Origin of the sequence: Kitasatospora humi, assembly GCF_020907985.1 — a bacterium.
Lineage (GTDB): Bacteria > Actinomycetota > Actinomycetes > Streptomycetales > Streptomycetaceae > Kitasatospora > Kitasatospora humi.
The window spans coordinates 115,005-171,161 of record NZ_JAJJPA010000006.1 but is presented as its reverse complement, the minus strand read 5'-3'; the positions used below and the strand labels follow the sequence as shown (position 1 = coordinate 171,161).

The 56,157-nt window shown below is 72.9% G+C and carries 49 protein-coding genes, 2 pseudogenes and 1 riboswitch (2 of these 52 running past the window's edge); of the genes and pseudogenes, 25 read left to right on the top strand and 26 right to left on the bottom strand.

Annotated features, from left to right (window positions below):
- Both LN042_RS08920 and cobN read right to left on the bottom strand, forming a co-directional pair.
- Positions 1 to 383 carry the 5' portion of an RICIN domain-containing protein gene (locus tag LN042_RS08920; protein WP_230050185.1) on the bottom strand. The gene continues 286 nt to the left of window position 1, outside the view, so the window shows 383 of its 669 coding nt (coding positions 1-383); it begins with the start codon at positions 381 to 383; its stop codon lies off the left edge, out of view.
- 169 nt (positions 384 to 552) lie between these two features.
- A complete protein-coding gene (cobN, locus tag LN042_RS08915; RefSeq protein WP_230050183.1) occupies positions 553 to 4,167 on the bottom strand; it encodes a cobaltochelatase subunit CobN in 3,615 nt (1,204 codons plus the stop codon).
- 51 nt (positions 4,168 to 4,218) lie between these two features.
- A riboswitch (cobalamin riboswitch) is annotated at positions 4,219 to 4,293 on the bottom strand.
- Positions 4,294 to 4,686: 393 nt separating this feature from the next.
- Between cobN and LN042_RS08910 the strand changes: the two genes are divergently transcribed.
- A complete protein-coding gene (locus tag LN042_RS08910) occupies positions 4,687 to 5,517 on the top strand; it encodes an alpha/beta fold hydrolase (RefSeq protein WP_230050182.1) in 831 nt (276 codons plus the stop codon).
- A gap of 83 nt (positions 5,518 to 5,600) precedes the next feature.
- A complete protein-coding gene (locus LN042_RS08905; protein WP_230050179.1) occupies positions 5,601 to 6,077 on the top strand; it encodes a hypothetical protein in 477 nt (158 codons plus the stop codon).
- A 112-nt stretch (positions 6,078 to 6,189) separates the two neighbouring features.
- Here LN042_RS08905 and LN042_RS08900 read toward each other — a convergent pair whose 3' ends face one another.
- From LN042_RS08900 to LN042_RS08890, 3 genes are all read right to left on the bottom strand, one after another.
- A complete protein-coding gene (locus tag LN042_RS08900) occupies positions 6,190 to 7,662 on the bottom strand; it encodes a purine-cytosine permease family protein (protein WP_230050177.1) in 1,473 nt (490 codons plus the stop codon).
- A gap of 128 nt (positions 7,663 to 7,790) precedes the next feature.
- Complete coding sequence (locus tag LN042_RS08895) at positions 7,791 to 8,132, bottom strand: hypothetical protein (RefSeq protein WP_230050175.1); 342 nt, start codon at positions 8,130 to 8,132, stop codon at positions 7,791 to 7,793.
- A gap of 134 nt (positions 8,133 to 8,266) precedes the next feature.
- Positions 8,267 to 9,973: a CHAP domain-containing protein gene (locus tag LN042_RS08890; RefSeq protein ID WP_230050174.1), complete on the bottom strand. Its 1,707-nt coding sequence runs from the start codon at positions 9,971 to 9,973 to the stop codon at positions 8,267 to 8,269.
- Positions 9,974 to 10,345: 372 nt separating this feature from the next.
- On the opposite strand from LN042_RS08890, the gene LN042_RS08885 reads away from it, so the two are divergent.
- The 4 genes from LN042_RS08885 to LN042_RS08870 all read left to right on the top strand — a co-directional run bounded on the left by LN042_RS08885 (position 10,346) and on the right by LN042_RS08870 (position 15,895).
- Positions 10,346 to 11,617 carry a ferredoxin-like domain-containing protein gene (locus tag LN042_RS08885; RefSeq protein ID WP_372495702.1) on the top strand — a complete coding sequence of 424 codons (1,272 nt, stop codon included), beginning with the start codon at positions 10,346 to 10,348 and terminating at the stop codon, positions 11,615 to 11,617.
- Positions 11,614 to 12,240, top strand: coding sequence for a precorrin-8X methylmutase (locus LN042_RS08880; protein WP_230050171.1), 627 nt, complete (start codon positions 11,614 to 11,616; stop codon positions 12,238 to 12,240). Before LN042_RS08885 ends, LN042_RS08880 begins: the two co-directional genes overlap by 4 nt.
- Positions 12,237 to 13,742 carry a precorrin-2 C(20)-methyltransferase gene (locus LN042_RS08875; RefSeq protein ID WP_230050169.1) on the top strand — a complete coding sequence of 502 codons (1,506 nt, stop codon included), beginning with the start codon at positions 12,237 to 12,239 and terminating at the stop codon, positions 13,740 to 13,742. The genes LN042_RS08880 and LN042_RS08875 overlap by 4 nt, the downstream gene beginning before the upstream one ends.
- A gap of 458 nt (positions 13,743 to 14,200) precedes the next feature.
- A complete protein-coding gene (locus LN042_RS08870) occupies positions 14,201 to 15,895 on the top strand; it encodes a helix-turn-helix domain-containing protein (RefSeq protein WP_230050167.1) in 1,695 nt (564 codons plus the stop codon).
- A 77-nt stretch (positions 15,896 to 15,972) separates the two neighbouring features.
- Here LN042_RS08870 and LN042_RS08865 read toward each other — a convergent pair whose 3' ends face one another.
- Both LN042_RS08865 and LN042_RS08860 read right to left on the bottom strand, forming a co-directional pair.
- Positions 15,973 to 16,938 (bottom strand): SDR family oxidoreductase, encoded by a 966-nt coding sequence (locus tag LN042_RS08865; protein ID WP_230050165.1) that lies wholly within the window; start codon positions 16,936 to 16,938, stop codon positions 15,973 to 15,975.
- 47 nt (positions 16,939 to 16,985) lie between these two features.
- Positions 16,986 to 17,723, bottom strand: coding sequence for a cobalt-precorrin-6A reductase (locus LN042_RS08860; RefSeq protein ID WP_230050163.1), 738 nt, complete (start codon positions 17,721 to 17,723; stop codon positions 16,986 to 16,988).
- Between the two features lie 44 nt (positions 17,724 to 17,767).
- On the opposite strand from LN042_RS08860, the gene LN042_RS08855 reads away from it, so the two are divergent.
- Complete coding sequence (locus LN042_RS08855; protein WP_230050161.1) at positions 17,768 to 18,925, top strand: cobalt-precorrin-5B (C(1))-methyltransferase; 1,158 nt, start codon at positions 17,768 to 17,770, stop codon at positions 18,923 to 18,925.
- Between the two features lie 125 nt (positions 18,926 to 19,050).
- Here LN042_RS08855 and cobM read toward each other — a convergent pair whose 3' ends face one another.
- Both cobM and cbiE read right to left on the bottom strand, forming a co-directional pair.
- Positions 19,051 to 19,803: a precorrin-4 C(11)-methyltransferase gene (gene cobM / locus LN042_RS08850; RefSeq protein WP_230050159.1), complete on the bottom strand. Its 753-nt coding sequence runs from the start codon at positions 19,801 to 19,803 to the stop codon at positions 19,051 to 19,053.
- The gene (cbiE, locus tag LN042_RS08845; RefSeq protein WP_230050157.1) at positions 19,800 to 21,053 is read right to left on the bottom strand and encodes a precorrin-6y C5,15-methyltransferase (decarboxylating) subunit CbiE; all 1,254 of its coding nucleotides are present in this window, start codon (positions 21,051 to 21,053) and stop codon (positions 19,800 to 19,802) included. The genes cobM and cbiE overlap by 4 nt, the downstream gene beginning before the upstream one ends.
- Positions 21,054 to 21,185: 132 nt before the next feature.
- Between cbiE and LN042_RS08840 the strand changes: the two genes are divergently transcribed.
- Positions 21,186 to 22,043, top strand: a complete 858-nt coding sequence (locus tag LN042_RS08840) for an RNA methyltransferase (RefSeq protein WP_372495696.1) — start codon at positions 21,186 to 21,188, stop codon at positions 22,041 to 22,043.
- 106 nt (positions 22,044 to 22,149) lie between these two features.
- Here the strand turns inward: LN042_RS08840 and LN042_RS08835 are convergent, their stop codons facing one another.
- Complete coding sequence (locus LN042_RS08835; RefSeq protein ID WP_230050155.1) at positions 22,150 to 23,385, bottom strand: trypsin-like serine protease; 1,236 nt, start codon at positions 23,383 to 23,385, stop codon at positions 22,150 to 22,152.
- Positions 23,386 to 23,638: 253 nt separating this feature from the next.
- Between LN042_RS08835 and LN042_RS08830 the strand changes: the two genes are divergently transcribed.
- A complete protein-coding gene (locus LN042_RS08830; protein WP_230050153.1) occupies positions 23,639 to 23,845 on the top strand; it encodes a hypothetical protein in 207 nt (68 codons plus the stop codon).
- A 292-nt stretch (positions 23,846 to 24,137) separates the two neighbouring features.
- The gene (locus LN042_RS08825) at positions 24,138 to 24,872 is read left to right on the top strand and encodes a class I SAM-dependent methyltransferase (RefSeq protein ID WP_230050151.1); all 735 of its coding nucleotides are present in this window, start codon (positions 24,138 to 24,140) and stop codon (positions 24,870 to 24,872) included.
- 63 nt (positions 24,873 to 24,935) lie between these two features.
- On the opposite strand, the gene LN042_RS08820 is transcribed toward LN042_RS08825, so the two are convergent.
- The gene (locus LN042_RS08820) at positions 24,936 to 25,148 is read right to left on the bottom strand and encodes a hypothetical protein (protein ID WP_230050149.1); all 213 of its coding nucleotides are present in this window, start codon (positions 25,146 to 25,148) and stop codon (positions 24,936 to 24,938) included.
- 157 nt (positions 25,149 to 25,305) lie between these two features.
- Here LN042_RS08820 and LN042_RS08815 point away from each other — a divergent pair, with 157 nt between their 5' ends.
- The 3 genes and pseudogenes from LN042_RS08815 to LN042_RS08805 all read left to right on the top strand — a co-directional run bounded on the left by LN042_RS08815 (position 25,306) and on the right by LN042_RS08805 (position 27,725).
- Positions 25,306 to 26,562: an SLC13 family permease gene (locus tag LN042_RS08815; protein ID WP_230050386.1), complete on the top strand. Its 1,257-nt coding sequence runs from the start codon at positions 25,306 to 25,308 to the stop codon at positions 26,560 to 26,562.
- A gap of 5 nt (positions 26,563 to 26,567) precedes the next feature.
- Positions 26,568 to 27,097: pseudogene (locus tag LN042_RS08810) on the top strand (universal stress protein).
- Positions 27,098 to 27,155: 58 nt separating this feature from the next.
- The gene (locus LN042_RS08805) at positions 27,156 to 27,725 is read left to right on the top strand and encodes a hypothetical protein (protein ID WP_230050147.1); all 570 of its coding nucleotides are present in this window, start codon (positions 27,156 to 27,158) and stop codon (positions 27,723 to 27,725) included.
- 109 nt (positions 27,726 to 27,834) lie between these two features.
- Here LN042_RS08805 and LN042_RS08800 read toward each other — a convergent pair whose 3' ends face one another.
- Positions 27,835 to 29,307 (bottom strand): hypothetical protein, encoded by a 1,473-nt coding sequence (locus LN042_RS08800; RefSeq protein ID WP_230050145.1) that lies wholly within the window; start codon positions 29,305 to 29,307, stop codon positions 27,835 to 27,837.
- Between the two features lie 358 nt (positions 29,308 to 29,665).
- Here LN042_RS08800 and LN042_RS08795 point away from each other — a divergent pair, with 358 nt between their 5' ends.
- The 4 genes from LN042_RS08795 to LN042_RS08780 all read left to right on the top strand — a co-directional run bounded on the left by LN042_RS08795 (position 29,666) and on the right by LN042_RS08780 (position 32,304).
- A complete protein-coding gene (locus tag LN042_RS08795) occupies positions 29,666 to 30,334 on the top strand; it encodes a TetR/AcrR family transcriptional regulator (RefSeq protein WP_230050143.1) in 669 nt (222 codons plus the stop codon).
- Positions 30,309 to 30,956: an HAD family hydrolase gene (locus LN042_RS08790; RefSeq protein WP_230050141.1), complete on the top strand. Its 648-nt coding sequence runs from the start codon at positions 30,309 to 30,311 to the stop codon at positions 30,954 to 30,956. Before LN042_RS08795 ends, LN042_RS08790 begins: the two co-directional genes overlap by 26 nt.
- A gap of 73 nt (positions 30,957 to 31,029) precedes the next feature.
- Complete coding sequence (locus tag LN042_RS08785) at positions 31,030 to 31,635, top strand: TlpA family protein disulfide reductase (protein WP_230050139.1); 606 nt, start codon at positions 31,030 to 31,032, stop codon at positions 31,633 to 31,635.
- 150 nt (positions 31,636 to 31,785) lie between these two features.
- Positions 31,786 to 32,304 (top strand): hypothetical protein, encoded by a 519-nt coding sequence (locus LN042_RS08780; RefSeq protein WP_230050137.1) that lies wholly within the window; start codon positions 31,786 to 31,788, stop codon positions 32,302 to 32,304.
- On the opposite strand, the gene LN042_RS08775 is transcribed toward LN042_RS08780, so the two are convergent.
- Positions 32,297 to 33,838: a carboxylesterase/lipase family protein gene (locus tag LN042_RS08775; protein WP_230050135.1), complete on the bottom strand. Its 1,542-nt coding sequence runs from the start codon at positions 33,836 to 33,838 to the stop codon at positions 32,297 to 32,299. The genes LN042_RS08780 and LN042_RS08775 overlap by 8 nt on opposite strands.
- Before the next feature lie 103 nt (positions 33,839 to 33,941).
- Between LN042_RS08775 and LN042_RS08770 the strand changes: the two genes are divergently transcribed.
- The 3 genes from LN042_RS08770 to opgC all read left to right on the top strand — a co-directional run bounded on the left by LN042_RS08770 (position 33,942) and on the right by opgC (position 35,986).
- Positions 33,942 to 34,607, top strand: a complete 666-nt coding sequence (locus LN042_RS08770; protein ID WP_230050133.1) for a TetR/AcrR family transcriptional regulator — start codon at positions 33,942 to 33,944, stop codon at positions 34,605 to 34,607.
- A complete protein-coding gene (locus LN042_RS08765; protein WP_230050131.1) occupies positions 34,576 to 34,788 on the top strand; it encodes a DUF397 domain-containing protein in 213 nt (70 codons plus the stop codon). The genes LN042_RS08770 and LN042_RS08765 overlap by 32 nt, the downstream gene beginning before the upstream one ends.
- A gap of 145 nt (positions 34,789 to 34,933) precedes the next feature.
- Positions 34,934 to 35,986, top strand: coding sequence for an OpgC domain-containing protein (gene opgC, locus LN042_RS08760; RefSeq protein ID WP_230050129.1), 1,053 nt, complete (start codon positions 34,934 to 34,936; stop codon positions 35,984 to 35,986).
- 183 nt (positions 35,987 to 36,169) lie between these two features.
- Here the strand turns inward: opgC and LN042_RS08755 are convergent, their stop codons facing one another.
- The 3 genes from LN042_RS08755 to LN042_RS08745 form a co-directional block, all read right to left on the bottom strand.
- Positions 36,170 to 37,291 carry a hypothetical protein gene (locus LN042_RS08755; RefSeq protein ID WP_230050127.1) on the bottom strand — a complete coding sequence of 374 codons (1,122 nt, stop codon included), beginning with the start codon at positions 37,289 to 37,291 and terminating at the stop codon, positions 36,170 to 36,172.
- A gap of 389 nt (positions 37,292 to 37,680) precedes the next feature.
- Positions 37,681 to 39,495 (bottom strand): alkaline phosphatase family protein, encoded by a 1,815-nt coding sequence (locus LN042_RS08750; RefSeq protein WP_230050125.1) that lies wholly within the window; start codon positions 39,493 to 39,495, stop codon positions 37,681 to 37,683.
- 280 nt (positions 39,496 to 39,775) lie between these two features.
- The gene (locus LN042_RS08745) at positions 39,776 to 40,585 is read right to left on the bottom strand and encodes a lytic transglycosylase domain-containing protein (protein WP_230050385.1); all 810 of its coding nucleotides are present in this window, start codon (positions 40,583 to 40,585) and stop codon (positions 39,776 to 39,778) included.
- Here LN042_RS08745 and LN042_RS08740 point away from each other — a divergent pair.
- The 3 genes from LN042_RS08740 to LN042_RS08730 all read left to right on the top strand — a co-directional run bounded on the left by LN042_RS08740 (position 40,527) and on the right by LN042_RS08730 (position 44,069).
- Positions 40,527 to 40,700, top strand: coding sequence for a hypothetical protein (locus LN042_RS08740; protein WP_230050396.1), 174 nt, complete (start codon positions 40,527 to 40,529; stop codon positions 40,698 to 40,700). The genes LN042_RS08745 and LN042_RS08740 overlap by 59 nt on opposite strands.
- A 649-nt stretch (positions 40,701 to 41,349) precedes the next feature.
- Positions 41,350 to 42,957, top strand: a complete 1,608-nt coding sequence (lnt, locus tag LN042_RS08735; RefSeq protein ID WP_230050123.1) for an apolipoprotein N-acyltransferase — start codon at positions 41,350 to 41,352, stop codon at positions 42,955 to 42,957.
- A 158-nt stretch (positions 42,958 to 43,115) separates the two neighbouring features.
- Entirely contained in the window at positions 43,116 to 44,069 is a 954-nt protein-coding gene (locus LN042_RS08730; protein WP_230050121.1) for a DMT family transporter, read from the top strand.
- 381 nt (positions 44,070 to 44,450) lie between these two features.
- Here LN042_RS08730 and LN042_RS08725 read toward each other — a convergent pair whose 3' ends face one another.
- Positions 44,451 to 44,843 carry a bleomycin resistance protein gene (locus LN042_RS08725; protein WP_230050119.1) on the bottom strand — a complete coding sequence of 131 codons (393 nt, stop codon included), beginning with the start codon at positions 44,841 to 44,843 and terminating at the stop codon, positions 44,451 to 44,453.
- Positions 44,844 to 44,907: 64 nt separating this feature from the next.
- On the opposite strand from LN042_RS08725, the gene LN042_RS08720 reads away from it, so the two are divergent.
- The gene (locus tag LN042_RS08720) at positions 44,908 to 45,468 is read left to right on the top strand and encodes a GNAT family N-acetyltransferase (RefSeq protein WP_230050117.1); all 561 of its coding nucleotides are present in this window, start codon (positions 44,908 to 44,910) and stop codon (positions 45,466 to 45,468) included.
- Between the two features lie 54 nt (positions 45,469 to 45,522).
- Here the strand turns inward: LN042_RS08720 and LN042_RS08715 are convergent, their stop codons facing one another.
- The 6 genes from LN042_RS08715 to LN042_RS08690 form a co-directional block, all read right to left on the bottom strand.
- A complete protein-coding gene (locus LN042_RS08715) occupies positions 45,523 to 46,464 on the bottom strand; it encodes an alpha/beta hydrolase (RefSeq protein ID WP_230050116.1) in 942 nt (313 codons plus the stop codon).
- A gap of 93 nt (positions 46,465 to 46,557) precedes the next feature.
- Positions 46,558 to 47,196, bottom strand: coding sequence for a TetR/AcrR family transcriptional regulator (locus LN042_RS08710; RefSeq protein ID WP_230050115.1), 639 nt, complete (start codon positions 47,194 to 47,196; stop codon positions 46,558 to 46,560).
- A gap of 132 nt (positions 47,197 to 47,328) precedes the next feature.
- Entirely contained in the window at positions 47,329 to 48,618 is a 1,290-nt protein-coding gene (gene efeB / locus LN042_RS08705) for an iron uptake transporter deferrochelatase/peroxidase subunit (RefSeq protein ID WP_230050114.1), read from the bottom strand.
- On the bottom strand, positions 48,615 to 49,973 hold the full coding sequence (locus tag LN042_RS08700) for an EfeM/EfeO family lipoprotein (RefSeq protein ID WP_230050112.1): 1,359 nt from the start codon (positions 49,971 to 49,973) through the stop codon (positions 48,615 to 48,617). The genes efeB and LN042_RS08700 overlap by 4 nt, the downstream gene beginning before the upstream one ends.
- Before the next feature lie 96 nt (positions 49,974 to 50,069).
- Positions 50,070 to 50,948, bottom strand: coding sequence for an alkaline phosphatase family protein (locus tag LN042_RS08695; RefSeq protein WP_230050110.1), 879 nt, complete (start codon positions 50,946 to 50,948; stop codon positions 50,070 to 50,072).
- Between the two features lie 235 nt (positions 50,949 to 51,183).
- Positions 51,184 to 51,828: a maleylpyruvate isomerase N-terminal domain-containing protein gene (locus LN042_RS08690; RefSeq protein WP_230050108.1), complete on the bottom strand. Its 645-nt coding sequence runs from the start codon at positions 51,826 to 51,828 to the stop codon at positions 51,184 to 51,186.
- A 340-nt stretch (positions 51,829 to 52,168) separates the two neighbouring features.
- Here LN042_RS08690 and LN042_RS08685 point away from each other — a divergent pair, with 340 nt between their 5' ends.
- The gene (locus LN042_RS08685) at positions 52,169 to 52,498 is read left to right on the top strand and encodes a hypothetical protein (RefSeq protein WP_230050106.1); all 330 of its coding nucleotides are present in this window, start codon (positions 52,169 to 52,171) and stop codon (positions 52,496 to 52,498) included.
- 16 nt (positions 52,499 to 52,514) lie between these two features.
- On the opposite strand, the gene LN042_RS08680 is transcribed toward LN042_RS08685, so the two are convergent.
- The 3 genes and pseudogenes from LN042_RS08680 to LN042_RS08670 all read right to left on the bottom strand — a co-directional run.
- Entirely contained in the window at positions 52,515 to 53,174 is a 660-nt protein-coding gene (locus tag LN042_RS08680; RefSeq protein ID WP_230050104.1) for a hypothetical protein, read from the bottom strand.
- A gap of 113 nt (positions 53,175 to 53,287) precedes the next feature.
- Positions 53,288 to 53,422, bottom strand: a pseudogene (locus LN042_RS08675) (IS5 family transposase); the annotation flags it as partial.
- Between the two features lie 236 nt (positions 53,423 to 53,658).
- Positions 53,659 to 56,157, bottom strand: the 3' portion of a protein-coding gene (locus LN042_RS08670) for a poly(A) polymerase (RefSeq protein ID WP_230050102.1). 414 nt of this gene lie beyond the right edge of the window; 2,499 of the gene's 2,913 nt are visible here — the last part of the coding sequence; the start codon falls outside the window, past its right edge; it ends in the stop codon at positions 53,659 to 53,661.

Sequence of the window (56,157 nt, the reverse complement as noted above, 5' to 3'; positions counted from 1 at the left end):
GTCCAGTACCAGCTCTGGTTGTCCCAGCCGTTGCAGGCCCAGAGCTGGACCTTGGCGCCGTTGTTGGGGATCGTGTTGCGGTCGCCGTCCAGACACTGGCCGCCGTCGTTGTTGGTGAACGCCTTGGTGCGGTAGGTGATCCTCGTCGAGTCCACTCCGGCCGGGACGGCGCTCGCATGCGATCCGACGCCCGGGATCTGGTCGGGCGAGGAGACGTCGATGACGATCCGGCCGGCGGCCGGATCGGACGACGGCCGCGCGGCGGGCTGCGCCGGACTACGGGAGGCGCCCAGGTCACCGGCCTGGGCCGGCTGGGTGACGGCGCCCAGGGTCAGGGCGCTGGCCGCGACGAGAAGGGCGAGGAAGGGCCGGTTCATGCGCATGGGAGGTCCTAAGGTCGACCCGGAGCGGAGCGGAAATCGATCCGCATACGGTGTTATACGGGCCGGTCAGGATGCGAATCAAGGGAGTCGGAAATAGCGTGACGATATGAAAACGGCTGGGGTGGCAATGCCGAAGCATCGCCACCCCAGGTCGAGTTGACGAGCCGGGTCAGCTCGGATCGTCACCCTCCAGGTCGCCCTCCGACTCCAGGAAGGCGGCCTGGAGCTGGGCCAGCAGGGCGGGGTCGGGCTCGGCCCACAGGCCGCGCTCGGCGGCCTCCAGCAGCCGCTCGCTGATGCCGTGCAGGGCCCAGGGGTTGGCGGTGGTGAGGAACTCGCGGTTCACCGGATCCAGCACGTACTCCTGGGTCAGCCGCTCGTACATCCAGTCCGCCACCACGCCGGTGGTCGCGTCGTAGCCGAACAGGTAGTCCACGGTGGCGGCCATCTCGAAGGCGCCCTTGTAGCCGTGCCGCCGCATCGCCTCCAGCCAGCGCGGATTGACCACCCGGGCCCGGAACACCCGGGCCGCCTCCTCGGTCAGGGTGCGGGTGCGCACCGTCTCCGGGCGGGTCGAGTCGCCGATGTAGGCCGCAGGCGCCGAGCCGGTCAGCGCCCGGACGGTCGCCACCATGCCACCGTGGTACTGGAAGTAGTCGTCCGAGTCGGCGATGTCGTGCTCGCGGGTGTCGGTGTTCTTGGCCGCCACCGTGATCCGCCGGTAGGCGGTCTCCATCTCCTCCCGGGCCGGCCGGCCGTTCAGTCCGCGGCCGTAGGCGTAGCCGCCCCAGACCGTGTAGACCTCGGCCAGGTCGGCGTCGGTGCGCCAGTCCCGGCTGTCGATCAGTTGCAGCAGACCGGCGCCGTAGGTGCCCGGGCGGGAGCCGAACACCCGGACCGTGGCCCGCCGTTCGTCACCGTGCTCGGCCAGGTCCGCCTGCACGTGGGCGCGCACGAAGTTGTCCGCCCCGGCCTCCTGCTGGCCGGCGGCCAGCAGCACCGCGTCGTCCAGCAGCGCCACCACGTGTGGGAAGGCGTCCCGGAAGAAGCCGGAGATGCGCAGCGTCACGTCGATCCGGGGGCGGCCCAACTCGGCCAGTGGGATGGCCTCCAGGCCGGTCACCCGGCGCGAGGCGTCGTCCCAGACCGGCCGGACGCCGAGCAGTGCGAAGGCCTCGGCGATGTCGTCACCCGCGGTGCGCATCGCGCTGGTGCCCCAGAGCGACAGGCCCACCGAGGGCGGGAACGCGCCGTCGTTGTCGGCCTGGTAGCGCTCGACCAGCGAGGCGGCCAGCGCCTGACCGGTCTCCCAGGCGAGCCGGCTGGGCACCGCCTTCGGGTCCACCGAGTAGAAGTTGCGGCCGGTGGGCAGCACGTTGACCAGCCCGCGCAGCGGCGAACCGGACGGCCCGGCCGGCACGAAGCCGCCGCCCAGGGCGTGGATCACGGCGTCCAACTCGTCGGTGGTGGAGGCGAGTCGGGGCACCACCTGGCGGGCGGCGAAGTCCAGCACCCGGGCGACCTCGGCCGGCAGGCCCTCGGCGACCCGCTCGACGGCCTCCGGCGCCCAGTCGGCCGCCTCCATCGCCTCGACCAGCTCGCGGGCCCTGGCCTCGGCCGCGTCGGTGGCGCCGAGCCTCAGTGACGCCTCGTCCAGGCCCAGCGCCTCCCGCAGACCCGGCAAGGCGCTGACGCCGCCCCAGATCTGACGTGCCCTCAGGATCGACAGCACCAGGTTGACGCGCTCCTCACCGGTCGGCGCCTGACCCAGCACGTGCAGGCCGTCGCGGATCTGCGCGTCCTTCACCTCGCAGAGCCAGCCGTCGACGTGCAGCAGGAAGTCGTCGAAGCCGTCGTCCTCCGGGCGCTCGTCCAGACCCAGGTCGTGGTCCAGCTTGGCGGCCTGGATCAGGGTCCAGATCTGCGCCCGGATCGCGGGGAGCTTGGCCGGGTCCATCGCGGCGATGTTGGAGTGCTCGTCCAGCAGTTGCTCGAGCCGGGCGATGTCGCCGTAGGAGTCGGCGCGGGCCATCGGCGGCACCAGGTGGTCGACCAGGGTGGCGTGCGCGCGGCGCTTGGCCTGGGTGCCCTCGCCCGGGTCGTTCACCAGGAACGGGTAGATCAGCGGCACGTCGCCGAGCGCCGCGTCCGGGCCGCACTCGGCGGACAGTGCGGCCGTCTTGCCAGGCAGCCACTCCAGGTTGCCGTGCTTGCCCAGGTGCACGATCGCATCGGCACCGAAGCCGCCGTCGGACCGCGCGGCGGCGATCCAGCGGTAGGCGGCCAGGTAGTGGTGGCTGGGCGGCAGGTCCGGATCGTGGTAGATGGCCACCGGGTTGGCGCCGAAACCGCGCGGCGGCTGCACCAGCACCAGCAGGTTGCCGGCCCGCATGGCGGCCAACACGATGTCGCCGTCCGGGTTGTGGGTGCGGTCCAGGTAGAGCTCGCCGGGCGCCGGGCCCCAGTGCTCCTCGACCTGCTCGCGCAGCGCCGCGGGCAGCGTGGCGTACCAGCGGCGGTAGTCGGCGGCCGGGATGCGCACCGGGTTGCGGGCCAACTGGTCCTCGGTCAGCCAGTCCTGGTCGTAACCGCCGGCGTCGATCAGGGCCTTGATGAGGGCGTCGCCCTCGTGCTCGCCCTCGGACGGCTCCATGCCCGGGAACCCGTCCCCCAGGTCCCAGCCCTCCGCCTTGAGGCGGTTGAGCAGCCGGGCGGCGCTCGCCGGGGTGTCCAGGCCGACCGCGTTGCCGACCCGGGCGTGCTTGGTCGGGTAGGCGGACAGGATCAGCGCCAACCGACGCTCGGCGGGCGGGACATGGCGCAGCCGGGCGTTCCGGACCGCGATCCCGGCGACCCGGGCGGCGCGCTCCGGGTCGGCCACGTAGACGGTCAGCCCGTCCTCGTCCAGCTCCTTGAAGGAGAACGGCACGGTGATCAGTCGGCCGTCGAACTCGGGCACCGCGACCTGGGTGGCGGTGTCCAGCGGGGACAGCCCGTCGTCGCTGCCCTCCCACTGCTCGCGCGACCAGGTGAGGCAGAGCGCCTGCAGGATCGGGCGGTCCAGGGCGGCCAGCGCGCCGGCGTCCCAGGCCTCCTCGTCGCCGCCGGCCTGCGCCTCGGCCGGCCGGGTGCCGCCGGCCGCCAGCACGGTCGTCACGATCGCGTCGGCGCGGCCGAGTTCGGCCAGCAGCTCGTGCGGCGCACCGCGCAGCGAGGCGCAGAAGTACGGACGGGCCTGACCGCCCGCCTCCTCGATCGCCGTGCACAGCGCCTCGACGAAGGCCGTGTTGCCGCTCATGTGGTGCGCGCGGTAGTAGAGGACGGCCACCGTGGGGCCCTCGATGCCCTTCGCGGTCCGCTCCAGCGGACCCCAGTCCGGGGCGGAGGCGGGCGGGGCGAAGCCGTGGCCGGTGAGCAGCACGGTGTCGGAGAGGAACGCGCCCAGCTCGGCCAGGTTGGCCGCGCCGCCGTGCGCCAGGTAGGCGTGCGCCTCGGCGGCCAGGCCGGCCGGCACCGTGGAGAGTTCCATCAGCTGGGCGTCCGGCGCCTGTTCACCACTGAGCACGATCACCGGGCGCGGGCCGGCCAGCAGCGCGTCCAGCCCCTCCTGCCAGGCGCGGCGGCCACCGAGCAGCCGGACCACCACCAGATCGGTGCCCTCCAGCAGCTCCGGCAGGTCCTCGGGGCGGAGTCGGGCCGGGTTGCCGAGCCGGTAGCCGACCGGGCCGTTGGCGGCCCGGGCAGAGAGCAGGTCGGTGTCGGAGGTCGACAGGAGCAGGATCATGCGGCGGCCTTCCTCGGGGTCCGCGCCCCGGGTGGGAGGGGAGGACGACGGGAGTTCCTGACTTCCGCGGCCGGTCGGGCCGCGGTCACAGTGGCGGGACCGCACCGGTTTCGCACCGGTTTCCTCCCCTTGCGCCGTCCATGGCGTGGCCGGACCTGGCGGCCCGTCCGGGCGTCATCCTAGTGGGCCGGCTGCGGCACTCGGCCAGGGTGCCGGGAAGGCGGTCCGCCGGCTGGACCGACGGTACGCCCACCCGCTCCCGGCAGTTCGGGGAGGTGCTTCGGACGGGGCTTCACAGCAGCGGAGTCGGAGGTGCGGGCGGTGGCCGCTTCACCGATCGAGCGGCCGGCGGACGGTCCGTGAGGGCGGCGGGGGCGGCTGAGGCCCTGCCGGGCAGAGCGAGTGCCGGCGAGGACGGCGTGATCTACGCTGCTGTCCGACCGGGCGAACCAGGGGCGTGGAGCGCCCTGTTCGCTCGCTTCTCACCTCTCACCGCAGTCTTCGCGCAAAGGATGCCGAGTGGAACCCGACACGGTGGAACTCAACACGCTTGTCCTCGACGGCCGTCGGATCGCCTACCGGCAAAGTGCGGGCCGGGGGCGGGCGGTGGTGCTGGTGCACGGCAACTCCTCGTCCTCCCGGGCCTGGCAGGCGCTGCTGGACGGGCCGTTCGGGCAGCGCTACCGCTGCCTGGCGCTCGACCTGCCGGGGCACGGCGGTTCGGCTCCGGCCGCTTCGGGCGACGGCTACTCGCTGCCCGGCCATGCCGAGGTGCTCGTCCGGTTCGTCGCGGCCGTGGACGCCCAGGACGCCCTGGTGGTCGGTCACAGCCTCGGCGGGCACATCGTGCTGGAGGCGGCCCCGGCGCTGACCGGCTGCGCCGGCTTCGCCGTGTTCGGCACGCCGCCGATGGCCGATCTGACGGCGATGCCCGTCGCCTTCCTGCCCAATCCCCTGGTGAACATGGGCTTCACCGCCGAGGTGACCCCGGAGGAGGCCCGCGCCTACGCGGCCGGCCAGCTGGCGCCCGGTTCCGCGCTGCCGGTGGAGCCGATCGCCCGGGAGATCCTCGCCACCGACGGCGCCGCCCGGGCCGGGCTGGCGGCGAGCCTGGCGGCGGGCGCGTTCGCCGACGAGGTGGCCGTAGCCGCCGGCCTCGACCGCCCGCTGGCCGTCCTGCACGGCCGGGAGGAGCAGCTGGTCAGCCTCGCCTACCTGGAGTCGCTGGAGCTGCCGCGGCTGTGGCGCGGCGCCGTCCAGGTGGTCGAAGGAGCCGGCCACTCCCTGCAGTTGGAGGCGCCCGAGGCGCTGGCGCAGCTGCTCACCGAGTTCGCTGAGGAGCTGGCATAGACGCCGCGGCGCTGTCCGAATGGTGGTGGCCGCTGCGGCCGGACGACGAGCGGCCGCAGTGGACGCTGGAGCCGTTCGTGAGCGTGGGGCCGCTGCGCTTCGGCATGAGCCCCGACGAGGTCGCGAAGGCGCTGAGCGTCGTCGCGGCGGAAACCGGGCGGGACGGTGGCCTCCGTCGGGATCCCGGCAGCACCGGTGCGATCGAGGTGCGAGTCTGCGACGACCTCGGGCTGCTCCTCTGTTTCGCGGGCGAGCGGCTGCGGGGCATCGTCGTCGACGCCCTGTGCGGCCCGCAGGTCCACGGCGAAGGCAGGGCTCTCGTCGGCCAGGTGCCCTCCGTGCTGGAACGGTGGCTGTTCGACCGGGCGCAGGCGCGTGAGCCCGACCCCGACCTCACCTATCTGACGGCGGGCGTGCCCTGCTCGGAGACCCTGGGCGTGATCGTCAACGTGCAGCGGGCGGGCGATCACCTGCTCACCCGGCCGGTGTTCATCCCCGCCGAGGGACTGGAAGGCATGTACTACTTCCTGCCCGAGCGGGTCTGGGCGATCCCCCACTGAACGTCCCGACCTGTGCGGGAACGCACGGCACCCCTTGGCCGATCGGGACGCGATCGACCAAGGGGTGCCGGGGAGCCGTGCCGGTGCGGAACGGGCGGGAAGGGGCCGGGCCTTACGCGGCGACCTTCTCGCGCTCGGCGGCGCTCGGGGTCGGCTCGGCGGTGGCCGGGGCGTTCTCGCGCGGGGTCGGGAGGACGGCCATGATCACGGCGGAGACCACGATGGTGGCCATCCAGCCGAGGCCGTACTTGCCGATCGGGGTGCTGGAGAGCGGGCCGGAGAACCAGTCGCAGCTGGTGAAGCTGAGACCGGCGAGCAGCGCGACGCCCCAGGCCGTCATCGCCTGCCAGCAGAAGCCGCCGACGTACCAGTAGCGGCTGGTGGGGCCGGTGTCCATCAGGGCCTCGGCGTCGTAGCGCACCGCGCGGGAGCGGCGGCGGTACATGTCGACGGCGTAGACACCGATCCAGGCGGAGAAGGAGACCGCGAGCAGGATCAGGAAGGTGATGAAGGAGCCGAGGAAGCTGCTGGCCACCAGCATCAGCAGCCCGCCGGCGACCAGCGAGATCACCGCGTTGATGCTCACGGCCATGGCGCGCGGCAGCTTCACACCCATGGTCTGGGCGGTGAAACCGGCCGAGTACATCGACAGGCTGTTGATCAGCAGCATGCCCACGATGGCGGTGAGCAGGTACGGCACCGCCAGCCAGGTCGGCAGCAGGTCACCGAGGAAGGAGACCGGGTCCTGGGCCTTGGCCAGCCCCGGGGTGGCGACCGCCATCACGGCGCCCATCAGCACCATCGGAACCATCACCAGGCCGGCGCCGGACACCGTCGCGCCCACGATCCGCTTGCCGGAGGCCCGGTGCGGCAGGTAGCGGGTGAAGTCGGGGCCGGTGGGCACCCAGCTGATGCCGCCGGCCGCGATCGTGCCGACACCGGCGACCATCATCGCGGTCGTCCCGGCGGGCTTGGCGAAGACGTCGCCCCAGTGGATGGTGGCCACCAGGTAGGCCAGCACCAGCACGCTGAACAGGCCGAACAGGTAGGTCGACCACTTGTTGCAGATGTTCAGCACCTTGCGGCCCATGCCGCTGACCAGGAAGGTGCAGGCGACGAAGAGCAGCAGGGTGACCACGATGAGTGCGTCGTTGCTCTTGATGCCGAAGAGCAGGTTGAGCACGGTCAGCACGGCGTAGGCGCCGGTGACCGCGTTGATCGTCTCCCAGCCGAACCGGGCGATCCAGAGGATGGCACCGGGGAACAGGTTGCCGCGCACCCCGAAGGTCGCCCGGGAGAGCGTGGCACCGGGCGCGCCGCCCCACTTGCCGGAGACCGAGAGCACTCCGACCAGGCCGAACGAGACGACCGCGGCGCACGCGGCGACGACCAGGACCTGCCAGAAGTTCAGCGAGTTGAAGACCACCAGGGCCGCACCCATGGTGAGCAGCAACACGCTGATGTTGGCCGCGACCCAGGTCGGGAAGAGCTCCCGGACCCGGCCGTGGCGCTCGTGGTCCGGAACGGGCTCGATGCCGCGGGTCTCGATGGCGCCGCTGGAGTCGGCGGTGGACAGATTGTCCATAGGTGGTTCTCCGTGCGAGGGAAACGGGGAATAGGCCAAAACGGACGTTCTAGGAACTCTACGCGTGTTGCGTAGTAGTGGTCATCGTACGTTCATCCAACCTCGTGGCAAATCGCCGACTTGTGAGGTCAGACCCGTGCTGGCGAAGAATCCGAAGTGCGGCCCGGCAACAGGTCGTGCCGACCTTGCGGTCGCTGCGGTGCCGCAGCTGCGAACGGCTGGAGTCCGTTTTGGACAGGCTGGCCGAAATGGCGCTGGTCCGCCGGGCGGCGGATGTGCGCCTGCGGGGCTGCGAGCGGTACAAGAGGTACAAACCGGACAAACACTTCACCCAGCATGACAGACGATTCGGCGCGGGGCCAGAAACCCGGGCTCGCAGCGGCTGCGGACGGGCGGGTGTCGGTGGCGGCGTCGGTGGTGGTGTCGCCGGCGGTGGCGGTGGCGGTGGCGGTGGCGGTGGCGGTGTCCATGGCGGTGCCCGGTGTTCGGAGGTGGTGTGGCCGCGGAGCGGTGAACGCGCCGGGTCCCCGGAGCGCGGGGCTCCGGGGACCCGGGTGGGGTGCGGGGGATCCGGCTGGGGTGCCGGCGGCGGGTCGGTGGCCGGTCAGCCGCAGTGCGACCAGCCACTGGTCCAGGAGGCGCCGCCGTACGCGCCGCCCCACTCCACGCAGGTGGCCGGGGCGTACTCGCGCACCGGGCCGGCGTAATAGGTGAAGCTGCCCGGGTTGGCGGCCGAGGCGCCGCCCTGGACGGCGAGGGTGGCGTTCATCGTGACGGCGCCGCCGGGATCGGCGGCCAGCGTGGTGACGCAGTTGGTGCCGGTCGAGGCGTCGTAGAGGAGGTAGACGGCGGCGTCGCCCAGGCTGTGGGTGTCGATCACCGAGTAGCCGCTGCCGCAGACCTGCCCGGCCGTGTACGGGTTGCCGGTGGCGGGGGAGGGGGTGGGGGAGCCGGTGCCGCAGTGGCCCCAGCTGCTGGTCCAGGAGCTTCCGGCGTACGAACCGCCCCACTGCACGCAGGAGTTGGGGGCGTATTCGGTCACCGGGCCGGCGTAGTAGGTGAAGTTGCCCGGGTTGGCGGCCGAGGCGCCGCCCTGGACGGCGAGGGTGGCGTTCATCGCGACGGCGCCGCCGGGGTCGGCGGCCAGCGTGGTGACGCAGTTCTGGCCGGTGGAGCCGTTGTACAGCAGGTAGACGGTGGCGCCGCCCAGGCCGTGCGAGTCGATCACGCCGTAGCCGCTGCCGCAGACCTGGGTCGGGGTGTAGACGTTGCTGCCGACCGGTCCGGGGGCGCCGGAGCCGGTGCCGCAGTGGCCCCAGCCGCTGGTCCAGGAGCTTCCGGCGTACGAACCGCCCCACTGCACGCAGGAGTTGGGGGCGTACTCGGTGACCGGGCCGGCGTAGTAGGTGTAGCTGCCCGAGTCGCTGGTGGAGGGCCCGCCCTGGACCGCCAGGGTGGAGCTCATCGAGGCCGCGCCGGTCGGGTCGTCCGCCAGCGTGGTCACGCAGTTGCGGCCGGTGGAGGAGTCGTAGAGCAGGAAGACGACGGCGTTGCCGAGGCTGTGCGAGTCGATCACGCCGTAGCCGCTGCCGCAGACCTGGCTCGGGCTGTACGGGTTGCCGCCCGGGACCGGTGGCGGGTTGTTGCCGGTGCCGCTGGCGACGGGGGTGGTGTAGCCGACGATGTAGTAGCCGTCGCCGGGGTCCACGCTGCCGGGCTCGTCGCCGACCGCCTTCTGGGAGGCGGATATGGTGATGGACGCCACGTGGGAGCTGACCGCGAAGCCGGCCATCGAGCCGGTGCCGGTGGTGCCGTCCCAGTCGCCGTTGGCGGTGGTGATCGAGCCGTCGGGGTTCACCGCGGTCACCAGTCCGACGTGGTGGATCGAGGAGTCGTAGACGCTGCCGTACTCGACGGCGTCACCCGGCTTCGGGTCGTACGCGGTCGAGGTGTGCTGGGTGCCGTTGTTGAACCCGTAGGTCTGGAAGCTCGCGGCGGCGGCGTCCAGGCCGCCCGTGTAGAAGCCGGAGTTCTCCCAGACCCACATGGCGAAGTCGGCGCACCAGTACTCGGGGCCGCCCGAGTAGCCGCCGGAGCAGCTGTGCTCGAACTGGGAACCGCCGAGGCTGTTGTGGGTCGGGTCGTTGGCGCACGTACCGGCGGTCTTGCCGATGTTGGCGGCGGCGAGGGAGGCCGCGTCGCCACCGGCCGCCGCGGCCGCGGCGGGGGCTCGGCAGAAGGCGAGCAGGCCGGCCACCAGCACGGCGGCGGCCAACGCGGCTAAGTGGCGGACGAGTTGCTTGAGGTTCACCGGTTCTCCTCGGTGGTCCTGGTCTGCGGGTTGTGATCGAGGTCGGGCTCGGCGACCGCGTCGATCGGGCGGCTGCGTCGATCGGGTGGCTGCCTCGACCGGGCAGCTGTGTCGATCGGGCGGCTGCGTCGATCGGGCGGTGCGGAGCCGTGCGGCGCGGAGCCGTGGGCGGGACGTGGCGCTGGGCTTGCGACATGGCTTCGGGGCAGCGCGAGGAGTGCGAGCAACGCGTGGAACTGGGGGCGCTCGGGGTGCGATTGGAGCGCGCGCCGGTGGGATTATCGGCGCAGGGGATATGAGAAATCGATAGGGCGGCGTGTGGAGATATGGATCACGCTGGGAGGAGGGCATACGTCTGGTCGGATGATCGGTATGCTCGCGGCCATGTCACCCTCACTCGCCGCCCCGGAGCCTGCCCGCGAAAGCGCAGGTCGGGGCCGTGACGACGGCTGCCCCGGGGCACTGCGGCTGCACGCGGCGGATGACGGGGCGTTGGCGCGGGTCCGGATCCCGGGCGGACTGCTGACGGCCGAGCAGGCGCGCGCCCTGGCGGCGGCGGCCGACGACCTGGGTGACGGGGCGTTGGAGGCCACCTCGCGCGGAAACGTCCAGCTGCGCGGGCTGGCGGCGGACGCGGGTGCGGAACTCGCGGCCCGGCTGACCGAGGCGGCGCTGCTGCCGTCGCTGAGTCACGACCGGGTGCGCAACATCGTCGCCACCCCGCTGGCGGGCCTCGACGGCGGCATCGACCTGCGGCCGTGGATCCGCGAACTGGACGCGCTGCTCTGCGCCTCCGAGACCGCCCGCGCGCTCTCCGGCCGGTTCCTGTTCGCCCTGGACGACGGCCGCGGTGACGTCGCCGCGTTGGACGCCGACCTGACCCTGATCGCCCGCCCCGACGGCAGCGCCCTGCTGCGCCTCGGCCGCGCCGACTGGTGCGCCGGGACGACGGACGGCCCTCGGGCCGCGCTGCGGGCAGCCGAGGCGTTCCTGGAGCTGGCCGACGGCGCCTGGCGGGTGCGCGAGGCCGACCCGGACGGCACCCGGCTCGCGACCAGGCTCGGCCTGACGCGCCGCCCGCTGCCGGAGCTGACCGGCCGTCGACCCGTGGTGGGGGCCCAGGCCGGCGCACTCGGCGCGGGCCTGCGGTTCGGCCGGGCCACCGCCGAGCAGTGGCGGGCGCTGGCCGACGCGGCGACGACGGCCGGGAGCGAGCTGCGGGTCACCCCCTGGCGCACCGTCGTCCTGCCCGGCGCCGACCCGGCGGTGCTGCCCCGACTCGCCGCACTCGGCCTGCGCACCGACCCCCGCTCGCCCTGGGAGGGCGCCACCGCCTGCACCGGCGCGCCGGGCTGCGCCAAGTCGCTCGCCGATGTGCGCGCCGACGCGACCGGGGCCCTCGATGGCGGCGCCGCCGCCGGCGGAGAGCTGCTGCCCGCTGGCGGCACCACTGCGGGCGGGGAGCTGCTGCCCGTCCACTGGTCCGGCTGTCCGCGCCGCTGCGGCCACCCGACCGGTGCCTGGGTGGACGTGCTGGCCACCGGACCGAGCGGCTATCTGATCTCCCAACCGACCGGCAGCACAACAGAAGTGACGACCCAACAGATGGCAGCGGCAGTCGCCGCGGCCCGGAGGACCCCGTGATCGAGTACGAGAAGGACGGTGCGGCGATCTACCGCGAGTCCTTTGCCACCATCCGCGCCGAGGCCGACCTCGCCGCCCTCCCGGCCGACGTGGCACAGGTCGCGGTGCGCATGATCCATGCCTGCGGGATGACCGACCTGGTCAAGGACCTGCTCTGGACCCCCAACGTGGTGGCCGACGCACGCGCCGCACTGCGCGCCGGTGCGCCGATCCTCTGCGACGTCTCGATGGTGGCCAGCGGCGTGACCCGAAAGCGGCTGCCCGCCGACAACGAGGTGATCTGCACCCTCTCCGACCCGTCCGTGCCGGCGCTCGCGGCCGAGCTGGGCACCACCCGCAGCGCGGCCGCCATGGAGCTGTGGCGCGACAAGCTGGCGGGCTCGGTGGTGGCCGTCGGCAACGCCCCCACCTCGCTGTTCCGCCTGCTGGAGATGATCGAGGCCGGCGCGCCCCGCCCGGCGGCGGTGATCGGTGTGCCGGTCGGCTTCGTCGGCGCCGCCGAGTCCAAGCAGGCGCTCGCCGAGCACCCGTCCGGCCTGGAGCACATCGTGGTGACCGGCCGCCGCGGCGGCAGCGCGATCGCCGCAGCCGCCCTCAACGCGATTGCGAGTGAGGTCGAGTGACGGATAGTCAGGAAGTCACCGGTCGGCTGTACGGGGTCGGGCTCGGCCCCGGTGACCCCGACCTGCTCACCCTGCGCGCCGCCCAGGTGATCGCGAAGGCCGATGTCATCGCCTACCACAGCGCCCGGCACGGCCGTTCGATCGCCCGCTCGATCGCCGCCCCCCACCTGAGCGGCGACCAGATCGAGGAGAAGCTGGTCTACCCGATCACCGTGGAGACCACCGACCACCCGGGCGGCTACCGGGGCGCGTTGGAGGAGTTCTACGAGGAGGCCGCCGCCCGGCTGGCCGCCCACCTGGACGCCGGCCGCACCGTCGCCGTGCTGGCGGAGGGCGACCCGCTCTTCTACGGTTCCTACCAGCACATGCACAAGCGCCTGGCGCACCGCTACCCGACCGAGGTGATCCCCGGGGTGACCTCGATCAGCGCGGCCGCCGCCCGGCTGGGCGAGCCGCTGGTGGAGGCGGAGGAGGTGCTGACGGTGATACCGGGCACGCTGCCCGAGGAGGAGCTGACGGCCCGACTGGCCGCCACCGACTCGGCCGTGGTGATGAAGCTCGGCCGCACCTTCCCGACCGTGCGCCGGGCCCTGGAGCGCGCGGGACGGCTGGACGAGGCCCGGTACGTCGAGCGGGCCACCATGCCCGGCGAGCGCACCGGCAAGCTGGCGGAGATCGACCCGGACGGCGTGCCGTACTTCTCGGTCGCCGTACTGCCCAGCCGGATCAACCACCCCAAGCCGGCTCCCGAGCGGGGCGAGGTCGTGGTGGTCGGCACGGGTCCGGCCGGGCCGCTCTGGCTGACCGCGGAGGCGCGCGGGGTGCTGGCCGCCGCCACCGACCTGGTCGGCTACACCACCTACCTGGACCGGGTGCCGGTCCGTCCCGGACAGCTGCGGCACGGCTCGGACAACAAGGTGGAGTCCGAGCGCGCGGAGTTCGCCCTCGACCTGGCCCGGCGCGGCCGGCGGGTCGCGGTGGTCTCCTCCGGTGACCCGGGCGTCTTCGCGATGGCCACGGCCGTGCTGGAAGTGGCCTGCCAGGAGCCGTACCGCGAGGTGCCGGTGCGGATCGTGCCGGGCATGACCGCCGCGCACGCCGCCGCCTCCCGGGCCGGTGCGCCGCTGGGCCACGACTACGCCGTGGTCTCGCTCTCCGACCGGCTCAAGCCGTGGTCCGTGGTGGCCGAGCGGCTGCGGGCCGCGGCCGCCGCCGACCTGGTGCTGGCGCTCTACAACCCCGGTTCCAAGAGCCGCACCGCCCAGGTGGGCCTGGCCCGCGACGTGCTGCTGGAGCACCGCGCCCCGGACACCCCGGTGGTGATGGCCCGGGACGTCGGCGGGCCGACCGAGCGGGTGCGCACGGTGAAGCTGGCCGAGCTCGACCCGGCCGAGGTGGACATGCGGACCATCCTGCTGATCGGCTCCTCGCAGACCCAGGCGGTGCGGCGCGGCGGTGGCACCGAGGTGGTGTGGACGCCGCGGCGCTACCCGGAGCGGTAGTCCGAGCGGAAGGGTCGAGCAAGCGCCTGCTCCGGCCGAGCCCTTGAGTGAGCGCTTGCTCAGCCCGGGCATGTCGTGTCGAGAGCCCGGCCGAGTGGGGGCCGGTCGGGCTCATGACGGCTGAGCTCCGCGCGTGGTGACGAACCATGCGTGGGATGCCCGGCTGCCCTCCCCTGTATGGCAGCCGGGTCCGTCCCTGCCTCGAGAGTACGCGCGGTGATTACCGCTGGGTACCTCATCCGTGCACCCCGGCGACCGGCCGGACCCTCACCGCTGCACACTCCGTCCCTGCCCGCCCCACCGCAGCACACCTCACCCGCCACCCGCCCACCGCAGCGCACCTCACCCGCCGCCCGCCCCACCGCAGCACAGCCACCGCACGCAGCACACCCACTGCACGACCGCACCCGCGCAGCACCGCAGCCCTTGTACGCACCGCGCAGTCAGGAGGACCGCAGATGTCCGTGGGGCCGAGGTCCATGGCCGACGAACCGCTGCCGGGGAGCGCCCGCGACGGCGACCGGTCGGACGGCGCCCGTCACGGCGACCGGTTGGACGCCCTGCTCGACCAGCTGCGGCTGCAGTCCGACCGCCCCGACGGTCCCGCCCGGCTGGTCGGCTGGCTGGCCCGGCAGCTGGCCGCCGACGTCACCCTCACCGTGCGCGCCCCCGGCACGGCCTGCCCCGCTCCCCCCACCGCAGCGGCGCCCGCACCCGAGGCCTCGGCACCCGCCGGCGCCGCCGAGCGCCTGGCACCGGCCGCCGTGGCGGTGGGCCGCCTGCTCAACGGCGAGCCGCCACCCCCCGCGACACCGGCGACCACCGACCGCGCCCCCGTCCAGGCCGGCCCGCTCCCCGACCCGCTCCCCGGCCCGCTCCCCGACCCCACCGTGCGCCTGTTCCCGATCGGCGTCCGGCGCCCCCACGCGGTGCTGGCGCTGCGCCGGCCGGAGCCGCTCACCGCGCTGGAGGTCCGGCTGGTCACCCACACCGAAACGGTGCTGGGCCGCCTGCTCGCCGCCCGTGAGTCCGCCGCCGAGCGGGCCGCCCTGCACCAGGTGTCCGCCTCCCTCCGGGTCGCGGCGTTCCAGCTGCTGATGGGCGGCCAGATCACCCTGGCCCGGCGCACCGCGGCGGCCCTGGTGCCCGGCGTCCTGGTGCACGAACGGGCCAGGGTCTACCTGGTCGACTGCACCACCACCGATCGCAACGTCACCGCCCGGGTGCTCGCCGGCAGCCTCGCCGGCCGGGCGCTCCTGGTCCGCTGCCCGGCCCACGACACCCACCTGATCGTGCTCGCCCCGCTGCCGCAGGACGCGCCGCTGGACGAGCAGGGCTGGTGCCCCACCGGGCTGGCCCTGCGCGACGTGGTCGAGCGGCGCCCCGACCACCACCTGGGCGGCAGCACCACGGTGGACCTCGCCCGCACCGCCGACGCCTACCGCGAGGCGTTCAACGCCCTCACCGTGGCCCGCAACCTCCCGCACCGGCACGCCCTCTACCAAGCCCAGACCCAACTCGCCCAGCTGCTCGGCGAGTCGGCCACGGCCTGGGCGGAACGGCTACTCGCTCCGGTGCTGGAACTGCCCCGGGACCAGCGCGACGAGGTGATCGAGACCACCCGCCTGGCGCTCGCCTTCAGCCATGCGCAGACCGGCCGGATGCTGGACGTGCACCGCAACACGGTGGCCCGCCGGATCGAACGCGGCGTCGGCATGCTCGGCCTGGACTGGGGCTCGTTCCAGGAGCGGGCGGTGCTGGACCTGGCGCTGCAACTGCTCGGCGAGGCCCCGGGGCGGGGGAGCACGGGCCATCGGGTCAGGCTGTCCGCGATCCTGTCCTGCGAGGCCGCCAAGGCCTGGGCGCAGGCGTTCCTGGCCCCGCTGGCGGAGGACCGCCGCCCGCTGCTGCGCACCCTGGCCGGCTGGGTGACGGCGGGAGCCAACGCCCGCGACACCCAGGCGGCGCTGGGGCTGCACCAGCAGACCGTGCTGGACCACCTGCGCACCGCCGAGCGGCTGCTGCAACGGGAGTTGACGGCAGGTCGCGGCGGCGCGTACGAGCTGGCCTGGGCGCTCTGGGTCAGCGGAGCGGCTGCCCTGCCGGGGGCACCGCGCCGGGGAAGCTGTGCCGGGGGCGCCGCGCCGGGGTAGCCACGCCGGGGAAGCTGTGCCGGGGTCGGCGCGCCGGGGCAGCCGCGCCGGTAGCGGCGGTGGCGACCGGCAGGGGCTCAGGCCGGGAACCCCACCCCGGTGAGCTGCTCGGAGGCCTGCCAGAGCCGGGCCGCCGTCGCCAGGTCGGTGGCCCGTCGCGGCAGCCGCACGGTGGTCGGCGCCCCGCCGAGCTCGAACGGCCCGCCGGGCCCGTAGTACCCGCCGCCGACCACCCGCGCGCCGGTCGCCGCGAGCAGGCTGGGCAGCGCGCCCTGCTCCGCGCTCTGCGATCCCAGCGTGATCCGCATCAACAGACCCAGGCCCCTGTTCGACCGAGGACCGAGCCGGGGGCCCGAATTGACCAGGTTGGTCCGGGAGAAGCCCGGGTGCGCGGCGGCGCTCAGGATGCCCCAGCGCTGCCGGTCGCTCAGCCGCTGCAGTTCCTGGGCGAACAGCAGGTTGGCCAGCTTGGAGGCGCTGTAGGCGGGCCAAGGGCGGTAGGCCCGCTCGGCGTTCAGGTTGTCCAGGGCCAGCCGGCCCTGCCGGGCGGTCAGGCTGCTCACCGTGACCACGCGGGGCGCGCCGGCCGCCCGCAGCAGCGGCAGCAGGCGGCCGGTGAGCGCGAAGTGGCCCAGGTGGTTGGTGCCGAACTGCAGCTCGAAGCCGTCCTTGGTGGTGTGCCGGGTCGGCACGGCCATCACTCCGGCGTTGTTGATCAGCAGGTCGACCGGCCGGCCGCGCTCCAGCAGTACGTCGGCGAACGAGGCGACCGACTCCAGGTTGGCCAGGTCCACGGTGGCCACCGAAACCGGCCCGGTGGTCGGCTCATTGGCCCGGATGCGGTCCGCCGCGGCCTCACCCTGGGCGTCGTTGCGCACCGCCAGCACCACTTCGGCGCCGGCCAGCGCCAGCATCCGGGCGGTGTGGTAGCCGATGCCGCTGTTCGCACCCGTGACGACGGCCAGTCGGCCGCTCTGGTCCGGGATCGCGATGCTCCGCCGCCGTGGTCCGGCGCTTCGCTGGGGCGTGGTCCGACGGGCCATCGCAGGCTCCCTCCAGGGCCGAGTGCTGGTTCGAGCAGGACGCTACCTCACCAAAGACCCAACTCGCCCAGAGCTTCCGACACATCAGTCACCACTTGGACACCGGCGGGCGGCTCGGGACGGCGCACCAGCAGCACCGGCAGCCCCAACTCACGGGCCACCGCCAACTTGGGAGCCGTCGCCGCGCCGCCGCTGTCCTTGGTCACCAGCAGGTCGATCCGGTGCTCCCGGAACACCGCCCGCTCGCCGTCCAGGGTGAAGGGACCGCGCTCCAGCAGCACCGTCAGCTCGGCCGGGAGCGGCGGCTCGGGCGGCTCCACCGAGCGGGCCACCAGGTGCACGCCGCTGACCTGCGCGAACTCCGACATCCCGAGCCGCCCGGTGGTCAGCAGCGCCCGCCGCCCCAGGCTCGGCAGCAGTGCGGCAGCCGCCGCCAGTGAGTCCACCGGATGCCACCGGTCACCCTCGACCGGGACCCAGCTGGGGCGGCGCAGTGCCAGCAGGGGAGTATGGGTCGCGGCGGCGGCCTCGGCCGCGTTCCGGCTGATCACCTGGGCGAAGGGATGCGTGGCGTCGATGAGGGTGTGCACCTGCTGCTCGCGCAGCCAGGCGGCGAGGCCGGCGGCACCGCCGAAGCCGCCCACCCGCACCTCGCCGGCCGGCAGCCGCGGTTCGGCCACCCGACCGGCCAGCGAACTGGTCACGCGCACCGACGGCTCGGCCGCCAGGGCCGCGGCCAGCTGCCGCCCCTCGGTGGTGCCGCCGAGGATCAGGATGTGCTTCACGGGTGTCTCCTCATCGGCGAGCCTGGATGAACGAAGGGTTTGGCGTGGCTGAGAGTACGGGCAACGGGGTTACCGGCGCGGTCACGGGGGAGGGTGGACGCAGCGGCCAGTTGCGCAGCAGCGGACTGCGCCCCGGCTGGACCACCGGCGCCTGCGCCACCGCTGCCACCACCGCCGCCTACACCGCCCTGCTCACCGGCGCGTTCCCCGACCCGGTGCGGATCACCCTGCCCAAGGGCCAGCAGCCCGCGTTCGCCTTGGCCGGCGAGCGGTTGGCGGACGGCAGCGCGATGGCCGCCGTGGTCAAGGACGCCGGCGACGACCCGGACGTCACCCACGGCGCCGTGGTGCGCTCCACCGTGCGGCCCGGCGCGCCCGGCAGCGGCGTGGTGTTCCGTGGCGGTGACGGTGTCGGCACCGTCACCAAGCCCGGCCTGCCGCTGGCGGTCGGCGAGCCGGCGATCAACCCGGTGCCGCGCGAAATGATGCGCAGCGCGGTTGCCGCGGTGGCCGCCGCGCACGGCGGCAGCGGCGACGTGGAGATCGAGATCGCCATCGACAACGGCGCCGAACTGGCCCGCTCCACCTGGAACCCGCGCCTGGGCATCCTCGGCGGGCTCTCGGTGCTGGGCACCACCGGCGTGGTGGTGCCCTACTCCTGCTCGGCCTGGATCGAGTCGATCCGGCGCGGCGTGGACGTGGCCAGGGCCGCCGGGCGCACCCATGTGGCCGGCTGCACCGGCTCCACCTCGGAGAAGGTCGCGATCGCCGAGTACGGGCTGCCCGAGGACGCCCTGCTCGACATGGGCGACTTCGCCGGCGCCGTGCTCAAGTACCTGCGGCGCCACCCGGTGCCGCGGCTGACCATCGCGGGGGGCTTCGCCAAGCTCTCCAAGCTCGCCGCCGGCCACCTCGACCTGCACTCCTCCCGCTCCCAGGTGGACAAGGGCTACCTCGCCGAACTGGCCCGCACCGGCGGCGCCGACGCCGAGCTGGTGGCCGCCGTGGCCGGCGCCAACACCGGACTGCAGGCGGTGCAGTCGTGCCGGGCGGCCGGCGTGCCGCTGGGCGACCTGGTCGCCGAGGCGGCCCGGACCACCGCGCTGGAGGTGCTGCGCGAGGCGCCGGTCGCGGTCGACGTCATCTGCATCGACCGGGCCGGCACCGTCGTCGGCCGCTGTGCACCGGCCGCGAACCGCTGACCGCGAACCGCTGACCGCGAACCGCACGGCCTGGGCGGCTGAGCACCGATCCGGCGGCCGCGCACGCACGGGCCGCCGGCCGCCGGCCGCCGGCCGCGAGCCGTGCGTACGAGCCGCGCGTGGCACTACAGTTGCGCGGAACGGTCGCGGTCGCAGGAGTACAGGTGGCTGTCCTGGAACTGCTCCGCGGCCAGCGTGCGGCCCACCATGATGACGGCGGTGCGCAGCACGCCCGCCGCCTTCACCTGGTCCGCGATGTCCGCCAGGCTCCCGCGCAGCACCAGCTCGTCCGGGCGGCTGGCCATCGCCACCACCGCGGCCGGGCAGTCGGCACCGTAGTGCGGCAGGAGTTCGGCCACCACCCGGTCCACGTAACGGGCCGCCAGGTGCAGCACCAGCAGGGCGCCGCTGCGACCCAGGGTGGCCAGGTCCTCGCCCGGCGGCATCGGAGTGGCCTGCTGGGCGATCCGGGTCAGGATCACCGTCTGGCCCACCGTCGGCACGGTCAACTCCCGCTTCAGCGCCGCCGCGGCCGCCGCGAACGCCGGCACGCCCGGTACCACCTCGTAGGGCACGCCGGCCGCGTCGAGTCGGCGCATCTGCTCGGCGACCGCGCTGAACACCGACGGGTCGCCCGAGTGCAGCCGGGCCACGTCCTGGCCGGCCCGGTGCGCGGCCGTCAACTCCTCGGTGATCTGGTCCAGGTTGAGCTTGGCGGTGTCCACCAGGCGGGCGCCGGGCGGGCATTCGGCCAGCAGTTCGGCGGGGACCAGGCTGCCCGCGTACAGGCACACCTGGCAGCGGGCCAGGATCCGGGCCCCGCGCACGGTGATCAGATCGGCGGCCCCCGGGCCGGCACCGATGAAGTAGACGGTCACAGGGCTTCTCCTCGCTCCGAGGTGGATCGCTTGATCACGGACCACTGGGTGACCGGCATCGCCTGCCGCCACCCGGTGAAGTGGCCCACCGGCACCGCGTGCGCGACCGCCAGTTTCACCAACTCCCCGCCGTGGCGCCGGTACCACTCGGCCAGCAGGGCCTCCGACTCCAGCGTCACGGTGTTGGCCACCAGTCGCCCGCCCACCGGCAGCGCCGCCCAGCAGGACTCCAGGAGCCCGGGCGCGGTCAGCCCGCCGCCGATGAACACCGCATCGGGCACCGGCAGTTCGGCCAGTGCGGCGGGTGCCGGACCAGTCACCACGCGCAAGCCCGGCACGCCGAGCGCGCGGGCGTTGCGCTCGATCCTGGCCGCCCGGGTCTCGTTCCTCTCCACGCTGACCGCCCGGCAACTCGGGTGCGCCCGCAGCCATTCGATGCCGATGCTGCCGGAGCCGCCGCCGATGTCCCAGAGCAGCTCGCCCGGGGCCGGCGCGAGCGCGGCCAGGGTCACCGCCCTGATGTGACGCTTCGTCAACTGGCCGTCGTGCTCGAAGGATTCATCGGGAAGGCCGGGAGTCAGACCGCGGCGCGGGGTGCCGTCGGCGGCCCGGCAGTCGACGGCCACCAGGTTGAGGTTGTCGCCGGGCGGGTGCGGCCAGTCGTCGGCCGTGCCGTCCAGCAGGCGTTCCCGGTCCGCGCCGAGCTGCTCCAGCACCCGCAGCCGGCTGGGCCCGTAGCCGTGCTCGGCCAGCAGCGCCGCCACCAGCGCCGGCGTGCCCCCGTCCGCGCTCAGCACCAGCAGCCGACGCCCGTCGTGCAGCGCCCCGAGCAGGCCGGCCGGGTCGCGGCCCACCAGGCTCACCACCGCCGTCTCCTCCACCGGCCAGCCGAGCCGGGCGCAGGCCAGCGACACCGAGGACGGATGCGGCAGCACCCGCAGCCGCTCGGCGCCCAACTCCTCGGTGAGGGTGCGCCCGATCCCGTAGAACATCGGGTCCCCGCTGGCCAGCACCGCCACCCGGCGCGCGGCCAGTCCGGCGAACAGGCCCGCCACGGCCGGTCGCAGCGGAGACGGCCAGGCGATCCGCTCGGCCGTCAGTTCGGCGGGCAGCAGGGCCAGCTGGCGGCCGGCGCCGACGATCGCCTCGGCTGCCCGCAGCGCGTCCCGGGCGGCCGTGCCCAGCCCGCGCCAGCCGTCCGCGCCGATCCCGACCACGGTGATCGGCGTCGGCGCGGTGGTGCTGCTCAACGGGACTCCTCGCAGGTCAGCAGGACGAAGGGGGCGGACCGGGGCAGCCTATCGCCCGGCCGGAACCCGTGGCGGGCTGCGTATAGTTGCCCCGGTCACAGTTGCCGTCCCAGGAACGCCAGGTGCCTGCCCGTGTTGAGGATCAGCTCCCGCAACGCCCGCTTCCAGCAGTGGCAGTCGCTGCTCGGCAACCGGACCAAGCGGCAACGCGCCCGGGAGTTCCTGGTCCAGGGGGTGCGGCCGATCTCGCTGGCCGTCGAGTACGGCTGGCCGATCCGCACCCTGATCCACGACGCCGACCGCCGGCCCTCCGAGTGGGCGGCCAAGCTGCTGCGCACCGTCCCCGGCGCCGAGCGGGTCGCGATGGCCCCCGAACTCCTGGCCGAGCTGGGGGAGAAGAACGAGGCCGCGCCCGAACTGCTCGCCGTGGTCGAGCTGCCCGCCGACGACCTGGCCCGGATCCCGGTCTCCCACGACTTCCTGGGCGTCCTCTTCGACCGTCCCACCAGCCCCGGAAACGTGGGCAGCATCATCCGCTCCGCCGACGCCTTCGGCGCCCACGGCCTGCTGGTGAGCGGCCACGCGGCCGACGTCTACGACAGCAAGTCGGTGCGCGCGAGCACCGGTTCGCTGTTCGCCCTGCCCGCCGTGCGGGTGCCGTCGCCGCGCGAGGTGATGGACTGGGTGACCGCCGAACGGGCGGCCGGGCACCCGATCGTGCTGGTCGGTACCGACGAGCACGGCGACTGCGAGGTCTTCGACTTCGACTTCACCCAGCCCACCCTGCTGCTGGTGGGCAACGAGACGACCGGCCTCAGCAACGCCTGGCGCGAGCTGTGCGACCACACGGTGGCCATCCCCATGCACGGGTCGGCGAGTTCGCTCAACGCGGCCAACGCCGCCACGGCGGTGCTCTACGAGGCGTCCCGCCAGCGGCTGGCGGCGAAGCGGGCGGCCGGCGCGGCACGGTCGGTTTCCGGGACGGCCTGATCGGCGGGTCGCCTCGCCCGGAACGGGTGGCAGCAAGGCGGCCACCCGCCCCGGCGGAGTCCGGCGGATCAGTTCAGCCGACGACCACGGCGGTCATGGCGTTCCATCAGCCGGTGTTGAGGCTCCAGTTCTGGTCGTGGAGGATCTTGCCGATCGGCACGTAGTAGACCCCGTGGAAGCACCAGGGCTTTCGCTGCCAGGCGTCCGCCGTGGTGAAACTGCCGCAGTCCATGGTGTTGTCCAGAGCGGTGATCACCCCTCGGGCCTCGTCCGTGGTCCAGTCGTTCGACCCGGTGAACACCGGGCCACCGCTGTCGCCGTTGGCCGCGGCTATGTCGTCCGAGTAGGCGAACTCCACGTCCGGCCTGGTCACGCCGTTCGGACCGGTCACACTGATGTCCGTCTGCTGGATGTAGAGCCAGCAATGGGCGCCGGAGTTGGCAGCGGATGTGCACACCATGTCGCCGACGTTGTTGTTCCCCCAGCCCGACACGGCCTTCGAGTAGCCGGTCATGTTCCACGGCCCGTCCCAGACCCGGTTTCCCGAGGTGTTCTTGCCGGGGTCTATGCCGACGATGTCATTGGTGGCCGACGCGTTCTCGAGCTTGGCGGTGCCGACGAACGCGTGGCTGCCGCTCCACGTGTAGTAAGGGCCCTGCGCCCCGCAGTGGTAGGCGGTCGTGATGAGCTTCTTCCCGTCCGACTTCCTGGTGACCCCGAAACCGGTCGAACAGATCGTGCCGCCCCCGGTCTGCAAGCCGCCGCCGCCCTGCCACGGAGACCAGTCGGCCTCCCGCGTCGCCTGGGCGTCAATGCTCAGCGCTTGGTACCGGACGTGCGCCTGGACACCGGTGAGGCTTTCCGCCGCCGCCTCGACCTCGCTCGTCTTGTCCTGTCGCACCGAGGGCGCCAAGGAATCACGCACATCGAACCGGCCCTGGCCGCGGTCCTCGTCATAGGTCACGTCGAGCCCGCTGCCGTCGACCGCGGGGGCAACGCTGGTTATTCGGGTGGCGGCCGGTGTCACCTTGGACGCCAGGTCCTTCTGCTGTCCGTTCGACAGGAGCTTGTCCCGGGCGGCGTGGAGTTCGGCCTTCGAGTACTTGGCCGGCACCACCTCCGCGGAAAAGCCGGCCGGGAGATGCGCCAGGACCTTCGCCACGGAGGCCGGGACTTCGCCCTTCCAGTGGAGGCGGAGGTGCCGGTGGGCGGCGTCGACCTCCACTTCGCTGAAGCCCGGTATCTTGGCCCGGTCGTATTCGGGAAGTCCGCCGGTGATCTGGTCGACGATCTTGTCGAGCTTCTCCTGGTCGCTCATCAGCTGGGCGTCGTGCAGACCCACGCCCTTGGCAGGGTCGAAGCCGTGATTCGCCCCGGCCGTTGCGGCTCCGGAAGGCAGTTGTGACGGGGATGCGTCGGCGAGAGCCGGTGTCGTGATCGAAGCGGCTGCCAGTGCGGCGACCGTGAGAACCATCCGTGTCCGGCGCCGTGAAGCTCTGTGATTCATATTCCTCCCCAGGACGGATGTCACCGTGTCGATTTCATGCACGAAATCGAATGGGGGTGACGCTACTCACTGCAACAGAGCGATGCAAATGAGGACCGAATTCCCGGATGCGCATGAATCGGGTCATTTCCCGGAGTGGCCGCCCGGGGCCGCAGCGGAGGCGACCGACGAAGCCAGGACGCTCTCCTGGTACGACGGGACGTACCGGTACACCGTCTCGACCATCACTCCGAACCCACTGAGTGATCAGGAGCGCTCGAAGATCGCCGGCGGCCTGGTGGGGAAAGCGAGCTGATCGATCCCTGCGAGCGCTCCGACGGGCCCTCGGTGGCGGATGCCGTCGTCCGCCCGCGGGGGTCGGCGGGCACGGGAAAATTCTCCGCGACCCTCCGACCGGCAGGGTCCGGCGCGCGGCGGAAACGGCCCGTGCCGGCCCCTGGTGGGGGCGGGGCGGGGCGTGACGGCAGCGCCTGGAGGGGAAGCCGACCGGCTCCGCCAGGGCTTGGCAGTGCCTCCGTTCCGGGGCCCGGCGCCCCCGCTGACCAGCACTAAGCTGCCAGGCACCGACAGCGCGAGGAGCTTTGCTGATGAACCGTCAGATCCGTACCGTCGAGGACGTGCTGAGTCTGCTCGACGGTCTCTTCACCCCCGAGGCAGACCGCTGGACCCCCGGGAGCGCCGACTGGTGGGACCGCTTCTACGCCGACCGCGACCGGGGCGTCCCGTTCTTCGTCGCCAAGCCCGACGAGAACCTCGTCGAGCACCTGGAGCGCGGCCCGCTCACCGGCGGCCGTGCCCTCGACCTCGGCTGCGGCCCCGGCCGCAACGCCCTACACCTGGCCGCCCACGGCTACGAGGTGGACGCCGTCGACCTCTCCCCGGCCGCCCTCGCGTGGGCCGAGGACCGCGCAGCCGGCCAGGGAGCCCCGCCCCGACCCCAGGCCCGCTTCCACCAGGGCGACATCTTCACCGTCGACCTCCCGCACGAGCAGTACGACCTGATCTACGACTCCGGCTGCCTGCACCACCTCCCGCCGCACCGCCGGATCTCCTACCTGGCCCTGCTCGACCGCCGCCTGGCCCCCGGGGGTCACTTCGCCCTCACCGCCTTCGCCACCGGCCACGGCTCCGGGCTCTCCGACGCCGAGTTCTACCGCCGCGGCCGACTGGAGGGCGGACTCGCCTACGCCGCCGACGACTTGCGCCACCTCTTCGCCGACCTGACGGAGCTGGAGATCCGCCCCATGCGCCCGCAGCCGGCCGACTCCCCGCTGTTCGGAGTGGACTTCCTCCTCACCGGCCTGTTCCGCCGGGCGGGCTAGTACAACTGGTCGACCCGACCGCTCGGGTCTGTCGACTCGGCGGTCCGTCGGGCACGGAGGGGCTCAGCGTCCGCGCCGCCGGGGGAACAGCGTGCTGAGCGTCGCGTACACCAGCGCGCCGAACAGCAACCCGATCCACGGCACGTGGCCCGGCCGGTGCGTGATCGCCGCGTACGCGAGGGTGGCGAGACCGGCGTTCACCAGGAAGAACATGAAGCTTCGAAGCCCCCGCCACCATGCGGGGCGTTCGGGGCGGCTCGTCTCCGGAGTGATCATGGCGGGCATTCTCCACCCCAGGCCGGGCCGCCACCAGCCCCCGCGGCGAACCGATGCGGTCACGCCACCGCGCACCGGGCACGCCGCCGACCGTGCCCACCAGGGCTTCTGCTTCGATGGGCGTTGCCGTTCGCCACCGCCCGCAAGGAGCACCACGCTGAACACGTATTACGCCGAGGCCCTGTCCGTCGCCCTGCTGGCCGCGGTGTTGGTCTGTGCGGTGGTACGGCCGTGGGGCTGGCCGGAAGCGGTGGTCGCCGTCCCGGCAGCCGGGGTGGTGGTGGCGACCGGCGCGATCCCGCCCGCCCACGCGGCGGCCGAGGCCGCGCGGCTCGGCCCGGTGGTCGGGTTCCTCGCGGCCGTGCTGGTGCTCGCCCAGCTCTGCGCCGACGAGGGCCTCTTCCGGGCCTGCGGGGTCTGGATGGCCCGATCGGCCGTGGGGCGGCCCCGCCGGTTGCTGGCGCAGGTGTTCGTGATCGCCTCGGTGATCACGGCCGTGCTCAGCCTGGACGCCACCGTGGTGCTGCTCACCCCGGTGGTCTTCGTGACGGCCGCCCGTCTCGGCGCCCGCCCCAAGCCGCACGTCTACGCCTGCACCCACCTGTCGAACACGGCGTCGCTGCTGCTGCCGGTCTCCAACCTCACCAATCTGCTCGCCTTCGCGGCCAGCGGCCTGAGCTTCACCCGCTTCGCCGCGCTGATGGCGCTGCCCTGGCTGGTCGCCATCGCGGTGGAGTACGCCGTGCTGCGCCGGTTCTTCGCCACCGACCTGGACGCGGGCGCCCGGGCCCCGGCCGGGACGGCGGCGCCGGAGGTGCCGCTGTTCGCCCTGGTCACCGTCGCCTGCACGCTCGGCGGCTTCGTCCTCACCTCGGTCCTGGGGATCAACCCGGCGTGGGCCGCCATGGCCGGCGCCCTGGTGCTCGCCGTCCGCGCCCTGGTCCGGCGCCGCACCACCCCGGTCGCGATCGTCCGCTCCGCCGCCGTTCCGTTCCTGGCGTTCGTGCTGGCGCTGGGCATCGTGGTCCGCGCGGTGGTCGACAACGGGCTCGCATCCGCCCTGGCGCACCTCGTTCCGCACGGCACCGCGCTGCCCGCCCTGCTGGGCATCGCGGCGCTGGCCGCCGTACTGGCCAACGTCATCAACAACCTGCCCGCCACCCTGGTGCTGCTGCCGCTGACCGCGCCGGCCGGTGCCGGCGCGGTGCTGGCGGTGCTGCTCGGGGTGAACATCGGCCCCAACCTCACCTACGCCGGCTCGCTGGCCACCCTGCTGTGGCGGCGGATCGTCCACGAGCACGACACCGAGGTGGGCCTGGGCGAGTTCACCCGGGTGGGGTTGCTGGTCGTGCCGGCGGCCCTGACGCTTGCGGTGGTGGCACTGTGGGGGGCACTGCGGATCGTCGGAGGGTGAGCGCCATGGCCGTCGTCGTCTGGATCGCCGAGGGCACCTGGCCCGCCTGCGTCGACGCCGCCCGCGCCCACGCTCCGGCCGGCGCCGATGTCGTGCTGCTGCACGTCAGCGACCCCGAGGTCCCCGGTGTGGCGCACGGTGCGTTCGCCGGGCTGCTCGGACGGGGACACCCCAAGGGGCGCCGACCGGCCGGGGGATGGGGGGCGATCCGGGAACCCGCCTGGAAACCCTGGCCGTTGAGTCCGGCCGGCAACTGCTCGCCGCCGCTGCCGACCGACTCGGCCGCGCCTGCGCCAGCGTGGAGCGGTCCGGCCGGGTCGAGCGGGAGGTGGTCGCCGCGGCCGAGGGAGCCGAGTTGCTGGTCCTGGCCCGCGACGGCGACCGCACCCGCCTGGGGCCCCGCAGCCTCGGCCCCGCCGGCCGGTTCGTCGTCGACCACGCGCCCTGTCCCGTGCTGCTGGTCTGGCCGGAGCCGGCTCCCGGCATCGCCACCCTGCCGCCGGCGCCACCGCAACCGGGTGTCAGGGAACCTTGACGGCGCGTAGCCTGTCAGGGAACCTTGACGCACATTCGGACCGTGGAAGGGGGCGGTCATGGAGTCGTGGGGCGACGAGACCGGCCGTCACGAGGGCTACTTGGCAGCGGTGTTGGCGGACGGCAGTGAGCCGGGGCCGGTGGCCGACGGGCGCACCACCTGGTGGCTCTACAACGGGGCGGACGGACCACGGGCCGTCGCGGTGCGGGCCGCCTGCAACTGCGGCTGGCGCGGCAGCGACACGCATCCGATCGACTTCGGCGACGACGAGAAGACCGAGGGCGTGGGCCGGCGCACCGGGCCCTACGCGGACTGGGAGTACCACGTCGACCAGGCCGAGGGCGGGATCCCGCGCGACGTCCAGCAGTTGCTGGCCACGCTGGCGCAGCGCGTCGAACAGCTCTCGGTCGGCGGCCAGTCGATGGCGGCGCTGCGGATCGTGGCCCAGATGGAGCAGGCCGCCGCGCGGTGTGGTGTCGATGCCGTTCGGTTGGCCCGCGCCAACCTGCTCTCCTGGGCCGCGATCGGCAAGTCGCTCGGCTGCAGCCGGCAGGCCGCCCATGAGCGGTTCTCCCGCCGGCTCGCCGGCATCGAGGCCATGCCGGACCCGGAGGAGTTCGGGGACTGAGGCCGGAGAACGCCCGTGCGGCCGGATTGCGTCCGTGCCGGGGCCGGAGAACGCCCGTGCCGGGCCCCTCGGGAGGAGCCCGGCACGAGCAACTGCACCTGTGGGCCGGTCAGTTGTGCGGCCCGCTGCTCGGGGTGGCATTGGGGGACGAGACCGCCACGATGGGCCACTCGTTCTGGTAGACCTTGAACGGCAGGTCCTTCTCCAGCAGCGGGGTGCCGAAGATGGCGATGCGGGCCATCACCGCCCCGTTGACGTCGAGTCCGCCGTAGAGGCCGGCCTTGCCGGTGACGACGGGCTTGCCGGCGCTGGAGTCGATGGTGACGTTGCCGTTCACCGCCGCGCGCAGGTACGGCTCCACCGTGGCCTTCACGCCCACCGTGTCGTACAGCGCCACCGAGCCCTCGGCGACCAGGCCGGCCCGGACGTCGGCCTTGCCCGCGAACGTGGCCTTCACCGGGGAGACCTTGGTGCTGACCGGCTCGGTGGCCGAGGTCCAACCGGTGCTCTTGGCGTAGTCGGCGTGGACGCCCCAGTCGCCGTCGACGCTCTGCCCGACGTCGACGGTCACCGTGCCGTCGGCGGAGACCTCGGCGTAGACGGTGAGGTTGAGGGTGATCACCACCGGTACCCCGACCACCGAGAAGGTGGGGGTGGCGGTGAGGTTGGCGATCGGGATCTTCACCGGGCCGGTGGCGGCGTTGAGAGCGCCGCTGACGTGCCAGTTGGCGTGCGCGCCGAGGTCGAAGCCGACCTTGGCCTGATCGGTGCTGAGGATGCCGTTGGTGCCGTGGTAGCTGAAGTCGACGCTCGGATCGAGGGCGATCGAACCCGAGAGGTCGAGGGAGCCGCCGCCGGGCAGCGGGACGCTGTCCTTGGCGTCGAGCTGCAGCACGGCCGAGGCGGAGCCGCTGGCACCGTCGGGCTTGGGCACGTAGGACGTCTTGACGTCCTTGAGCTGCGGGGTGACCTGGATCTGGTGCGGGTCCAGGGCGGCGGTGACGGCGGCCTTGGCGTCGCCGAGCAGTTCGGAGATGGTGGCGGGCCGGGTGCCGGCCTCCACCTTGCCGTCGGCGGCCGGCTTGACGTCGGTGACGGCGAGCAGCGCGCCGTGCGGTGCGGCTGCCGTGGGCGGGCTGTCGATGATCTGGCCGGGCTTGACCGCTGAGGTGGCGGCGGCCGAGGCGGAGGGGCTCGGGGCGGCACCGGAGCCCGTGGGGGCGGCGGCGAGGACGACCTTGCCGGTCTGCTGGTCGTAGGCGTCCAGCTTGAGCCCGGTGCCTGCGGTCGCGACGGGCTTGCCGGACGGCGACGCGGCGGCCGAGGCGCTCTTCGAGGGCGTGCCGACGGTGGCCGGACGGGACGGGGTGGCGGCGGCCGCGGCGGCGGCCGGGCTGACCAGGGTCACGTCGGACGCGCCGGTGGCGGTGGACAGGGTGGTGGCAGTCGTGGCGGGCGCACTCTGGGCCGCGTCGCCGACGGAACCGGCGGACGGGCCGGTCGATCCGGTGGGGTCGCAGGCGCTCAGCGAGAGCACCACGGACGCGGCGAGCACGGGCAGGGCGATGGTGCGCATCTGCATGCGGTGGGTCACCTTCGGCGTAAGACAGGCAGGGAAGAAGAACCGATTCGGCAACCTGGCTGGGCTGGTGGCGGCCGAAACCCGCCGTCGGCTGCCGAGCGCATGCCACCAGACCCGTAAAACTAGAACCAGTAGTTTTGCCTGGGCGAGAACGTACACTAGCCCGAACCCCCGGCTCAAACCCGGAGCACGGAGCGATCTGACGGTGCGACGGGACGAGATCCGAACGCGAACGGCCCGCGAGCGCAGCGGGAACGGGACCTGGAACGGGGACGGAACGGGAACGGGACTGTGAACGGGAACGGGAACGGGACTGGCAACGGGACCGGGACCGGGAACGGAACGAGAGGACGAGCCGATGGGCAGACCGCCCAGACCGCTGGTGACCAAGGAGCGGATCGTGCGGGCCGCGCTCGCCCTGGTCGACGAGGAGGGGCCTGACGCCCTCTCGACCACCCGGATCGCGGCCAGGCTCGGCGTCAAGGGCCCATCGCTGTACAACCACGTCTCCGGGCGCGACGAGATCATCGACGGGATATGCGAGCTCATCGTCGCCGAGATGGACCTCGACATGAGCATCCGCCCCTGGACCACCGCCGTGGTCACCTGGGCGCGCCGCTACCGCGCCGTGCTCGCCGCCCACCCGCACGCCGTACCGCTGTTCCGCGTCCGGCCCGCCCAGTCGCCCTCGGCCCTGCACGCCTACGCCGAGACCTTCGCCACCCTGCGCGCGGCCGGCTGGCCCGAGGACCACCTGCTCGCCGTCGTGCACTCGATCGAGAGCCTGATCATCGGCTCGGTGCCTCCCGTGCGCGCTCCGCACGAACCCCCGCTGCCCGCCGAGGAGTTGCCCCCCGGTCTCGGTCCCCTCCTCGACCCGCTGCCCGACCAGCAGGCCCGCACCTTCGAACTCGGCCTCGCCGCGCTGATCCACGGCTTGGAGGACACCCTGGGGCGCCTGGTCGCGGTACGGGGGCGACCGGAGGGGGAAGACAGCAGCCATGACACCGCAGACCCCCGACCGTAGGTACCGTGCGCTCATCCTCGACTTCGGGGGCGTGCTGACCGACAACGCCAGGCTGGCGATCCGCCGCTGGTGCGTCAGTGAAGGGCTGGACGAGGAGGCCTGGCGACGGACCCGCCGGCACCCGGACGTTCGCTCCTGGTACCGGGAGTTGGAGCGCGGCACGATGAGCCAGGCCGAGTGGAACCGCCGGACGGCCCCGGTGCTCGGCGTCGCGGACCACGAGAACCTGATGGGCCGAGCCTGGAGCGGGGTGACGGCGTCCGCCGACATGGTGGCGCTGGCCAAGGCGGCCCGCCGGGCCGGATACCGGCTCGCGATGCTGTCCAACTCCTTCGGCCTGGACCCCTACGACCCGTACGCGGCCTGCGGCGTATGGGAGTTGTTCGACGTCACGGTGGTCTCCGAGCTGGCGGGCATGGCCAAACCCGACCCGGAGATCTACCGATTGGCGCTGGAGCGACTCGACCTGCCCGGCGAGGCGTGCGTCTTCGTCGACGACTACCCGGGCAACCTCCCGCCCGCCCAGGCGCTGGGCATCACCACCGTGCTGGCCACCAAGCCGCACCGGGGAGTCGTCGAGCAGGTCGGCGCGCTGCTGGGGCTGGACGGCGCGCTCGCGTGATGCCGGACGCCGGATAGCGTGCAACACCCCACCCACCCCGAAGCGTTGAGCGTACAGGTGCGAAGCTCTTCCCATGAATGGAACGAAGCGTTCTGCGACCGTCCTCGCCGCAGCGGCCACCGCCGTCGCCAGTGTCCTCGCCGGCTGCTCGGCCTTCGGATCACCCGGCGGCACGGGCCAGTCCGGCTTCGTCGCCGCCAAGGGCAGTGCCATCGCGACGGTTGCCCGTGGGCACCGCCTGGACGCGCCGGACATATCCGGCAAGACGGTTGACGGCCGGTCAGCCGATCTCGCCGGCTACCGGGGCAAGGTGGTCGTCGTGAACATCTGGGCCTCCTGGTGCGATCCCTGCCGCGGTGAGGCCAAGGGGCTGGAGTCACTGTGGGAGAAGTACCGGGGGCAAGGCGTCCAGTTCCTCGGCATCAACACCCGTGACGGCGACCCGGCCAACGCGGTGGCGTTCGAGCGGGACAAGGGCGTCACCTTCCCGAGCCTCTACGATCCGGACGGCGTCCAGATCCTCAAGTTCCCCAAGGGCGCCTTCGACCCGCAGTCCATCCCGACCACCCTCGTGGTGGACCGGGACGGCAAACTGGCCGCCCGGGTGTTGGGCGGCCAGAGCGAGGCGACGATCGAGTCGATGCTGCGGCCGGTGCTCGCGGAGCAGGGTGACGCCTGAGCGGTCGGTCCGAGCCCGCTCCGGATGACCGGAACGGGTCTCACCCGGGGCGCCTGCTCGCCCCTAGGCTCAAAGTGGCGGTGCAGGGCCGTTCCGCATCGCCGAGGCGTCCGCAGTGCTTGCCTTCAGCCACCGCAGAGGACCACGCCCATGCGCAAGTTCCACAAGACCCGACGTGCCGTGGCCGTGGCCACCGCAACGCTCGCCCTCGCCGTGTCAGGCGCAGTCGCCGCGTCACCCGCGAGTGCCACCACGACGGGTGGCGGCTGCCGCGGAGGCGGAAACAACGACGACGCCGAACACCCGACCGGGAGTTGGGCCAAAGAGCCCGCCGGCGTGCTACTGCTGCCCTGCGTCAACGACGACGGGAACGGTTACATCCGGCCGGCCATCTACTTCAACGGCGGCAGTCAGTCGATCTTCCCCTGCTTCCAGCTGATCAAGGTCGGCTACGGCCAGGTCCACGATTTCGGCTGCGAGCCGGGCGAGTGGGTGCCCGCATCCAGCGGATACAACCCCAACACCGGTGACTACCAGGAGTGGGGCAATGGCGTGATCGTGGCCCCGGGGCCCGGGGAGTTCGTGGTCCAGGAGGGTTTCTGGTCGACGATCAACGGCGTGTACGGCTACTACGGCAACGCCCAGAGCTGGCCGATCTGGATCAGCTGACCCAGCCCTGGTGTTCAGGGGCTCGCCGAACGGGGCCCGCGTCCTGCACGAGATCGAAGGGGGCTGGGGCGCGGCCCTTCCAGATCCGCTGGGAGGCCTGTTCGGGGTAGGGCAGGGTCTTCGAGTCGGCGTCCAGGACGCGGGTGAGCCGTTGGTCGGGGTGGTAGGCGGGCCATCCGGGGTCACCGGTGGTGGCGAAACCGATCCACGCCCGCTGTAGTTCCCGCGACACGGCGATGGCCTCGGGGGCGGGCTGGTCGCCGAGGAGTTGTCGGCCGGTGGGGCTGTCCAGCGTGCCGAATGCCAGCGGGACGTCGAGGCTGTGGCAGGCGCCCAGGACTCCTCCCAAGGCCGGCGAGGCCAGTCGCAGCTCGAACAGGAACGAGGTGCCGCCGGCTGCGGTGTTCGCCTCGGCCAACAGCATCGAGGGCATTCGGAAGACGGCATCGGAGTAAACCGTTTCCAGCAACTCCTCCGGGGTGGCGTGCGGGTGGGCTGCGCGGTAGGCAACCGCACCGTCCGGTGCGGGGGCGAACAGCTCCAGGGCGGTACGGGCGTCCTGCTCGGTGAACTTGCCCAGCCGTCCGGACATGACGCTGAACAGCCGGAACTCGTCGCGGGTATGGCCGGCGAGGAGTTCGATCCCGCTCGCACGGCCACTGGTCAGTGCGGACCAGGGCGTGTCGGCGAGGACTTCGCCGTCGACCACGGGGCAGATGGCGATCCCGGTCCCGGAGAGCCGTCCCCAGCTCTCGCGGTAACCGTGGAGGTCAGCGCTGAGGGCGGTGACGCCTTCGGCCAGGCGCCAGGGATCGATATCGGCCATGGCTGCGGCGGTGGGCACCGTGCCGAGCCGGTCCGCGAGCTCGGCGGCGACCTGCTGTGCCAGTGCGCGGGTGGAGTGCAGGCCTGGTACCGAGTGGGTGATGGCCCGCCGGAACAGGCCGCGCGCCGGCTTCATCGCCACCAGGGCGGCGACCGATCCCGCCCCGGAGGACTGCCCGGCGACCGTGACCTGGTCGGGGTCGCCTCCGAAGGAGGCGATGTTCCGTCGCACCCACTGCAACGCCGCGATCTGGTCGAGGAATCCGCGGTTCGGCGGAGCTCCCTCCAGGAGGGCGAAACCCTCTGCGCCCACCCGGTAGTTGATGCTCACCACGACGAGCCCCGCCGCAGCCGGCGCCGCCGGGTCGAACAGCGGGTCACTCGAGTCCGCCGCCATGTAGCCGCCACCGGGGATCCACACCAGTACCGGCAGCCCCGCAGCTCCAGGGTCCGGAGTGCAGACGTTCAGCGTCAACCAGTCCGTGCCGTCCAGCGAACTCGCGTGAACCGGGCCCGACTGCGGTGCCGCCGGTCCGAACTCCACCGCCGGCCTCGCCCCTTCCCAAGGCTGGGGCAGGGCGGGTGCCGCGAAGCGGAGCGTTCCCACCGGTGGCGCGGCGTAGGGAATGCCGCGGAACACCGCGTGCCCCCGCCGCCGGCGGCCCCGCACCACACCCTCCGCAGTACGCACCGTTGGCTGTTCAAGCATGTCGCTTCCTTCCTTCCCGGAGCTGTTATAGGTCAGCTGTATTATTTCAGTCAGCTGTATTGTGTCAACGGCATGAGAAGCAAGACCAACGGAGTAGCCGACGATGCCGAAACAGGTGGATCACCACGAACGCCGTGAAACGATCGCCCGAGCGTTGTGGCGGGTGGTGGAGCAGCGCGGCGTGGTGCGTCTGACCATGCGCGAGGTCGCGCAGGAGGCAGGCATCTCCCTCGGTCAACTGCAGCACTACTTCGCCTCCCGGGAGGCGATGCTCTCCTTCGCCATGGACTTCGCGTCCGAGCAGGCCTCGTCGCGTGTCGGCCGGGGCCTCGCGGAGCTCGGCGACCAGCTGCATCCACGTGACGTGCTCCGAGTGATGCTGACGGAAATGCTCCCTCTGCACGCCGACGCTCGCGCGACCAGTCGGATGAGCGCCGCTTTCGTCCTGGAGGCGTTGCACAACGAGAGGTTTCACGCCCGGGCGCGCGATGGGCTGCTCCAAGGGCGCGCCCTGATCGAGCAGTTGGTCCGCCAGGCGATCGCTGACGGGCGCATCGCCCCCGACCGCGACCCGGTGGCCGAAACCAATCTGCTTCTCGCCCTCACTGGCTTCACCACCCTCATCGAACTGGACGTGATCGAGCCCCGGGACGTGCTCACTGCTATCGATCAGCACCTGGACAGGTTGTTCACCGCAGACGATCGGCCCACCGGCGGCGGAAGGAGCGATGCAGCCGGTGACGAGCGTTCGCGTGCCGGCGCGGCATGAGCCCCACAATCCGGTGCTCCCCCTGGTCGCCACCGGCCTCCCCGGTGCCGTTCCCGTCCGTTACTCCAAGAACCCCGGCGGGCCCGCCCCGGTCTTCACCCGCGAGGGCTTCGCCGCCTTCGTCAGCGGTGTCGGGGACGGCACCCCGGGGTCCGCGCCAGGTGATCGTTTCATGGTCTGACCAGGGGTTCTCTCACGTTCGTCAAAGGTTGGTCTGGCCGACTGTCCGCATGACGTCGCTCGTGCATGTGCCAAGGTCAGGAGGTGCCGCCCAGGTCGTCGGAGCGGCTGTGCGGGCCGGGGCCGCCACGGCGGGACGCCGGCGGGTGGTCACGCTCGACCTGATGCGCGGCTACTACGTGGCGATCCTGGCGGCGGTCCACCTGGACTACCTGCCGTCACTGCTCGGGGACGTCGATGGACGCGGTTCGTTGCTGGTCTCCGAGGCGGAGAACTTCTTCCTGATCTCGGGACTGCTGGTCGGCATGCTCCGCAGGCGCGACCTGGAGCGTCACGGGCCGGCGCGGATGGCGCGCAACTCGTGGAAGCGGGCCGGGCAGCTGTACCTGGTCGCCGTGGCGCTGACCCTGCTGTACACCTGCGTCGGGCGGCTGGCGGCGGCGCGCGGGAGTACGGAGTTCAAGGTCGGCCTGGACAGCGACTCGTCCCCGCCGGCGCTGCTCTGGCGGGCCGCGACGCTGAGGTACACCTACGGGTGGGCCGACTTCCTGACCTTCTACGTGCCGATGTTCCTGCTGGTGCCGGTGGCGATCTGGTTGCTCTCACGGCGGCTGGCGGTGGTGGTCGTGCTGCTCTCGTACGCCGCCTTCGTGCTGCCCTCGCACTTCGACACCGGTTTCGTCAGCCCGTTCCTGCAGTGGGGCGTCTACTTCTTCCTGGGCACCGCGGCGGGCTACCACTGGGACGACCTGCGCGGCAGGCTCGGGCGTCTGTCCCCGGCGGCCGGGCGGGCGCTGCGGTTCGGCCTGGTGGCCGCCGCGGTGCTGATCTACGCCGTCGGCACCGTGCTGCTCCACCATCCGGGGCTGACCGGCTCGGCGCTGTACAACGAGCTGTTCCAGAACAACCGGCTGGGCCTGCTGCGCCCGCTCGTCGCGCCGGTCAGCGCGGCCGGGACCTATCTGCTGATCCGCCGCTTCGAGGTCCCGCTCGCGCGCACCGTCGGCAGGATGCTGCTGCCGTTCGGACGCAACTCGCTCTACGTCTACGTGGCGCAGAGCTTCTTCATCTTCCTGGTGCCCTTCGTCTTCGGGCCGCGCGGCTTCTGGTTCAACACCACGGTCGACCTCACGATCATCGTGGTGATCTGGTGCGCCGTCCGCGTCCGCTTCCTGGCCTTCCTGCTGCCGGGTGCCTGAGCTCGTCATCCGGAGCGGCCGGAGCCGGTCGGAGCCGGCCGGTGGTTCCTCGGGAGGCACCTCGGTGCGTCGGCACCCGCGGCCGCGCACGCCGGCGGGGCGGGCCCACCGGGCCCGCCCCGCCTTGTCAACTCCGCGCCTTCACAGACCGGTTGTCAGCGCGGTCCGGGGAGGATGTGCGCGTCAGTGCAGGATCGCGTGCGAGATGGCGCAGCTGTTGGTGTCGTTGGACCAGCTGGCCTGCTCGGCGTAGGTGCCGAAGGAGCCGAACTTGACGTTGGCGGCGCCGCCCGCGGTGCCCGGGGAGAGCCAGGCGCACTCGTCGGAGTTCTCCTGGCCGTAGTAGGCGCTGCTGCTCTGGTTGTTGGTCCAGCCGCCCGCCGGGTCCATGTCGGACATCATCTCGTGCCACTCGTGGCCCAGGGTGATGGTCCAACCGTCGAGGGTTCCGGGGGAGTTGACGAAGCCGACGCCGCAGCCCGCGCCCGAGTCCATGTTGTAGGGCTGGTTGCTGAACGCGAGCGGGCCGTAGGGCGAGCTGACCGCGCCGCCGGTGAGCGTGGAGTCACCGGTGTAGTCGTGCCAGGCGCAGTACTGGTTCTGGTACTGGTCCGGGTTGGTGCCGTGCGGCGAGAGGATCACGTAGTAGGCGTTGCGGTTGGACGCGGCGGTGGTGTTGCCGAAGTGGGAGGCCGCCTTGACGGCTTCCTGGCCCAGCTGGTGGCCGGTCGCGGCGCTCGGCGACTTGGCCGAGTTGTCGTACCACACGCCGGCCAGCACGCCACCGCTCTGGTACGGGATGAAGTTGGCGTTCGACGGGCAGCTGGTCGCGCCGGCCGAGACGTTCGGGCCGTCGCACCACTGGGTCAGGTCGGCCGACCAGGTCTCTCCGTTGGTGCCGATGCCCTTGAACATCTGCTGGGCGGCGCCGGCCCCGCCCTTGCTGTCGTTGGAGAACTTGGCGTTGCCGTTGGAGTCCGTGGTCTGGGTGCCCCACTGGCTGCCGTAGAAGACCAGGTAGACCTTGGAGTGGCCGCTGTTGACGCCGATGCCGTTGATCCCGCCGCCGTAGGACAGCGTCTCGGGGCCGGTGGCCGCGGTCTTCGCCGCGTTGACGTGGCCGAGCATGGGGAACTCGCCGTGCCGGGTGTGCTGGCCGGAGGAGGCCGTCTGGGAAGCGTCCTGGGGGGTGCTCGCCGAGGCCGGGGCCTGGGCCGCGATGAACGCGGCGCCGGTGATCAGGGCCAGCGATGCCATTCCGGCAAGGAGCTTGTGGCTCGCACCGCGCTGCTGGGGGTGACCCATGGTAGGTGTCCTCTCTGCGCTCGCCCGGCTCTGGGGGGAGCCGGCGCATGTCGGCCAGGGCGGTCCTGGCGGCCGTCTCGCCGCGCAGGGGATCGCCGACTGGCGTGGGGGCAAACGTGCTTGAGCAATTGAGGGCTGAACAGACGAGCGGTGCACCGCCGGTCACAGGTAGGGAATCAGACTTGTCCGGAGCTGGTCAATGCCTTGTGCGAAAGCCGGGCGCGCGGCTGCCACGCATTGTGCGCGCGACCCTCACGGAATCCGTCGGCGGACCCGGCCGGTCCAGGCAACTCCCGGTGGCTGAAATGCCGTTGCCGCCCCAACCTGATCCGGTCGGATCCGGCTGGGGCGGCAACGGCAGTCGGGCTCCTGCTGGCGTCCCGGGGTCGTCAGCCGACGGTCAGGGTGTACGGGCCGGCCAGCACCGAGTAGCCGTCATTGGCCAGGTAGTAAACGTCGTACGTGCCCGCGCCGTTGAGCTTGCCGGTGGAGAGGGTGACCGCGCCGCTCTGGTTCGGCGTGTAGGCCCAGGTCAGCGAGGACTGCGAGCCCGGGGTCACGCCCGCCGGGTAGATGCCCACCCAGTTCTTGGCGCTGACCTGCGAGGTGTTCGGCACGGAGTAGCGGAAGGTCACGTTACCGCCGTTCGCCACCGCGTTCAGGTCACCGGTCAGCGTCGGCGTGGTCGCCCTGGACGGCGCGAAAGCGGCGTTGAGCGGCGTCGCGTAGGTGTCGTTGGCGGTCAGACCGGGCAGGCCGAGGGCCGACTCGATGGTGCGACCGACGCTGTAGTGGTCGTAGTGCTGCGCGGAGCTGGTCCCGGCCGGCACGGTGCCCTGCGAGCCGAGCACCACGGTGGCGACGTGGTCGTAGCCCTCGCTCTCGCTCTCGTCCCAGGTCAGGACGAGCAGCGAGCGCTGCTGGGTCCACGCGGGCGAGGCCAGCACCGGGGCCAGCGTCTGCTTCAGCCAACCGTCCTGCACCTGGAGGCTGGTGGAGCTGCCGTTGCCGGAGGCCTCGCCGTCGTAGTAGTCGTCGGCGGCGATCCAGGAGAAGTTCGGCGTGGTGGCCGCGGACTTCAGGTCGGTGGTCAGCTGCGAGGTGTCGAACAGGTGCGATGCGCAGCGGGACGAATTGCCGCTGATGTCCGTGTAGTTGATGAACGGTGCGTCGTCCGGCTCGTACTTGGCGTCGTACTGCGTGGTGGTGTTGCAGGGCGTGCCCATGCCCTGCTCGTAGGCCTTCCAGCTCTTGCCGGCCGCCTCGATGGTGTCACCGAGGTTGCGCTGCGGGGAGTTGATGTTCGGCCAGTAGGTGCCGCCGCTGACGTAGGTGTCACCGCCGGCGATGGCGAGGTAGTTCTCGTCGCTCGGGTGGTAGACGGCGTGCGAGTCGGTGAGGGTGGCGCCCTGGGACATCAGGCTGTGGATGAACGGCGTGTCCGCCGGGTCGTTCATGACCTCGGAGTAGTCGGTGTTCTCCATCATGACCGTGAACACGTGGTCGTAGCCCGGCACGCTCGACGCGGGCGGGGCCACCGGTGCGGGGGCGGCGACCGGGGTGTTGAGGGTGAGCGAGAGGTTGTCCAGGTAGCCGGCCTCGTGGGAGGTGGACAGGAACTGCACCTCGACCTGGATCGACCTCGTCCCGGCCGGCACGGCTCCGCTGGTGCTGCGGGAGAGGAACTCGGTGCTCAGCCCCCGGTCGGTCGCGGAGACGGTCGGCAGCTTGGCGGTCGCGCCGATCGACCGGCCGCTCCCGTCCTTGAAGTGCAGGCTGACGGCGGCGTAGCCGCTGTAGGTGCTCCAACCACCCAGCCAGCCCGCCAGGTTGTAGTTCACCCCGCCGCCGTCGATCGCCGTGGCCGCCGACGAGACGTCAACGGTCTGCGACATCGCGCCGTCACCGAAGTTGCCGGGGCCGAAGAAGGCCTTGCCGGGCGTGTTGCCGTCGTTCGGCAGGCCGAAGGACGCGACCGACTGGCACATGACGTTGATGCCGCCGGCCTCGACCGTCCAACCGGGGACCGTGGTGGCTGCGCTCCAGTCGTTGGTGCAGTAACCGCCCGCCTCGGCATTGCCGTTGACGATCAGGTTGCCGCTGCTCGTCGCCGCCTGCGCGGGGGCGGGAGCGGCGATGACCAGTGCACCGAGGAGGGGGAGAGCGGTGAGCAGCCCGCTGAGTGAACTCCGACCCAGTCGCATGGGGATACCTCGTCCCGTTGGTGGGGGTGAAGCCATGACTGTTCGCCATGGACGGGACATAGGTACCGGTCGGTGCTGTCCAACGGAAGAATGTCGGCCAAACTTGATCAGACAAGTTTTCGCCCTTGAGGCCACCGCCGCCGGTCTCGCCGGCGGCGGTGGCGGGGCCGAAACAGACCGGCCCGGTACTGGGATCCCAGTACCGGGCCGGTCAGCGGATCACCGGACGGTTCACCGACGCCCCACCGGGCGCCTCACCGGCGCCGAGTGGCGGTCGGCCTCAACGGGCCTTCGGAGAAGCCGAGGTGGAGTGCGACGCCGAGGGGCTCGGCGTGCCCGCCGAGGCGCTGGGCGACGGTGACCCGCAGCCCGGCGACGGCGACCCCGAGGGCGACGGCGAGCCCGAGGGCGAGGGGGAGACCGAGGGCGAGGCCGACGGCGACGGCGTGGCGCTCGGCGTGGCCGACGCGGAGGGCGACGGGGACGGCGAGCCGGTCGGGGTGCCCGAGGGGGTCGCCGTCGGCGACGGGCAGCCGGTCGGTGAGTCGGACGGCGACGGCGACGGCGAGGGCGACCCGCTCGGCGAGCCGCCGGCACTCGGCGAGGCGCTCGGCGAAGGACTGGCCGAGGCGCTGGGCGAGGTGCTCGGCTTGGGCGTGGGCCTGGGGAACGTCGCGGAGGCGGTCGGGGTGGCGAACGGCGACGGGTTGGCCGTGGGCGTGGCCGGCGCGCTCGCGGTGGCGCTCGGAGTGGGCGACGGCGACGCCCCGACCCCCGGTCCGGGCGCGGCCGGTGACGCGGGCGCGCTCGGCAGCAACGGCGAGGCGGCGAGGGCGGGGGCGTCCGGACTGGTCGAGACGCCCGTCTGGAAGTAGGTCATCCAGGACTTGACGGTACGGAGGTAGTCGTCGGAGTGGTTGTAGCCGAGGATGGCCTGATCGAGCTGGGCCGGCACGGCCAGGTCGCGCCCGTCCGCGCACAGGTACCGGCCGGCGGCCAGCGCCGCGTCCCAGACGTTGTTGGGATCCGCGATGCCGTCACCATTGCCGTCCGCGCCCCAGGCGGCCCAGGTGGAGGGGATGAACTGCATCGGCCCGACGGCCTGGTCCCACACCGTGCTGCCGCCGTACTTGCCGCCGTCGGTGTTCGGGATGGCCGCGTTGCCGCCGGTGCCGTCGAGCAGCGGGCCCAGGATCGGCGTGTAGGTCGTGCCATTGGCGTCGACCCGGCCCCCGTCGGCCTGCCCGGACTCCACCTGGCCGATGCCGGCCAGCAGTTGCCACGGCAGGTGGCAGGCGGGCGACGACCCGGCGAGGGACGCCTCGGCCTTGCGGTAGGCGGCGAACACGGTGGCGGGCAGCCGCGCACCCCCCACCACGGGCACCGACGGCTGCACCGGGCCGGGGCTCGGCGCGCTGCTGGGCGGCGCCGGCGGCTGGGGCAGCGCGCGGTGGCTGCCGCCGTCCAACTGCTGCTGCCCGGCGGGCAGGGCCGCCGCACCCGCCAGGGACGCCGGACCCAGCGCCGGCGGCGGCGGAGCCGCGGCCAAGGGTGCCGTCGGTGCGGCGACGGCAGCGAAGGTGACGACCGCCCCCGCTGCCCGCAACACGCGCTTCCGTATTCGCCCAGCCATCCGGTTGTTCTCCTCTCGACAAACACGTGGTCGGTACATGGACGATTCAACGGCGCGTCAGGTTCCACCCGACGGACACACATCCTCGTCGCCTGATGGGACCACAGCGACGGCGAGGACACCACCACCCGTCATACGCCCCCGCCGCCACCCCGGGCGAGCCGCTGCACGGACCAGGTGTTACGAAAAGGTGAACAAGATTTGGATGCTACTTTCTGCGGATGCTCATGGTTGCCTGCGAGGCCGGCCCCGCCACGGCGGGCGCGCGCCCGACCCGCCGTCTCCGCACCCGGTGGGCGCTGGCGACCGCCGGCGCCGGCGGTGCGCTGCTCTTCTGCGCGTTCCCGCCGATCGGTGCCTGGCCGCTCGCCCCGGTCGGCGTCGCCCTGCTGGTCGTGGCGGTGGCCGGGCAGCGGCTGCGCACGGCCGCGGGCATCGGACTCGCCTTCTCGGTGGTCTTCTTCGGCCTGCTGGTGCGTTGGCTGTCCGGCAACATCGGCCTGCTGCCCTGGGTGGCGCTGAGCCTCGCCGAGTCGCTGCTGCTGGCCGCGATGACCGCGCCGCTGCCGCTGCTGCTGCGGCTGCGCGGCCGGGTGCCGCTGGTCGCCCTGTGGTGGACGGCGACCGAGGCGGTGCGCAGCCGCCTGCCGCTCGGCGGGTTCCCGTGGGGGCGGCTGGCGTTCAGTCAGGCCGACTCGCCGGCCCTGGGGTGGGCCCGGGTGGCCGGCGCGCCGGCCGTCACGTTCGTCGTCGCCCTGGTGGGCGCCGCCCTCGCCGGGCTGGTGCTGGCGCCGCCCACGGCCCGGCGGCGGCTGCTCGCGGCCGGCTGGTGCGTCGTCGCGCTGGCACTGTCGCCGGCGATCCCGCTGCCGGCCGCCGGCGGCGGCACCTCCACCGCCGTGCTCTCCCTGGTGCAGGGCAACGTGCCGAGGGAGCGCTCGCTCGCGGAGCAGGCCCGCATCCAGCAGGTGACGAGCAACCACGCCGACGCGACCCTGAAGCTGGCCCAGGACATCCACGCCGGCAAGGTGCCGCAGCCCGACCTGGTGCTCTGGCCGGAGAACTCCACCGACTCCGAGCCGCGCACCGACCCGGAACTGAGCTTCCTGATCGACGAGTCGGTGAACGCCGTCAACCGGCCGATCCTGGTGGGCGCCATCCTCGACGGCCCCCAGGACCAGACCTACAACGCCGGCCTGCTCTGGGACCCGCTGACCGGCCCCGGCCCCTGGTACGCCAAGCGCCAACTCGTCCCGTTCGGCGAGTACATCCCCGCGCGCAGCCTGTTCGGCGGCCTCGGCGACCTCCAGCTGATCCCGCGCAACTTCACCCCGGGCGACCGGACCGTCGTCTTCGACGTCGGCGACATCCACCTGAGCGACGTGATCTGCTACGAGATCGGCTACGACGGGCTGGTCCGCGACGGCGTGCGCGCGGGCGCCAACCTGCTGGTCGAGCAGACCAACGACGCCGCCTTCACCCGCGACGGCAGCTCCGACGAGACCGACCAGCAGCTCGCCATGGCCAGGCTGCGCGCCGTCGAGCACAACCGCTCGGTCGCCGTGGTCTCCACCACCGGCGTCAGCGCGGTGATCCGGCCGGACGGCACGGTCGCCGCCCACACCGGGCTGTGGCAGCAGCAGACCCTCACCGAGCGCGTGCCGCTGCGGACCGGCATCACCCCGGCCGACCGGGTCGGCGCCTGGCCGGAGGCGGGGGCGCTCGCGGTGACCGTCCTCGCCCTGGCGTGGGCCGCCCGTCGCAACCTCCCTGGGCGGGGCCGCAAGGGCCGCTCGGCGGCGCAGAGCGCCCCCGAGGGCGCCGTGTAGGCTGAACCCATGCCGACGAGCCTTGTCCTGCCACCTCCCGCCGCCTGAGCGGGCGGCCGGACCACGGATGACGTGACCCCCGGGTAGTGCCCGGGGCGGTCGGTGCTGCCCGCAGACGAGAGCATCCGACCACTTCTCGTCCCCCGTGGGAGACCTCCTTGTCTGCGACACCCCTGTCGGCTCCGCGCACCCTCACCGTCGGGCGCGGCCTCTGCTACCTGATCGTCTCCGCCACCTCCTGGGGCACCGCCGGTGCCGCCGCCGCGCTGCTCTACGGGCACAGCGGCCTGGGCCCGGTGGCGCTCACCTGCTGGCGCTCGCTGGGCGGCTCCGCACTGCTGCTGCTCGCCTGCGCCCTGTGCGGGTGGCCGCTGCCGAAGCGGCCCCGGCTCGTCCAACTGGGCATCACCGGCGCGACCCTGACGGCGTTTCAGATAGCCTACTTCGAAGCGGTGGCCGGCACCGGGCTGGCCGTCGCCACAGTGGTTACGCTCGGCGCGGCGCCGGTGCTGGTGGCCCTCGGCGCCCGGGCGCTGCTGCGGGAGCGGCTGGGCCTGGCCGGGGTCACGGCGGTGGTCGGCGCGGTCACCGGGTTGGCCGTGCTGATGCTCGGCGGTGCGGGGAGCGGGGAGGTGCGGCCGGGTGGCGTCGCCTGGGCGCTGGCCTCGGCCACCGGGTACGCCTGCATGACCCTCCACGGCCGGCACTCGGCGCAACGCGGCATCGCCGCCGACCCGTTGGCCAGCACCTTCTACTCGTTCCTGGTCTGCGGCGTGCTGCTGCTCCCGTTCGCCACCCTGGAGGGCGGACTGCTGCCGCAGACCGAGGGGTTGGGCCGGACGGTGGTGCTGCTGGCGTACATCGCCGCCGTGCCGACCGCCCTCGGGTACGGCCTGTACTTCGCAGGCATGGCCGTGGTCCGGGCCACGACGGCATCGGTGATCACCCTGATCGAGCCGGTGAGCGCGGCGGTGATCGCCGTGGCGCTGCTCGGTGAGCGGCTGGCGCCCGCCACGGTCGGCGGGACCGGCCTCCTGCTGCTCTCGGTGACCGGGCTGGCGTTCGCGGAAGCGCGGGGCGCGGGCGCCGGCGCCGGCGGCGGGCGCGGCTAGGCTCACCCGGCCCACGGGCCCCACGGGCCCCACCGACACCGGCGGCAGCGGCGGCAGCGGAACGGCTGCCGCCGGCGTCGGTGCGTGCCGTAGCGGCTGCGGGCCCGAAGTCCCGTCCACAGGTACCCGGCCAGCGCCCGGTGCACCCGCTGCCGAGCGTCCTCGGCACTGGCCCGGTCGTGGTCGGCGGGGCGGTCGGCGCAGGCGAAACCGTGGCGGGCGCCGGGAGCTGACCAGTTCGTGGGACACCTTGGCCGACCGAGTGGCAGGCCGCCGAGCCGATCGCTGGTGATCGACGTCCCAGGTCGGCCGGGTGGATCGTCGGAGCGCCGCACGGGCCGCGGCCGGCAGCCCGTCGGGCCCGCGCCGCCCTGCCCCCGCTCACCGACCGGCGGTTGTCCGCTCAAGCGGGCTGCCGATCCGCAGCAGGTTCCCGCTGCGATCGACCAGCGCGAACTCCCGCATCCGGTAGGGGGTGTCCGAGGGCGGCACCAGGCGGCTGCCGGTGGCCGGGTCGCTGGGGACGCCGAGGCGGGCCCATTCGCGGTACAGCGCGTCCGCGTCGCGGACGTGCAGGTAGCAGCAGCCCGCGGTGGCCAGCGGATCCACCCCGGGATCATGCTGGAAGTGCAGCTCCACCGTCCCCCGGGCGACGATCAGGTAACCGTCCTCCGTGCCCCAGCGGCCGCGGAGTTCGAAGCCGAGGCGGCGGTAGAAGTCGTGGGTCTCGTCCAGGTCCCGGCTGGGCAGGACCGGCACCGCGTAGTCTTCCATGTCGACAGCCTAGAACCAGGTGCCGGGTGGCTGCCCGGCTGCCGGGGTCCGGTAGCGTGCGCGCATGATCATGTCGACACGCAAGGCCGTTAGCGCGGACCGCGGCAGGGTGCTCGCCCTGATCGACAGCGCTCGGGGCGTCGGGCTGTCCGCGGTCGAGCGCGCCGAGCAGGGTTTCGTGCAGGGCGGTTTCGACGAGCACAAGCTCGCCTCGATCGAAGCCACCACGGGCATCTACCTCGCCGAGGAGGACGGGCGGCTCGCCGGCGCCGCCCTCACCAGTGCCCCGTCCATGCTCGACGAGGGACCGCCGCGGCTGACCGTGGACGCCGCGCTGCGGGCCGGTCTCGCGCCGAGCGCCGAGCGGCTCTACCTCTACGGGCCGGTGGTGGTGGACCGCGCCTTCCGCGGCCGCGGTGTCGTGCGGAGCCTGCTGCGCGCGGTCGATGCGAACCTGAGCGAACACTTCGACCACGGTGTCCTGTTCGTCGAGCAGTCCAACGAGAAGTCGCTCGCCGTCCACCGGCACCTGGGCATGCGGGAAGTGGCGGAGTTCACCCTGGCGGACCGCAGGTACACGGTGTTCAGCTACGCCTCCGGCACCTTCGGCACGCCGCCCGCGTGAACCCGGACCGGTGAGAGTCGGTGCTCCCCGAACCGCAGGGGAGGAGCCCCTGCGTCAGATCCTGTCACCCGGCCGCGCCGGCTGGTCCCAGGCGCCGGCCGCGCAGCCGAGGTGCCGGCGCAGGAACGCCAACTCTGCTTCGACGGCCTGCTCGTGGGCGTCCATGAAGGGTGCGTAGTGCTCGCCGGACAGCAGGACCACCTTGCCCCGGGGCGCCTGGCGGGCGGCTTCGACGGCGGGGTCGGCGAGGGCGGACCGGTCCTGGTCGCAGGCGACGACGAGGAGCGGGCACCGCACTCGGGCGGCGTCGCGACCGGGGCGGTAGAACGCGAGGCCCAGCGTGGAACGGGCGGCGACTGCCTGCTGCCAGTCCGGGTGGTCGTTGCCGGGGTCGAGCGCGCGCGGGCCGGCCAGGGAGTCCGGCGTGGTGAGGACCGCGACGGTGCCGGGGCGGGCGGCGAGCGGAATCAGGAAGGGTCGGCGACCGAACAGGCCGGCGAGGGCGTCGAGGATGCTCAGTGCGGTGAACCGGCAGACGGCTGACGGCGTTTGATGGCGCATCGCGTTGCGGGCGACGGCCTGACCGTCGACGGCCGGTGTCTGCGCGATCACCGCCGCCAGCTCCGGATGCCGTGCCGCGATCCGCACGACGTGGCCCCCGGCCAGGGAGAAGCCCCACAGGGCGAGCCTGGTCGGATCCACGCCGGGCAGGGTCGGTGCGAACGCGATCGCGGCCTCCCAGTCCGCCAACTCCCCCTTGGCCCGCACCACCTGGCGCGGCGTGCCGCCACTCTCCCCGAGGCCCCGGTGGTCGAAGGCGAGCACGCTGAACCCGGCCGCGTGGAACCGCTTCGCGAACGGGTCGGTGCCCGGCTCCTTGGTCACCCCCAGGCCCGCGGCCATGATCACGCAGGCTCCGTTGGTGCCCGGATAGTGCCAAGCGGCGCACTCGGTGCCGCCGCTGGCGAAACGTACCTTCTCACGTGTCACGGACATCCGTACGCCTCCCCCAGACGGGTGGGATTCGCCCCTGGGAAGAAGTGAACCACGTGGTTCACAACCTGTCCACGGCTTCCGGCGGCCCGACGGCTACTCCTCGGCGGCCTCCTCCCGTTCCAGCGCCCGGGCCAGTGCCTCGAAACCGGCCGCGACGCCCCCGGCGTCACCGCTCGTCACCAGCTCCACCAGCAGGCCCCGGAGCGTCGCGAGGACCAACTCGGCCACCTCGGCCTTGCGCTGGTCGGACCAGCCGGCGGGGCAGAAGGACAGCAACGCGGGCAGGTACTGCCGGGACGCCGTGCGGGCGAGCTCGGCGTGGCGCCGGGGGTCGTACATCGCCAACCCGATGGCCTGGTCGAGCACCCGCAGTCCCGACTCCTCGCCGGCCAGGACGAGCCACACGGCGCGCACCCGGTCGGCCAGGGTCCGGCCGGCCGCATCCTCGGCCGCGGCTGCCAGCGCACCGCTGACGCGCCGTTCGCGGAGCCGGAGCACCGCATGCCTGAGCAGGTCGTCGGCCCCGTCGAAGTGGTACAGCAGGACCTTGTGCGTGGTGCCGGCCGCCCGGGCGGCCCGTCGGAGCGAGAAGTCCGGCAGGCCGTTGGCCGCGAGGTCGTCGGCGACCCGGTCGAGCAGCTCCCGGCGCCTGGCCTCGCCGCGGGGAGAGCCTGTCGAGCGCCGGTAACCCGGTCGCTGCGCGGAATCGTCGTCGGCAGGAAGCGTGTTCACCGCGACATCCTCCCTGGTCGGCTCGCCGGTGTCACCCGTCGAGGCGGCCTACGCGCAGGGGCCGCGGGGACGTCCGGTGCCGGCGGGACTCCCCGGCGAGTACCGCCGAAGGCTGCCGGCACGGCCGGTGGTTCAGGCGAGCAGTGCGGAGGCGTAGTGGTCGGTCGGGCCGGTCACCCCGGGGAGGGCGAAGAAGTAGCCGCCGCCGGTCGGGGAGATGTAGTCGACCAGCGGTTCCCCGGCGAGGCGTTGCTGCACGGCCTGGAACTGGCGTGCCACGTCCTGCTGGTAGCAGCAGAAGACCAGGCCGACGTCCAGGTTGCCGTCCAGGTCCAGGCCGCGCTCGTAGTTGTAGCCGCGGCGCAGGATCTGCTGGTCGAAGGTGTCGGGGGTGCGCGGGTTGGCGAGCCGGATGTGCGCGTTCATCGGGATGATCAGGCCCTGCGGATCGCCCGGGTAGTTCGGCAGGTCGGTCTCGGCGGTGCCGTCCAGTGGCGCCCCGGAGTCGCGGCGGCGGCCGATCATCGTCTCCTGCTCGTGCAGCGAGACCCGGTCCCAGAACTCGATCAGCATGCGGATGATCCGGATCACCTGGTAGGAGCCGCCCTCGACCCAGGCCGGCTCGCCGTTGGCGCCGCCGTGCGTCCAGATCAGCGCGTCCGCGGTCTTGGCGTCGCCGGTGTCCGGGTTGGCGATGCCGTCCTTGAAGCCCAGCTGGTTGCGCGGGGTGCCGGTCGGGCGGGGTGCGGAGTGGAAACCGTCCACCTTCCAACTCGGTTGCATCAGACCGCGGGTGTGCCGGGTGATGTCGCGCAGCGCGTGCATCACGGTGTCCCGCGAGTCGGCGCACAGCTGCAGCGACAGGTCGCCGTGGAGCTCGGTGGAGCCGACCAGGTCGTCGTCCGGGAAGGCGGGCATCGGCACCAGCTTGGCCGGCTTGCGGTCGGCCAGGCCGTAGCGGGCGTCGAACAGCGAGGCGCCCACCCCCACCGTGACGGTCAGGCCGTCGGCGGGTGGCACCGGGCCGAGGGTGGCGCTGTCGGTGGGTGGTGAGGCGAGGTCGGTGGCGGGCACCGGGCCGCCGGCGGTCAGTCTGCGGACCCGGTCGGTGAGGATCTCGAACAACTGCCGCAGCCCGGCCTGGTCGGGCGCGGTGACGGTGAACGAGACGAAGCCGGCGGCGGCCTGCTGCGGGGTGGTGATGCCGGCCTGGTGCGGGCCGTGGAACGGCACGACCCGCCCGGACGGGCCGGCGCGGTCGGCGCCGCCGCTGTCGGTGTCGGCGTCGGCGGCGCCCGCGGCCGCGAACGCGCCGGCCAGCGCGCCCGCACCGAGGGCGGTGCCGAGGCCGGCGCCGCGCAGGAAGGAGCGCCGGCGCAGGGCCTGGGCGGGCGAGGGCTGGGCGGGCTCGGCGGTGGTCATGCGTGGTTCCTCGGGGTCAGCAGGTTGGGCAGGGCGGCGAGTTGCTCCAGCAGGTCGCCGAGGTCGCCGTCGAGGCGGTGGCGCCTGGTGGCGTCGAGCCGGGCGGCCGGCACCCAGCTGCCGTCGGGGTCCTTGCAGGCCGCCACTTCGGCGTCCAGGGCGGGCAGTTCGCTATCGAGCCGGGTGAGCAGCGCCTGGTCGCGCGGCTGGACCACCGGGGCCAGCACGCCGAGCACCTCCTCGGTGCCCTGGATGTTGGCCTCCAGGGTGGCCAGCGTGGTGCCGCTGCCGTAGTCGGCGGTGCCGTTCAGCTGGAACTGCAGCCCGTTCTCGAGGATCTCGTGGGCGCGCAGGGGCAGGTCGCCGGGGTCGGTGTCCTCGCTCGGGAAGTCGCTGATCAGGCCGTCGGCGTCGGCGACCAGCTTGCGGCTGAGCGGTCGCAGCTGGTCGGCGGTGCGGTTGTGCCAGAGGCCGTACTCCAGCGCGAAGAAGCCTGTCCAGTCCGGCGTTCCGGTGCCCTGCGGCAGGCCGTCGGCCATTCCGTTGAGCGCGTCGTCGAAGTCGCCGAAGGAGTGGTAGGCGGCGCCGAGCCGTTCGTAGTCGAGGTGCGCGGTGAGCCAGTCGGCGCGGGCGGTGTTCAGGTCGCCCCGGGCCACGTCGTCGTCCAGGGTCCGGGCGGCGGCGAGCAGCTTGGGCAGCGCCGCGGTGACGTAGCCGCGGTAGGCGTTCACCGGGCCGGTCAACTCCTTGTCGTCCATCGGGAGGTAGCCGGCCACCGCGTCGGCGGCGGTGCCGTCCACCCGGATCGGGCCGGTGGTCTGCACCGGGCCGCTGGAGAAGACGCACCGGATCGCGTACTGGCCGCCGGTCAGCGTGGTGTCCAGCGGCAGCGTCCTGCCCGGGCCGAGCCAGGGGATCTCCGCGTAGGCCAGGCGCGCGTCGGCCGAGACGACGTAGACCGTCAGGTACACCTTCGAGGCGTTGGTGACGCTGAAGGAGACCGGTCCGGCGGGCAGTCGGGCGGGCGGCCGGCCGCAGCCGGTGGTGTCCGCCCGCAGTGCGCCGCCCGGCGTTCGGCTGCCGCCGTCCGCGTGCGCCGAGGCGACCAGGCCGGCGGCGGCGAGCAGCACCGCGGCGGCACCGGCGGCGATGCGCAGCGGGCGGCGGCGCAGCACGGTCAACTTGGCGCGTCCGTCGGGGCGTTGTAGTGCAGCGACGCCGACCGGTGGGTCGCCGTCCGGTGACGCGTCGGTCGATGGCTCGCCGGTCGGGTCCGGGTCGGTGGATGGGTCGCCGGTCGGGTCCGGGTCGGTTGACGGCTCGCCGGTCGGGTCCGGGTCGGGCGGCTTGGTCATGGCCGGGCGGACTCCTTCGATCTGGCCGGACGGCCGCCCGGCCCCGGGTGCGGCGGGGGCCGGACGGCCGGCTGTGGGAACGCGGCTGACTGGGAGTCAGCCCCAGATGTCGGTGATCGGGGCGGCGGTGGCGCTGTTGCCGACCTGCTTCAGCCCGTACATCTGCTCCAGGGTGGCGAGCACGTTGTAGTGGTTGATGGTCTCGCTGTACTGGCCCGCGGCAACCCCGGCACCGTAGAAGATGGTCGGGATCTGGTTGCTCTCGGTGTAGTCGTCCTCGTCCCAGGTGACGATCAGCAGGCTGTTGTTCTGCGTGGCCCAATCGGCGTAGGCGGAGAGGTGGTTGTTCAGCCAGCTGTCGCCCTGCGCGATGCTGCCGTCGTGCATGTCGTCGTTCAGGTTCGGGATCACGAACGAGACGGTGGGCAGGTTGTTGAAGTTGCTCGGGAAGGAGCTGAAGGGCTGCTGGTCCGCGGCCGGTATGTTGCTGAAGTTGGCCCACGGCGCGTGCTTGCGGGCGTACGCGCCCGAGGTGCACTTGGTGGAGCCGACCGAGGGCAGGCCCTCCGAGTAGCCGACGAAGGTGCGGCCGGAGGCGAGCAGTTCGGAACCGAGGTTGGCCGTGCTGCCCTCGCTGACCGGGCAGGAGTCCGAGCTCAGGCCGAAGGTGCTGCCACCGAACAGCGCCATGTAGTTGGGCTCGCTCGGGTGGCTGACTCCGAACGAGGAGGTCATCAGGGCGCCCTGGTCGGCAAGGGAGTTGATGTAGGGAGCGTCGGCGGTGTCGCCGATGATGTCGTCGAAGGAGTGGTTCTCCTCCATCACGACCACGACGTGCGAGTACCCGGGGAGGGCGGCGGTGGTGGCGGCGGCTGAGGCGGCCGCCGATCCGGTGCCGGTCACCGCGGCCGACGCGGCGAGTGCGGTGGTCAGAGCGGCAGCACACAGCGCCGCGAGACGCGACCTCGAACGCATGAAGACTCCAGGGTGCGGGAGCAGCCGGACTGCGGCAGCCCGGCCACGGGTGGGGGTGCGGGATTCGGCGGTGCGGACAACGAGCGTACGGAGCGGTGGGGGGCAAAAGTTGTCCATGGCCTGTCAACAGTGTGAACTTCACGCAGTGAGGTGACAACCGGGCGGACGGCAGTGATGCGGATTGGTGAACAACGGCCGTGCCGGGGCCCGTTGCACGCCGGCGGATGGCCGCCCCTCAGAACACGTTGACCGCTCCCGGCGCCCGCTCCGCCCGGGTCAGTGCCCGCAGCAGCGCGCCCTGGCCGTGGCGGCGGGCCGCGAGACGGGCCAGCAACAGCAGCACCGGGTCGTAGGCCTCGTCCGTGAACTCCGGCGTGGGCCACCCCAGGCCGACCGCGAGGTCGTCCTGATGCACCACCAGCTCCACCAGCCTGGTGACCAGGAAGTCGTCCAGCCGCAGCGCCCACCCGGTCGACGACAGCATCACCGGCTCGGCGCCGGTCCGCTTCGCCAACTCGCCCCGCTGCTCGGCGAGTGCGGCGCGGGCTCGGGCCACCAGGGCCAACGGGCCGTCGGTGCCGTACTGTTCGGCGCGCGCCCGGATACCCGCGTTGGCCTCGCCGTCGAGCGGGGCGCCGACCCAGGCGGCGCGTTCGTAGTGCTCCAGCAGGGGGATCGGGGGCTCGGTGGAGTCGGAGCCGGTCATGTCGCTCAACGCGGCCGAGACGCTGAGGATCTGGAAGGCGAGGTGGCCGGCGAGGGCGCCGGTCGTCATCTCCGGCAGGGCGCTGGGTTGTTGCCAAGCCGCGACAACGTCAGGGCGTGCCATGAGGGTCACCGCTTGCTCCGCGGCGCTCAGATAGCCGGTGATGACGGTCATCGCCCCTCCAGGACGGTCCGGGCGACGCAAGGTGGGCACGTCGCCGCCACGTTGCCACCCTACGGCGGTTCGCCGTCCTCGCCGTCCTCGCCGGCCGCCACGGAGGGCCGGTGGGCCAGTGGAGCAGCTCGGACAGGGGTGGCGCGCTGCCAGTCCTGCTCGACTGGGCCGAGGTCGCCGATCACCGATGCAGGCCGCAGTGGCACCGGTCAGGATTCCGAACGCCGCTGGCCGCATTCCCAGTTCACGGATCGCCGGAATCGCGAGGACCGCGCTGCTCAGACCGTTGCAGAAGTTGTTGACGCTGACGCAGACGAGAAGGAGCTGAAGCCCTCGGGTCGTGGGTGGCGCCGAGGATGTAGAGGGCGTTTTCGAGGCGCTCGCGATCCATCGTCGGCATGGTGACGGCCAGCGGTTCGACAAGGTCGAGGGGCAGGCGGTAGCGGTTGAAGGCCTCGCTGATCGAGTTCAGGGCGGACTCGCGGACCGTGGTCTCCGGTTCGTTGACGGCCAGGCTGACCAGGCGTCCGACGACCAGGCGGGCGGTGTCCGTGTCGAGTGCGTTGCCGCGCAGGAGGTCCCCGAGGACCGCGGCGGCAACGTCGCGACGGTCCGGATCACGATCGGCAACGCTTCCAGAGCAGCAGACATCTCGTTCATGCCGCCATGACCCGGGCGTTGGCGTCTCAGCGGGGTGCGCTGTGCCAGCGCCAGTCCGCCGTCACCCGCTCACGTCCGGGCAGGTCACCGCGGCCGGTGGCCCAGAGCAGGGTCGCCCAGGGGTCGGTGTCCGCCGGAGTGTCGGGGAAGAGGCGGTGCAGCGCCCGGGCGGAGAGGCCGGCCGGGGCGGTCCAGTGCAGGCCGAGCCCGCAGGACAGGTCGTAACCGTGGACGAAGAGCTCGACCAGGCCCATGGCCGCCGAACCCTCGGGGTCCGTCGTCCCCATGGGGTGGAAGGCACGTGCCTCCGGTGCCGACGTCCGCACCATCGCGATGTGGAGCGCCCCGCAGGCCTCCACCACCTGCACCAGGCCCTCGACCCCGGACTCGCGCTCACTGGAGATCACGCTCGCGGGCCTGCCCGGTGCGGACCGATGCTCGACGAACGACAGGAAGGTCTCGACGGGCGGTGACTGCTGGGCAAGCTGCGTGCCGTAAAAGAAGAAGCAGTCAGCAAGGTGTTCGGCGGTCTCCCAGCAGTCCATGTCCAGCGTCCCGGCCGGACGGCTCCAGTCCGCAGAGAGGGCGGCCGGCTGGCGCAGCAGCGCGACCACCAGCCGCAGGCCTTCGGCAAGGTCGTCCGCCGTGACCGGCCCGATGGGCGGGAGCAGATCAGTCGAGGTCATGGGCGGGCGCCACCTTCGTTACGTCGTCGAGCAGCAGAACATCCGCACCCTAGTGATCAACTCAGGCGCCCGCAACCGAGTTGATCTCCCCGTACAAGCCGCCAGCCCACCGGCACCACACCCTCGGGGCTGCCACCGCGCCCCTCGCTCTGGCGCACGAGATCCCGTAGCAGTCCGTTGAGCTGGGCGAACACGCCTTCTTTGGCCCACTTGGCGAAGTAGCCGTAGACCGTCTCCCAGGGCTGGAACCTCGACTGCGTGGCTGCCGGGATCGAGGGACTGGGTCATGCCGCCACCTCGCTGCGCTCGACGAGGACGCCGTTCTCGAACCTGCCACTGGCACCCGCCAACGGGCGGCGTCTACGCCGCCCCGAGGCCTCCCCGTCGGAGATACAAGCTCTCCCGCCATCCGGCCCGGCGGAGACCACGAGGTCTCACTGGAGTACTACCGGAGTACCAAGCGACGAAGAAGGCGAGCAGCAGGTCAGCGCAACGTGGGTACGTCGCCGCCGGGTTGCCACTCGACGGTGACTCCGGGCAGTCCGGTGGTCCAGGGATCGGTGAGCTCGGCGAGGCGGGCGGGGTCGGGCGGGTGTTGACCGAGGCCGATCGCGTACCGGGCCGACGTCGGGCCGGCTTCGAACGGGCGCGGCCAGGCGTGCAGGTCGGGGCAGTCCTCGGAGAGGGCGGCGAGCAGGGCCGGCAGCCGACCGCGCGTCCGGCCGAGCAGCCCCTGGAAGGCCTCGGGATCGGGCGCGCGCAGTGAGACCGTCGCCCAGCCCGCATGACGGCGGTGCAGCGGCGGGCCGGCCAGCAGCTCCGGCCACGGGTCACCCCCGGCCTCCGTCAACTCCCAGGCGCGGTAGAGCTCCTGGCTCAGCAGCTCCAGGCTCCCCGGCAGCAGCTGCCCGGTGCAGCTGCGGACCGGCTCGGACGGCGTCAGTACGGTGCCGGGCGGGTGCGAGCCGCCGTCCCCCGCCCCGAGGCGCACCGGCCGCTGCCAGTCCCAGGCCGCCCAGTCACCGAAGAAGGCGCCCAGGAGCAGGGCGCCGTCCAGCTCGGGGTGCCCGAGCACGGTGCGGGCTGCCAGCACGGCCCAGGCCAGTCCGGGCAGTCCGCCGAACGGCGCGCCGACCAGGCCGCGCGCCCTGGCCCAGGCCTTTACTTCGCGGGCCAGCCGGGTGAAGGCCGGGTGCCGGCCGCCGACGGCCGCGCGCACCGCGGCCGCATCGCTCACCGCGCTCAACGCGAGCGCGGCGGTCTCCCCGAGTTCGGCGCGCCGCGCCACCGCCTCGGCGGGCGGCAACGCCCCGGAGCCCACCAGCACCAGGTCGACGCCGAGCGCGCCCAGACGGAACCGCAGGCCGGGCACCCGGGCGCCGAGCACCTCGCGCACGGCGGTGCCGGCGGGCAGCTCGCCGGCCAGCCGCTGCTTGAGGTCGCCGAGCCGCGCCTCGCCGGGCAGCACGGCCACCAGGTCCAGGTCGGACCCGTCCAGCGCGCACCCCATCCGCCGCGAGCCGACGACCTCGATCACCGCGCCGCTCGGCGCCAGCGCCCGCGTCACCAGCTGCAGCGCCGCGTCAACCGCCGTCGCCTCAGCCGCCGTCGCGTCGACCTCCGCCGCGTCGACCGCCGTCGCCTCGACCTCCGCCGCGTCGACCTCCGCCGCGTCGGGCTCCTCGTACGAGGGTGGCCAGCCGCCGCGCGCCTCCGGCAGCCACCGCAGCTCGCCCGTGCCCAGCGCGACCACGGCACGCGGACGCATCGGTCCGGCGCCCCGGCGGGACAGCAGCACGACCGCGCCGACATCGGCCCACATGGTGTCGAGGTGCCGTTCCGCGAAGGCGACCACGGTCTGCGGGTCGTTGCTCCGGCCGAGGCTCAGATGCGGGGTGAACCCCGGAGCACGCCCCCGGCAGCGTGGGAAGCGTCGCAGCAGCTCGTCCCGCAGGGCGGCCCACGGCTCCTCGCCGTCGGCCGCCGGGTCGAGCCAGACCGTCGCATCGCCGTGGTGCTTGAAGCTGTTCACACCGGCCAGCCGCGCGGTGAACGGCGCGACCTCGGCGGCGGCCGCCGCGACCAGCGGTGCGGCCCGGTCGAACGCGGACTCCGGGACGAAGCCGAAGAGCAGGTTGACGTGCGGCGGCCAGCGGTGAACCTGGCGGTCGTACCGGCGGCGCACCTCCTGGATGGCGGGCCACACCTCGTCCGGCGGTAGCCAGGCCACCGCCGTGCGGGCCGTGGGCGCGAGGTCGAGCGCTCCGCCCGGCGGGTCGTCCAGGTTCAGTTGGCTCGCCACACCGTAATGGTCCGACACGAACAGCCCGTCCGGCCCGGCGACTCGCCCGAGCAACTCGGCGGCGGCGATGCGCGGGCCGCCGGGACGCAGCAGGATGCGGTCCAGCCGTGCCGCCCGCCCGGTCAGCGAGGAGACGGCGGCGAGCGGATTGGCGGTCGGGTCGAAGGTGGGCGTGTGGTCGGCCGGGCCGTGCACCTCGGTCCAGGCGTCACGCATCCCCAGCACCGTCCCCGGCCCCAGGGCCCCCTCGCGGCCGTCGTTGAAGTCGCCGAGCAGCAGCAGATCGCCCGGGACCGCCGCCAATCCCGCAGCCAGCTCGGCGAGTTCGGTCTCCCGCTTGGCAGCGCCGTGCTCCGAGTGGTCGCTGCTCAGATGGGTCGCCGCGACCACCAGCGGGCCGGTGGCGGTCTCCACGGTCAGCGCGGCGACCGCCTTGTGCGGGCCCAGGGAGTGCAGCGCCGCCTCGCGCACCGGCAGGCGGCTCAGCAGCAGCAGGCCGTGCTCGGTGACGTCCCGGCCGTCCGGGGCGCAGCTCACCGCGTAGTCGGCGCGCACCCAGGGCGTTCGCAGCAGCAGGTCGAGCAGCGCGGGCTCGACCTCCTGCAGCGCGATCACGTCGGCGTCGGCGTCGGCGAGTGCGGCGAGCAGCAGCGGCCGGCGCCGCGCGGTGGCGATCCGGTC

Excerpts from the sequence above, each read along its gene's own strand:
- cobN (WP_230050183.1), bottom strand. The coding sequence starts at position 4,167 with ATGATCCTGCTCCTGTCGACCTCCGACACCGACCTGCTCTCTGCCCGG.
- LN042_RS08900 (WP_230050177.1), bottom strand. The coding sequence starts at position 7,662 with ATGGACAATCTGTCCACCGCCGACTCCAGCGGCGCCATCGAGACCCGC.
- LN042_RS08895 (WP_230050175.1), bottom strand. The coding sequence starts at position 8,132 with ATGGACACCGCCACCGCCACCGCCACCGCCACCGCCACCGCCGGCGAC.
- LN042_RS08885 (WP_372495702.1), top strand. The coding sequence starts at position 10,346 with ATGCTCGCGGCCATGTCACCCTCACTCGCCGCCCCGGAGCCTGCCCGC.
- LN042_RS08870 (WP_230050167.1), top strand. The coding sequence starts at position 14,201 with ATGTCCGTGGGGCCGAGGTCCATGGCCGACGAACCGCTGCCGGGGAGC.
- LN042_RS08865 (WP_230050165.1), bottom strand. The coding sequence starts at position 16,938 with ATGGCCCGTCGGACCACGCCCCAGCGAAGCGCCGGACCACGGCGGCGG.
- LN042_RS08830 (WP_230050153.1), top strand. The coding sequence starts at position 23,639 with ATGAGGACCGAATTCCCGGATGCGCATGAATCGGGTCATTTCCCGGAG.
- LN042_RS08825 (WP_230050151.1), top strand. The coding sequence starts at position 24,138 with ATGAACCGTCAGATCCGTACCGTCGAGGACGTGCTGAGTCTGCTCGAC.
- LN042_RS08820 (WP_230050149.1), bottom strand. The coding sequence starts at position 25,148 with ATGATCACTCCGGAGACGAGCCGCCCCGAACGCCCCGCATGGTGGCGG.
- LN042_RS08805 (WP_230050147.1), top strand. The coding sequence starts at position 27,156 with ATGGAGTCGTGGGGCGACGAGACCGGCCGTCACGAGGGCTACTTGGCA.
- LN042_RS08800 (WP_230050145.1), bottom strand. The coding sequence starts at position 29,307 with ATGCAGATGCGCACCATCGCCCTGCCCGTGCTCGCCGCGTCCGTGGTG.
- LN042_RS08795 (WP_230050143.1), top strand. The coding sequence starts at position 29,666 with ATGGGCAGACCGCCCAGACCGCTGGTGACCAAGGAGCGGATCGTGCGG.
- LN042_RS08790 (WP_230050141.1), top strand. The coding sequence starts at position 30,309 with ATGACACCGCAGACCCCCGACCGTAGGTACCGTGCGCTCATCCTCGAC.
- LN042_RS08785 (WP_230050139.1), top strand. The coding sequence starts at position 31,030 with ATGAATGGAACGAAGCGTTCTGCGACCGTCCTCGCCGCAGCGGCCACC.
- LN042_RS08780 (WP_230050137.1), top strand. The coding sequence starts at position 31,786 with ATGCGCAAGTTCCACAAGACCCGACGTGCCGTGGCCGTGGCCACCGCA.
- LN042_RS08775 (WP_230050135.1), bottom strand. The coding sequence starts at position 33,838 with ATGCTTGAACAGCCAACGGTGCGTACTGCGGAGGGTGTGGTGCGGGGC.
- LN042_RS08770 (WP_230050133.1), top strand. The coding sequence starts at position 33,942 with ATGCCGAAACAGGTGGATCACCACGAACGCCGTGAAACGATCGCCCGA.
- LN042_RS08755 (WP_230050127.1), bottom strand. The coding sequence starts at position 37,291 with ATGGGTCACCCCCAGCAGCGCGGTGCGAGCCACAAGCTCCTTGCCGGA.
- LN042_RS08750 (WP_230050125.1), bottom strand. The coding sequence starts at position 39,495 with ATGCGACTGGGTCGGAGTTCACTCAGCGGGCTGCTCACCGCTCTCCCC.
- LN042_RS08740 (WP_230050396.1), top strand. The coding sequence starts at position 40,527 with ATGCCGTCACCATTGCCGTCCGCGCCCCAGGCGGCCCAGGTGGAGGGG.
- LN042_RS08745 (WP_230050385.1), bottom strand. The coding sequence starts at position 40,585 with ATGCAGTTCATCCCCTCCACCTGGGCCGCCTGGGGCGCGGACGGCAAT.
- lnt (WP_230050123.1), top strand. The coding sequence starts at position 41,350 with ATGCTCATGGTTGCCTGCGAGGCCGGCCCCGCCACGGCGGGCGCGCGC.
- LN042_RS08725 (WP_230050119.1), bottom strand. The coding sequence starts at position 44,843 with ATGGAAGACTACGCGGTGCCGGTCCTGCCCAGCCGGGACCTGGACGAG.
- LN042_RS08720 (WP_230050117.1), top strand. The coding sequence starts at position 44,908 with ATGATCATGTCGACACGCAAGGCCGTTAGCGCGGACCGCGGCAGGGTG.
- LN042_RS08715 (WP_230050116.1), bottom strand. The coding sequence starts at position 46,464 with ATGTCCGTGACACGTGAGAAGGTACGTTTCGCCAGCGGCGGCACCGAG.
- efeB (WP_230050114.1), bottom strand. The coding sequence starts at position 48,618 with ATGACCACCGCCGAGCCCGCCCAGCCCTCGCCCGCCCAGGCCCTGCGC.
- LN042_RS08700 (WP_230050112.1), bottom strand. The coding sequence starts at position 49,973 with ATGACCAAGCCGCCCGACCCGGACCCGACCGGCGAGCCGTCAACCGAC.
- LN042_RS08695 (WP_230050110.1), bottom strand. The coding sequence starts at position 50,948 with ATGCGTTCGAGGTCGCGTCTCGCGGCGCTGTGTGCTGCCGCTCTGACC.
- LN042_RS08690 (WP_230050108.1), bottom strand. The coding sequence starts at position 51,828 with ATGACCGTCATCACCGGCTATCTGAGCGCCGCGGAGCAAGCGGTGACC.
- LN042_RS08680 (WP_230050104.1), bottom strand. The coding sequence starts at position 53,174 with ATGACCTCGACTGATCTGCTCCCGCCCATCGGGCCGGTCACGGCGGAC.